The sequence below is a fragment of the Lysobacter zhanggongensis genome (assembly GCF_046638635.1).
Lineage (GTDB): Bacteria > Pseudomonadota > Gammaproteobacteria > Xanthomonadales > Xanthomonadaceae > Novilysobacter > Novilysobacter luteus.
In genome coordinates this window covers 1-50,472 of record NZ_JBJXHK010000011.1, presented here as the reverse complement: position 1 = coordinate 50,472, position 50,472 = coordinate 1, and the positions used below count along the sequence as shown (strand labels likewise).

Sequence of the window (50,472 nt, the reverse complement as noted above, 5' to 3'; positions counted from 1 at the left end):
GGCAGGCCGATCACCAAGCGAGTATCGGGGAGCGACTGATCGGCCTGCCCGAAGGCCGCTCGCGCGCATCCACGCGCTCTTCAGTTGCAAACCCGCGAAAGCTCCATCCGACCGCTACCCGCTAGTGAACTGCTCCGCCAGGATCCGGTCCTCGAGGTTGTGCTCGGGGTCGAACAGCAGCGTCACCGTGCGGTCGTGCGACTCGCGGATGGTCACTTCCACCACGTCGCGAACCTCGTGCGAATCAGCGGTCGCGCTGACCGGCCGTTTGTACGGATCGAGCACGCGGAACCGGACCTCGGTGTCGGCCTTCAGTACCGCGCCGCGCCAGCGCCGGGGCCGGAACGCAGCGATCGGGGTCAGTGCCATCACGTTGGCGCCCAAAGGCAGGATCGGCCCGTGGGCGGAAAAGTTGTACGCCGTGCTGCCGGCGGGCGAAGCGACCAGGACGCCGTCGCAGATCAGCTCGTCCAACCGGATCTGGCCATTGAGCGCGATCGACAGGTGCGCCGCCTGGCGCGTCTGCCGCAGCAACGAGACCTCGTTGTAGGCGAGCGAGCCGACGCTGGCACCGGATTCGGTTTCCGCCAGCATCTCCAAGGGGCGCAGGACCGCGGGCTCGGCGGCATGGATTCGCTCGAGCAGGCCGTCAAGCGCCAGGTGGTTCATCAGGAACCCGACGGTCCCCAGCTTCATCCCATACACCGGCTTGCCGAGGCCTCCGTGGCGGTGCAGCGTCTGCAGCATGAAGCCGTCGCCACCCAGGGCAACCAGTACCTCGGCATCCTCGGGCGGCACGTCGCCATGCCGGGCGACCAGCTTGACGCAGGCGGCCTGGGCGTCGTCGGCGGTACTGGCCAGGAAGGCGATGCGGGGCGTCGCGGTCATCGGCGGCTCCGGTGTCGGTCGCAGCAGGATAACGCGGCCGCGCGACGGGCGAAAAAAAAGCGCGGCGGCGAATGATCGCCGCCGCGCCCGTGGACCGCTGGACGTCAGGCGCCGGCGCTGGCCACCTGCGCCAGCCGTCGCACCACCACCGATACCGTCGGGTAGTCGAGCGTCTTCTGGTTCTGCAGTTCGGCCAGCATTGCCTGGGTGAACCGCAGCGTGGCGTCGTCGCGCTTCAGCCAGGCATCGACGCGGTCGTCAGCCGACTTCTTGCCGCCGCCGGCGAGGATCTGCCCGACCAGCGCCCGCTGCTGGGCACCCAGCTCGTCGCGCAGGGCGCCACGTGCCAGCGCCTGCCAGCGCCCGTCGACCGGCAGCGACTCGATCTGCTCGTACAGCCACGGCAGCTGCAGCGCGGCACCCAGCCCGAAGTAGGCGCGGGCCACGTCCACCGGCGACAGCTTGCGGGCGTGGGCAATCTCGACGATGTCGCAGCCGAACTCCAGCAGCGGCAAGGCAGCGAGCTGCTCTGCGAGGGCGCCGGGTACGCCCTTGGACTTCCAGTCCTCCAGACTTGCGGCAAAGACCTCGCGCCGCACCTCCGACATGGTCTGCGGCAGAGATTCGCGCACCGCCTTCAGGCCATCGCCGTAACGCGCCATCGCGGCCGTGATCTCCGGCATCGCACCCGGACGCGACAGCAGCCAGCGCGACATCGAGCGCATCAGCTGCCAGATCGTCTGCAGCGCGTCGATCTGCACCGCCTCGGCCACCTTGCCGTCGAGGGCGTCGATCTGCGCCCACAGGCCGCGTGCGTCGATCGCCTCGCGCGCGATCGTGTACGCCTCGGCCACTTCGCCGGCGCTGCGGCCGGTGTCTTCCTGCATGCGCAGGGTGAAAGTGGCCCCCATCCGGTTGACCATCGAGTTGGTCACCGCGGTGGCGATGATCTCGCGCTTCAGGCGGTGGTTCTCCATCGCCTTCGCGTACTTGGCCTGCAGCGGACCGGGGAAGTAACGCACCAGTTCCTTGGACAGGTACGGATCCTCGGGCACGTCGGAGTCGACCAGCTGCTGGAACAGCACCAACTTGCTGTAGGACAGCAGCACCGCCAGCTCCGGCCGCGTCAAGCCCTGCCCGCGCGCCTTGCGCTCGGCGATCTCGGCGTCCGACGGCAGGTACTCGATCTGGCGGTCCAGCAGCCCCTGCGACTCCAGCGTGCGGATGAAATGCTGCTTGGAGCCCAGCCGCGGCACCGACATCCGCTCCATCAGGCTGATCGCCTGGTTCTGGCGGTAGTTGTCGATCAGCACCAGCTGCTCGACTTCGTCGGTCATCGCCGCCAGCAGCTTGTTGCGCTCTGCCAGCTTCAGCTTGCCCGCCTGCACCTGCGAGTTGAGCAGGATCTTGATGTTCACCTCGTGGTCTGAGGTGTCCACGCCGGCGGAGTTGTCGATGAAGTCGGCATTCAGCAACACGCCATTGTGGGCGGCCTCGATGCGGCCCAGCTGGGTGAAGCCCAGGTTGCCGCCCTCACCCACCACCCGACAGCGCAGGTCGCGGCCGTCTACCCGCAGCGCGTTGTTGGCGCGGTCACCAACCTCGGCGTGGGTTTCGGTGCTGCCCTTGACGTAGGTGCCGATGCCGCCATTCCAGACCAGGTCCACCGGCGACTTCAGGATCGCGCTCATGAGTTCGGCCGGGCTCATCGCCGAGACCGAGTCGTCGATACCGAGCACCTCGCGCACCTGCGGGCTGATCCGGATCGACTTGGCGCTGCGCGGGAAAACGCCGCCACCCTGGCTGATCAGCGAGGCGTCGTAGTCCTCCCAACTCGAGCGCGGCAGCTTGAACAGCCGCAGGCGCTCCTTGTACGAGCGTGCGGCTTCGGGGTTGGGGTCGAGGAAGATGTGGCGGTGGTCGAACGCGGCCACCAGGCGGATGTGTTTGCTCAGCAACATGCCGTTGCCGAACACGTCGCCGGACATGTCGCCGATGCCGACCGCGGTGAAGTCCTGCTTCTGGGTGTCGTGGCCAAGCGCACGGAAGTGGCGCTTGACCGACTCCCACGCCCCCTTGGCGGTGATGCCCATGCCCTTGTGGTCATAGCCGACCGAGCCACCCGACGCGAACGCGTCGTCGAGCCAGTAACCATGCTCGCGGGCAATCGCGTTGGCGATGTCGGAGAACTTCGCCGTGCCCTTGTCGGCCGCCACCACCAGGTACGGGTCGTCCTGGTCGTGCCGGACCACGTTGGCCGGATGGACAACCTTGCCGTCCACCAGGTTGTCGGTGATGTCCAGCAGGCCGTTGATGAACATCTGGTAGCACGCCACGCCCTCGGCCTGGATCGCGTCGCGGTCACCGCTGGCCGGCGGCTTCTTGCTGATGAAGCCGCCCTTCGAGCCGACCGGCACGATCACGGTGTTCTTCACCATCTGCGCCTTCACCAGGCCCAGCACCTCGGTACGGAAGTCTTCGCGGCGGTCCGACCAACGCAGGCCGCCACGGGCGACCGGGCCGAAACGCAGGTGGATGCCCTCCACGCGCGGGCCGTAGACGTAGATCTCGCGGTACGGACGCGGCTTGGGCAGGTCCGGCACCTCGGCCGAGTCGAACTTGTAGCTGACGTAGCCCTTGTGCGTACCGTCGTCACCTTGCTGGTAGTAGCTGGTGCGCAGGGTCGCTTCGATCACGCCGATGAAGCTGCGCAGGATGCGGTCCTCGTCGAGGCTGGACACGCGGTCGAGCAGGCTCATCAGGGTGTTGCGGGTGGCCGCGATCTGCACGTCACGCTTGCCGGTGCGCGAGGCGATCACCGGCTCCAGTGCGCCCATCAGCACCTCGTCGCCGGCAACCAGCCGCGCAAACTGGCTGCGCAGGCGCTCCATGCCGGCCTTCACCTCGGCCTTGCCCTCGCGGCCGGTGGTCGGGTCGAAGCGCGCCTCGAACAGCTCGACCATCAGGCGCGCGAGCACCGGATAGCGGTTGAAGGTTTCCTCGACATAGCTCTGCGAGAACGGCACGCCCACCTGCTGCAGGTATTTGCTGTAGGCCCGCAGCATGGCGACCTGGCGCCACGACAGGCCGGCACCGAGGATCAGCCGGTTGAAGCCGTCGTTCTCGGCGTCGCCGTGCCAGATCCGGGCGAAGGCGTTCTCGAAGTCCTCGTCGACATCGGCGATGTCGGCGTCGGGGTTGCTGGTCTCGACCTCGAAGTCCTGGATGTACATCAGGTTGCTGTGGGCGTAGAGCCGGTACGGATGCTCGGAGACCACCCGGAGGCCCATGTTCTCCATCATCGGCAACGCATCCGACAGCGCGATGTCCTCGTTCTGCCGGTAGAACTTGAAGCGCAGGCCGCCGGCGCCGGGGCGCACGCGCGACAGGCTCAGCCGGAGGTCTTCCGGGCCGGTCAGGGCGGCCAGGTGCTCGACGTCGTCGGCCGCAATCGCGACGGTGACGTCCTCGATGTAACCGGCCGGCAACGCGCGGCCGAAGCCGTTGGCCAGCGCCAGGCCCTGCTGCTCGCCGTGGCGCTCGACCAGCAACTCGCGCAGGTCGTCGCGCCAGTTGCGCACGATCTCGGCCAGCTCGGCCTCGATCGCGGCGTTGTCGACCTGGATCGCCTCGCCCGACTTCGGCCGCACCAGCAGGTGCAGCTGCGCGAGCGGCGACTCGCCCAGGACCACGGTGGTGTCGACATGCTCGCCGTGCAGCACGCGCTTGAGCATCGCCTCGATGCGCAGGCGCACGTCCGTGTTGAAGCGGTCGCGCGGGATGTAGACCAGCCCCGAGAAGAACCGACCGTAGCGGTCACGGCGCAGGAACAGCTTGCTGCGCACACGCTCCTGCAGGCCGAGGATGCCGGTACTGGTGCGCAGCAGCTCGTCTCCGGTGGACTGGAACAGCTCGTCGCGCGGCAGCGTCTCCAGGATGTGGCGCAGGGCCTTGCCGCTGTGGCTGTCGGCCGGCAGGCCGGACTTCTCCATCACGTAGTTGTGGCGCTCGCGCACCAGCGGGATGTCCCACGGGCGGCGGCTGTAGGCGCTGGAGGTGTACAGGCCGAGGAAGCGGTCCTCGCGCACCGGCTTGCCGTCCTTGTCGAACGTGAGCACGCCGATGTAGTCCATGTAGCCCGGGCGGTGCACGGTGGCGCGCGCGTTGGTCTTGGTCAGGATCAGCGCGTCGACCGCGCCCGATTGCGGCATGTAGTGCGCGGCCAGCGACGACAGCGGCCGCGGCTTGCGCTCGTCAGTGCCGCTGAGCAGGCCCAGGCCGGACCCTTCGACCGCCGACAGCACCTCCTCGCCTCCCTTCTTGACGACCTCGTACTGGCGGTAGCCCAGGAAAGTGAAGTGGTTGTCCGCGGCCCAGCGCAGGAACTCCTGCGCCTCGCGGCGGCCGGCCTCGGTCACCGGCAGGCGGCGCTCGGCGATGTGCTCGGACACCTCCAGCATGCGCCCCCGCATCTCCGACCAGTCGCGCACGATCGCCCGCACGTCGGCCAGTACCGCCTCCACCGCCTTCTGCACCTTCGACATGGTCTCCGCGTCGAGGCGGTCGATCTCCAGGTGCATCAGCGACTCGGGCTCGCCCTCGCCCACCGACAAAAGCTTGCCGGCCTTGTCGCGCTTGATCGCCACCACCGGGTGGCCCAGCACATGCACACCGATGTCCTGCTCGGTCAGCGCCATGGTCACCGAGTCGACCAGGAACGGCATGTCGTCGTTGACGATCTGCAGCACCGTGTGCGGCGACTCCCAACCATGGGTGGCGCGGCTCGGGTTGAACAGGCGCGCCCGCGCGGTGCCCGGCTTGCGGGTACGGGCGAAGTCGAGGAAGTCGCTCGCCAGCGCGGCCCATCCTTCGGGCGTGTGCTTGGGCAGCTCGTCCTCACCCATGCGCTTGTAGAACGCCTGCGAGAACGCCTCGCCCTCCGCGTGCCGCGCCTTGGGCAGCCGCTTGCGGATCACGTCGATGATGGGCTTGAGCGACACCGCGTCGCTCCGGGTCGTGCTCGCGCCGGACGCTGCCGGTGCCTTCCTGCGGGCGGGGGATTTGCTCGCAACCGGCTTGGCTGCGCGTGCGGGGGCTTTGGGTTTGGTGCTCATGTGAACGGATCGTCCAAAAGAGAGGCCCACGCTTTCACGCAGGCCACGACAGGGTTCAGTGGATAGGCAGGGTCACGCCTGCGACGCGCGGGCACCCGGAATGGGCCCCCGCGCCGCGGGCGACGATCGGGATATCGCGGCGATCGCAGCCGCGCTGCACATGGCAGGCGGCGGCAAAGCGGCAACCGGGGATGGGCATCTCAGCGCAGCCCGGTCTCGTTACGGGCGATGACCAGGCGCTGGATCTCGCTGGTGCCCTCGTAGATCTCGGTGATCTTGGCGTCGCGGAAGTAGCGCTCGATCGGCATTTCCTTGGAATAGCCCATCCCGCCGTGGATCTGCAGCGCCTGGTGGGTGATCCACATCGCCGCTTCCGAGGCGGTCAGCTTGGCGATCGCGGCCTCGTTGCTGAAGCGCGCGCCGCCGTTCTCGAACTGCCCCTTCTGCCACGCCGCGCGCAGCGTAAGCAGCAGCGAGGCGTCGAGCTTGCACTTCATGTCGGCGATCTTGGCCTGGGTCATCTGGAACGCGCCGATCGGCTGGCCGAAGGCCTTGCGCTCCTTCACGTATTCCAGCGTGGCCTCGTAAGCGGCGCGTGCGATGCCGATGGCCTGGCTGGCGATGCCGATGCGGCCGGCGTCGAGCACGCTCATCGCGATCTTGAAGCCCTCGCCTTCCTGGCCGAGCACCTCGTCGGCCTTGACCACGTAGTCGTTGAACTCGATTTCGCAGGTGGCAGAGGCGCGGATGCCGAGCTTGGGCTCGGTCTTGCCGCGGCCGAACCCGTCACGCGTGGTGTCGATCAGGAAGGCGGTGATGCCGCGCGCGCCCTTGTCGGCGTCGGTCATCGCGAACAGCACGATGTACTTGGCCACCGGGCCGGAGGTGATCCAGCTCTTCTTGCCATTGACCACGAAGCTGCCGTCGTCCTGCTTCACGGCCTTGCAGCGCATCGCTGTGGCGTCGGAACCGGACTGCGGCTCGGTCAGCGCGAACGCGCCGATTTCCTTGCCCTCGGCAATTGCCCGCACGTAGAGCTGCTTCTGCTCCTCGGTACCGAACTTCAGGATGCCGTTGCAGAACAGCGAGTTGTTGACCGACACGATGGTGGAGTGCGCGGCGTCGGCGGCGGCGATCTCCACCATCGCCAGCACGTAGGAGATCGGGTCCATGCCGGCACCGCCGTACTCGGTCGGGACCTCGATGCCCATCAGGCCGTTCTCGCCGAGGGTGCGGATGTTCTCCAGCGGGAACTCACCGGTCCGGTCGTGGTGCTCGGCGCTCGGGGCGATCTTCTCCTGCGCGATGCGGCGCGCCACGTCCTGAATCATCAACTGCTCTTCGGTGAAGCGAAAATCCACGTCGGCACCTCGGTTATCGCGGAAGTTGGTCTGCAAGTCGTCGCTGCAGCCGGGCAATTGTATCCCTGCGCACCGGTTTACCGAACCCGCCGCGCTTGACCGTGGTGGGCCGGACGGACAGACTTATCGCTGTATCGCGATAGGTGCATGAACGCACCGGAGGCTTGCATGGATCTCGAAGGCTGGTCGTCACGCCTCAAGGTGTTCGCCGACGCGACCCGCGTCCGGCTGCTGGCCCTGCTGGAGCGGGAGGAGCTGACCGTCGCCGAACTGTCGGCCATCACCCGGCTGGCGCAGCCGCGTGTATCCACCCACCTGGCGCGGCTCAAGGACGCCGGGCTGGTCAGGGACCGCCGCTCAGGGGTGTCGGCGTATTACCGGTTCGACGAAGCCGCCCTCGACGGCCCCCAGCACTCACTCTGGAAGACCCTGCGCGAGGGTAGCGACGACCCGTTGCTGCGTCAGGACGCCGAGCGCGTGCCGGGCGTCCTGGCGATGCGCGCGGCCGACCAGAACTGGGCCGATTCGGTCGCCGGCGACATGGAGCGCCACTACTCCCCCGGCCGCACCTGGGAGGCCATGGCGCGCTCGGCGCTGCCGCTGCTCGAGCCCGGCGACGTGCTCGACATCGCTTCGGGCGACGGCGTGCTGGCCGAACTGCTCGCGCCCCACTCGCACCGCTACGTCTGCCTCGATTCGAGCACCAAGGTCGTGCTCGCCGCCTCCGAGCGGCTGCGCAAGCTCAAGAACGTCGAGGTGCGCGAGGGCGACATGCACGCGCTGCCGTTCGAGGACGGCCACTTCGACCTGGTGGTGCTGATGCACGCACTGACCTATGCCGACGAGCCCGCCCGCGCGGTGGCCGAAGCCGCGCGGGTGCTGCGCCCGGGTGGACGGCTGCTGCTCACCAGCCTGGCCCGCCACGAGCACCGCTCGGTGGTCGAGTCGTACGGGCACGTCAACCTGGGCTTCAGCGAGAAGCAACTGCAGAAGTTCGCCACCCGCGGCGGGTTCGAGATCCTCAGTTGCGAGACCGTTACCCGCGAGCGGCGTCCGCCGCACTTCGAGGTCATCGCGCTCATCGCCCGCAAGACCGCGGCGAGGGCCGCCCAGTGAGCGCCGGCCCCGTGGACACCCTGCCCTGGCTGGCCCCGCGGCGGGCCGAGGCCCTGCTTCAGGCCCTGGCCAAGCGCATCCTCGTAATCGATGGCGCGATGGGCACGATGATCCAGCAGCACGAGCTGGCCGAAGCCGATTACCGCGGCGAGCGTTTCGCAGAAGGCTTCGACCCCACGCATGCACCCGAGGGCCATGCGCACGGCCCCGGCTGCGGCTGCGCGCACGACCAGCGTGGCAACAACGACCTGCTCAGCCTGACGCGACCGGACATCATCCGCGCTATCCACGCCGGCTACCTGGCCGCCGGTGCCGACCTGGTCGAGACCAACACGTTCAACTCGACCACCATCTCGCTGGCCGATTACGGCCTGCAGCACCTGGCACGCGAACTCAACGAGACCGGCGCGCGGCTGGCACGCGAGGCCTGCGATGCCGCTCAAGCCGAGACGCCCGACAAGCCCCGCTTCGTCATCGGCGTGCTCGGGCCGACCAGCCGCACCGCCTCGCTCAGCCCCGACGTCAACCGGCCCGGCTTCCGCGCGATCGACTTCGACCAGCTCCGCGAGGCCTACCGCGAAGCCGCCGATGGCCTGATCGACGGGGGCGCCGACATCCTGATGGTCGAGACCGTGTTCGACACCCTCAACGCCAAGGCCGCGTTGTTCGCCATCGCCGAGGTCTTCGACGCGCGCGGCGCCCGACTTCCGGTGATGGTGTCGGGGACCATCACCGACGCGTCCGGACGTACGCTCTCGGGCCAGACCGCCGAGGCCTTCTGGTACTCGCTCCGCCACGCACGGCCGGTCGCGATCGGCCTGAACTGCGCACTCGGTGCGAAGGACCTGCGCGCACACGTCGATGTGCTCTCGCGCGTCGCCGACACCCATGTCAGTACCCACCCCAATGCCGGCCTGCCGAACGCCTTCGGCGGCTACGACGAGACCCCCGAAGACATGGCCACGGTGCTGCGCGAGTTTGCCGAAGCCGGGCTGCTCAACCTCGTCGGGGGGTGTTGCGGGACCACGCCGGCGCACATCGCCGCGATAGCCGACGCCGTCGCCGGGTTGCCTCCGCGGGCACCGCCGCAACTGGAGGAAGCCGTCGCATGACCACCGTGCTCGCCCGCCAGACCCGCCTCAGCGGCCTCGAGCCGCTGCAGATCACGCCCGAAAGCAATTTCATCAACGTCGGCGAACGCACCAACGTCACCGGCAGCGCGCAGTTCCGCAAGCTGATCAAGGACGGCCGGTTCGATGAGGCGGTCGCCGTCGCGCGGCAACAGGTCGAGAACGGCGCGCAGGTGCTTGACGTCAACATGGACGAGGGCCTGCTCGACTCCGAGAAGGCGATGGTCGACTACCTCAACCTGATCGCCGCCGAGCCCGACATCGCGCGCGTGCCGGTGATGGTGGACAGCTCCAAGTGGAGCGTGATCGAGGCTGGGCTGAAGTGCCTGCAGGGCAAGGGCATCGTCAACTCGATCTCGATGAAGGAGGGCGAGGCGGAATTCCTGCGCCAGGCACGCCTGGTCCGCCGCTATGGCGCGGCCGTGGTGGTCATGGCGTTCGACGAGGAAGGCCAGGCCGACACCGCCGAGCGCAAGGTCGAGATCTGCACGCGCGCGTACAAGCTGCTGACCACACAGGTCGGGTTCCCACCCGAGGACATCATCTTCGACCCCAACGTGTTCGCGATCGCCACCGGCATCGACGAGCACAACGACTACGGCGTGGCCTTCATCGAAGCGACCCGGGAGATCCGGCGGCGGTTCCCGCAGAGCCACGTGTCCGGCGGCGTGTCCAACGTCAGCTTCTCGTTCCGCGGCAACGAGACCGTGCGCCAGGCGATCCACACGGTGTTCCTGTACCACGCGATCCGCGCCGGCATGGACATGGGCATCGTCAATGCCGGTGCCCTGCCCCTCTACGACGACCTCGACGCCGAACTGCGCGAGGCGGTCGAGGACGTGGTGCTCAATCGCAACCCCGAGGCAACCGAGACCCTGCTGGCGCTGGCCGAGCGCTACCGCGGCAGGAAGGGCGAGAAGAAGGTCGAGGACCTGGCCTGGCGCCAGCAGCCGGTACGCGCTCGCATCAGCCACTCGCTGGTCCACGGGATCGACCAGTACATCATCGAGGACACCGAGGAGGCCCGCGCCGGGGCGTCGCGCCCGCTGGACGTGATCGAAGGCCCGCTGATGGACGGCATGAACGTGGTCGGCGACCTGTTCGGCGCCGGCAAGATGTTCCTTCCGCAGGTCGTCAAGTCGGCGCGCGTCATGAAGAAGGCCGTCGCCCACCTGCTGCCGTACATCGAGGCCGAGAAGCTGCGCACCGGCGACACCGGCAAGTCCAACGGCAAGATCGTGATGGCAACGGTCAAGGGCGATGTCCACGACATCGGCAAGAACATCGTCGGCGTGGTGCTGGCCTGCAACAACTTCGAGGTGATCGACCTCGGGGTGATGGTACCGGCGCAGAAGATCCTCGACACCGCCAAGGCGGAGAACGCCGACCTGATCGGCCTATCGGGCCTGATTACGCCGTCGCTGGAGGAAATGAGCCACGTCGCCCGCGAGATGCAGCGCCAAGGCTTCACCCTGCCGCTGCTGATCGGCGGCGCGACGACCTCACGCGCGCACACCGCACTGAAGATCGACCCGCACTACAAGTCCGCCACCATCTGGGTGAAGGACGCCTCGCGCGCGGTCGGCGTGGCGCAGTCGCTGATCAGCATCGAGCTGCGCGATGCGTTCGTCGCGGCCAATGCTTCCGACTACGCCGAGATCCGCGAGCGCCACCGCAACCGCGATGGCGGTAAGCGCCTGGTGTCGCTGGCGCACGCTCGTGGCCAGCGATTCGAGGGTGGCTGGAACGACTACGAGCCGCCGGCGCCGGCAAAGCCCGGGCTGCATGTATTCGACGACTACCCGCTGGCGGAGCTGGTCGACCTGATCGACTGGACCCCGTTCTTCCAGGCCTGGGAGCTGCACGGCCGCTACCCGGCGATCCTCACCGACGAAGTGGTGGGTCCGCAGGCGAGCGAGCTGTTCCGCGACGCCAAGGCGATGCTGCAACGCATCGTCGAGGAAAAATGGCTCACCGCACGGGCGGTGTTCGGCCTGTGGCCGGCCAACAGCCACGGAGACGATGTCGTTGCCCAGGTCGACGGCTGTCCGGTAACCCTGCACTTCCTGCGCCAGCAGGCGGACAAGCCACCCGAGCGCCCGGACTTCTGCCTGGCCGACTTCATCGCCCCGGCCGACAGCAGTCGCCAGGACTGGATCGGCGCCTTTGCGGTCACCGCCGGCATCCGGATCGAGGAGCACGTCCGGCGGTTCGAGGCCGACCACGACGACTACAACGCGATCCTGCTCAAGGCGCTGGCCGACCGGCTCGCCGAAACCATGGCCGAACGGATCCACCAGCGCGTGCGAACGGAGTTCTGGGGTTACGCGACCGACGAAACACTCGACACCGAGGCGCTGATCGAAGAAAAGTACCGCGGGATCCGCCCGGCTCCCGGCTACCCCGCATGCCCGGAGCACAGCGAGAAGGCGACGATCTTCCGCCTGCTCGATGCCGAAGCGAAGGTCGGCATCCGCCTTACCGACCACTTCGCGATGACCCCTGCCGCGGCGGTGTCGGGATACTACTTCAGCCACCCGCGCAGCCAGTACTTCGTGGTCGGCCGGGTGTCCAAGGAACAGGCGGCCGACTACGCGCGGCGCAAGGGCGTGTCACTCGCGCAGGCGGAGCGCTGGCTGGCATCCAACCTCGACTACGACCCGGACTAGGCCCGCGCCGGTCCGGGGACTACCAGACCAGGTCGTCGGGTACCTGGTACTTCGGATCCGCGTAGGGGTCGTCCGCGGCCGGTGCATCCGGGTCGACCCTGAGCGCGATCGCAGGCGGGAAGACTTCCGCCGCCTGCGCCAGCAGTTCCGCGGTCACCAGCAGGTAGCGGCCGTCCATCTGCAGCACGCCCAGTTCGCCCGCGTTGAGTGCCTTGAGCTGGTCTGCCGTCACATGGATGCGCTTGATCTTCCCGCCGTACGGGAAATGCCGGGCGATGTCGGCTTCGGCGGCATTGAGCGACTTGTCCTTTACCAGTTCCGCCAGGCGTGCACGCGCTTCCCGCCGCAGGCGGGCTTCTTCCTGCCTGGCCTTCTCGGCGGCGATGCGTTCGTCCTTCTCGCGCTGGGCGCGGATCGCGTAGGCCTTGGCAAGGTCGATCTCCTCGCGCGAGCGGGCCGGACCGGGGCCACGACGCTTGTGTCCAGCAGGTCCCTTGCCGGCGCCTGTGCGCGGCGGATCGGCGCGCTTGGCCGACGAGCCCGGCTTGCCGCCGTCCCGGCGTTCGTTCGGCTTGCCGCCGCGCCGGTTCGAATCGTTCTTGCGGGGCTCGGGCGCGGGCTTGAAGCCCAGTCCGAGCAACTGGTTGCGTAGGGAATCGGTCATTTGATGCTGTCGCCGCCGTGGAGCTGCCGGCTCTCAATAATGGGGAGGGGGTGGCTCGAGCGCCGGATCGGCCATCTGCGGCCCCGCCGCAAGGGAGGTGCGCAGTTGCCTGAGCTCCTCCAGCGCGCGCCGCAGCAACAGCGTGTTGCGGGCTTCCTCGTCGCGCGCGGCCGCCAGGGCATCGCTCAGCTCACCGAGCGCGTGTTCCTGGAAGGCCACCCGCATTTCAAGGTCGACGAGGCGCTGCTCGGTGTCACTGCTCATTGATTGCCCCGTCTGGAGTGCCCGGCAGGTCTGTGCCGGCCGGGCTTGGTGGTTATTCGGTCGGCTGCTTGACGATGTCCTGCAGCTCGACCTCGAACACCAGCACCTGGTTCGGGCCGATCGGGCCACCCGGCGTGCCCTGCTCGCCATAACCCAGCTCGCTCGGGATCCAGAACCTGTACTTGCTGCCGACCGGCATCAGCGCGATGCCCTCCTGCCAGCCCGGGACCACCTGCCGCAGTGCAAACACCGCCGGCTCGTTGCGTTCGTAGGAGCTGTCGAAGGTCTCGCCGTCCAGCAGCGTGCCCTTGTAGTGCACGCGGACCATGTCGTCGGCGGTCGGCCGCGGGCCGTCACCCTGGGTGATGACCTGGTACTGCAGGCCGGATTCGGTGGTCTCCACCCCGTCCTTGTCCTTGTTGGCGGCCAAGAACGCGTCGCCGGCTTCCTTGTTCTTCTTGGCGGCGGCCATCATCTCGGCGATGCGCTCGGCCTGGATCCGCTGCGCGAACGCCTCGCGCACCTGGTTGACCTGCTCCTCGGTCATCAGCGAGTCCTTGCCGGCCAGGCCCGATTCCAGCGCGTCGAGCAGGACTTTCGTGTCCAGCTCGTCCTTGACCTCTTCCAGCGAACGGGCCACGTCGCGGCCGATCATGTAGCTGACCTGCTCCTTCTCGGTGGGCAGGCCGTCGATCTTGACGGCACCGTCGGTCGCCGCGGCTTCTTCACCGGCCGGCTCCGCGGCTTTGTCGGCATCGCCCTGGTTGCAGGCCGACAGCCCGAGGGACATGGCGACGGCGAGGGCCAGCACGGCAGTGGCGCGGGGGAACTGGGTCATTCGGGGAACTCCTTGGAAAGGGGCGCGCCGCCTCGGCGGCGCAGCCCGTCACTTTGCGGAGACGATCATGAACGGCTCGTCGACGCGTCGCATGATGGTCGGGAACGGGTGTTACTGGACGATGGCCTGCAGTTCGACATCGAACACGAGGGTCGCATTCGGGCCGATCTTGCCGTCGCCGCCGCCCTTGGCCCCGTAGGCCAGGTCGCCGGGGATCCAGAACCGGTACTTGGCACCGACGGGCATCATGGCCACGCCTTCGGTCCAGCCGGCGATGACCTGGCCCAGCCCGAACTCGGTCGCTTCGCCGCGCGCGTAGGAACTGTCGAAGACGGTGCCGTCCAGCAGCCGACCCTCGTAGTTGACGCGCACCCGGCTGTTGGCCGTGGGACGCGGGCCGGAGCCCTGCCGCAGCACCGAGTACTGCAGCCCCGACGGCGTGGTGAAGACACCCTTGTTCTGCTTGTTGGCGGCAAGGAACTCCGCGCCCTTGGCGCGGTTGGTTTCACCCTCGGCACGCGCACGCTCCAGCATCTGGCCACGCACCCGCTCGCCGAATGCGGCGCGGGTGGCGCTCATCGCGGCCTCGTCCATCAGCAGGCCGGTACCGGCGAACGTGGCGCGGACACCCTGCAGCAGCACGGGCAACTCAAGCTCATCCTTGATCGGCACCAGCGAGCGGCCGACGTCGGCGCCGACCAGGTGGCCGACCTTCCTGCGATCCACGTCGGGCACCTTGGCATTAGCCGGTGCGCGACCGGCACGCGAGGCGATGCGCATCATCAGGGCCTCGCCCACGGCCGGCACTTCGCTCTCGGCGATCAAAGGCTCGCCACCTGCGAAGGCGTTGCGGATCGCGCTCTCGAAGGCGGCAAGGTCGATGTCCGGCCCCGCGGCCTCGATCGAACGGGCCACGTCGTGACCGACCATGTAGCTGACACGCGCACGCTCGGTGTCGAGCGCGGACGCTGCCTGGGCGTTGGCGACCGTGGGGGCGGCCGCGCCGGCGACCACGATGACGGCGGTCAACATCGCGGCCAGGCCGCGCGCGAAAACATTCATCCGGTACTGCTCCTGTCGGGGGATCGCCCAGGCGGGCGCAAGGGCGCCATTGTCGCGAGCAAGGCCGGCGGCGGCAATGCGCGCGCATGAACCGCCGTCCCCGCCACTGGCGCGTCTATGTCTTCAGTTGGGGTGCGGGTGCTTGACCTGCCGTAATCTGGTGTTATAGTCACCTACAACACCGGTCTACCAACGATCAGGAAGGTCGCCATGAACCGCAAGCTCCACAACACCTTGTTTGCCCTGACGGCCAGCGGTGCCTTGCTGGTGATGGGTCTCGTCGCCGCCGTTCCCACCGGGCCGGCCTCGGCCGCCGGCAGCTTGGCGGCCAATCCGATCGCCGCCGAGCTGAATGCGGCCGGCGCGCTGGCGACGGCCTTCGAAGCCGCCGCGGCTGAAAGCCTTGATTCCGATTCCACCACGCGCTCCACAGGGACGAAGCGCAACCGCCGGCAGACGCTTGTCATGCCGTACTTCTCATTTGTCCCGCGGGGTTGATCCCATGACCGCTATCCAGTGGAGCGACGGCGCTCCCATCTACCGCCAGCTGAAGGAGCGTGTCGTCGCGATGATGCTCGACGGCGTGCTCAAGCCCGGCGACGCCCTGCCCTCTGTGCGGCAGGTCGCTGCTGACTACCAGCTCAATCCAATCACCGTCTCGCGCGCCTACCAGGAGTTGGCGGACGAGGCTCTCGTCGAAAAACGCAGGGGTCTGGGCATGTACGTGACCGAAGAGGCCGCAAGGAAACTGCTCGTCAACGAACGCGAACGCTTCCTCACCGAGGAGTGGCCGCTGGTGCTGGAACGCATCCTGCGCCTGGGACTCAGTACCGAGGAGCTGCTCAAGGCCGCACCGGCCCAGGGAGGTGCCCGATGAACGCCGTGACCACCACCGCAACCGACACCGTGGTGCGCGCCAGCCAGCTGCGCAAGGTCTACAAGAACAAGGTCGCGCTGGACGGCACCTCGTTCGAGATCCCGGCCGGCCGGATCATCGGTCTGATCGGGCCCAACGGCGCCGGCAAGACCACCGCCCTCAAGGCGATGCTCGGGTTGATCCCGTTCGAGGGCCAGATGAGCGTGATCGGCCGCGACCCGCGCACCGAACGCGACGAGCTGATGCGCGACGTGTGCTTCATCGCCGACGTCGCCGTGCTGCCGCGCTGGATCCGTGTCTCCGAGGCGATCGAGTTCGTCGCCGGGGTCCACCCCCGCTTCGACCGCGCCCGCTGCGAGCGCTTCCTCAAAGGCACCCAGCTCAAGCCGCAGATGAAGGTCCGCGAGCTGTCCAAGGGCATGATCGTGCAGTTGCACCTGGCCCTGGTGATGGCCATCGACGCGCGCCTGTTGGTGCTCGACGAACCCACGCTCGGGCTGGACATCCTCTACCGCAAGCAGTTCTACCAGCGCCTGCTGGAGGACTACTTCGACGAGGACAAGACCATCCTCATCACCACCCACCAGGTGGAGGAGGTCGAGCACATCCTCACCGACGTGATGTTCATCCGCGACGGCAAGATCGTGCTCGACACCGAGATGGACACCCTCGGCGACCGCTTCACCGAGGTGATGGTCAACGCCGACAGTGCCGACGCCGCCCGCGCTCTCAAGCCGGTCGACGAGCGCACCCTGCCCTTCGGCAAGACCGTGATGCTGTTCGACAACATCCCGCGCGACCAGCTGTCCGGCCTGGGTGAAACCCGAACGCCCGGCCTGGCCGATCTGTTTGTCGCCACCATGAAGGGGACATACGCATGAACGCCCTCGACAACACCGTGCCTGCCGCACCGCGCGCGGCCGCGACGACCCACCCGACCCACAAGTTCAAGCTGCTGCTCAAGCGCGAGTTCTGGGAGCACAAGGGCGGCTTCTTCTGGGCCCCGGTGATTGCCGGCGGCATCTCGCTCGTGCTGACCCTGATGGCGATCATCGTCGGCCTGGTCGCAGCGCGGCGCGCCGCCGACGCCGGCCATCTCGAACTGGACGGCATCAACGTCAGCGGGCTCGACCTGGGCCAGCTCACGCAGCAGATGAGCCCGCAGGACATGGCGGAGTTCGCCAACGGCATCAACCTCAGCCTGGTGCTGGGATCGTCCTGGCCCTTCATCGTCCTGGCCTTCGTGGTCTTCTTCTACAGCCTTGGCGCGCTGTATGACGAGCGCAAGGACCGCAGCGTGCTGTTCTGGAAGTCGCTACCGCTGTCGGACACCGAGACGGTGCTGTCGAAGGTCGCAAGCGCCGTGCTGGTCGCCCCGGCCATCGCCGTGGGCGTGGCCATCCTCACCATGTTCGCCTTCATGGTGATGATCAGCGCGGTGGTCGTGATGCACGGCGGCAACGCGTGGACGCTGATCTGGGGCCCCGCCAGCCCGATGGGCATCATCGCCGGGCACCTGGCCTGGATCCCGGTGTACGCCCTGTGGGCACTGCCGACCGTCGGCTGGCTGCTGCTTTGCTCGGTGTGGGCCCGCAGCGCGCCGTTCCTCTGGGCGGTCATGGTGCCGGTGGTCGCCGGGGTGCTGGTCAGCTGGTTCAAGCTGATGGACCTGTTCAACCTGGACGCCTCGTGGTTCTGGACCAACATCGTGGGCCGCGCGCTGCTCGGCACCGTGCCGGCCATCGACCAGGTCTACCGCGACGACTTCTCCGAGTCGGTGACCAACAGCGGGCTGGAGAACCTGGTGGGCGACATGTCGTTCACCCACCAGATCGCCAGCCTGTCGATGCCCGACCTGTGGATCGGCGCCATCGCCGGCGCGGCAATGATCTTCGCGGCGATCCGGTTGCGCCGCTGGCGCGACGAAGGCTGAGCCCGGCCCACCACCTCCTCATGCACCAAGGGAATGCCATGAACACCACTCCACGCATCGCGCTCTTCACTTGCCTGGCCATTGCACCGTTCATGGCCGCCTGCAGCGCCGACGAACCAACCGCATCGCAGGCCGCGCAGGCCCAGCAGCAGGGCACGGACGCCCCCCGCACCGCCCTCGGCCGGACCGTCGAGAACGCCCTGCGGGAGGCCCGCGAGGAAATGGCCACCGGCAACATCGGCGTCGGCGGCGACATGGACATCCATGTCGGCGGCACCAACGTCACCCGCAAGTCGCCGCGCGACGCCGACGGCAATCCGCTGCCCAAGGCCGAGATCAGCCCCGCCGGCGACCTGCTGATCGATGGCCGTACGGTAGCCGTGACCGACGAACAGCGGGCGCTCCTGCTGGACTACCGCGGCCACGTGGTGGACATGATCGAGGCCGGCATGACGATCGGCGTCAAGGGTGCCGACCTGGGCATGCAGGCGGCAGGCGAGGCGCTGAAGAACGTCTTCACCGGCGGCGGCAAGGACTTCGAGCAGCGGATCGAGGCCGAGGCGGCGCTGATCGAGGCCGAGGCGATGAAGTTGTGTGACTCGCTGCCGGCGATGCTGCGCACGCAGGACCAGTTGGCCGCCTCGCTGCCAGAATTCCGCCCCTACGCGACGATGGAGGCGAGCGACGTCGAGGACTGCCGCAACGGAAGCAACGACAAGCTGCAACACGCCGGTGTCCGCGAGGACATCCGGGGCAGCATCCGCGAGGCCGTCCAGTCGGCGGTCGCCGGGAAAGCCCCCGCTGCGGATGACACGGAGGCCGAGCTCGACGCGGCCGCGGCCGCCGAGGCCGCTTCGCAATAAGCCCGGGTCAGCCCTGGATCCCGCCGCGGGTCAGCGCGGCGGGGTCAAGCAGGCGGCGCAGTTCCTTCGCCGGCATTCCGGTCGCTTCCACCGCCACCTCAAGCACGGGCCTGCCCTCGCGGTAGGCCTGTTTCGCGATTGCGGCCGCCTTCTCGTAGCCGATCACCGGGTTCAGCGCGGTCACCAGGATCGGGTTGCGGTCCAGCGCCTCGGCGACCTTGTCGCGGCGCACCACCAGCCCGTCGATGGTGGTGTCGGCCAGCAGCCGCATGACGTTTGCCAACAGGCGGATCGAGTCGAGCAGGTTGGCCGCTATCAGCGGCAGCATCACGTTGAGCTGGAAATTGCCGCTCTGCCCCGCCACGGTGATCGCGGTGTGGTGGCCGATCACCTGCGCGCAGACCATACACGCGGCTTCCGGTACCACCGGGTTGACCTTGCCCGGCATGATCGAGCTGCCCGGCTGTAGGGCCGGCAGTTCGACCTCACCCAGCCCCGCAAGCGGCCCCGAGTTCATCCAGCGCAGATCGTTGGCGATCTTCATCAGCGCCACCGCCAGCGCGTTGAGCTGGCCCGACAGTTCGACCGCGTCGTCCTGGGAGGCAAGGCCCTCAAACTTGTTGTCGGCCGACTCGAAGCGCGTACCCGCCAGCCGGGACAAGGCCCGGGCCATCGCGGTGCCGAATCGCGGGTCGGCGTTGATGCCGGTTCCGATTGCGGTCCCGCCGATCGGCAGGCGCCGCAGCCTCTTCAACGCGTCTTCGATGCGCGCCTGTCCGGAAGCCAGCTGCGCCGACCAGGTGCCCAGCTCCTGGCCGAAGGTCAACGGCATGGCATCCATCAAGTGGGTGCGCCCGGTCTTGGCGACCTTGCCGAGCGCGCGACCGCGGCGGTCGATGGTCCGGCGCAGGTGGCGGACCGCCGGCAGGAGGTCTTCGGTAACGGCCAGCTGGGCGGCGACGCGCAGCGCGGTGGGGATCACGTCGTTGGAGCTCTGGCCCAGGTTGACGTCGTCATTGGGGTGCACGGCCCTGCCCCGCACGCCGCGCGAGGCGAGCGTCGCGATGACCTCGTTGGCATTCATGTTGCTGGAGGTGCCCGACCCGGTCTGGAAAACGTCGACCGGGAACTGGCTGTCATGGTCGCCGGCCGCCACCGCGCGCGCGGCCTTGCCGATGGCCTTCGCGCGGTTCGCGGGGAGCAGCCCTAGCCCACCGTTGACCTCGGCGGCCGCGGCCTTGACCAGTCCCAGCGCACGGATGAAGCCACGCGGCATCGGCTGGCCGGAGATCGGGAAGTTTTCCACCGCGCGCTGCGTCTGCGCTCCCCACAACGCTTCGGCGGGCACCTGCAACTCGCCCATGCTGTCGTGCTCGATGCGGTAATCCTGGCTTGCCATCGTCGTCCTCCTCGGGTCGTCCCGAGCATACGCGCGGGGTGTAAAGGCGCAGCAGCCGCGGGGTCGCTGTCGCCGCCCCGCGCTAGAATGCGCGACTGTCCACACGTGCCGCCTCCCCCATGCCCGCCAACGTCGAAACCCAGCTGCTCGCCCTTTCCCCGCTCGACGGCCGCTATGCCGGAAAGGTCGATGCACTGCGCCCGGTCTTCTCGGAGTACGGGCTGATCCGGGCGCGGGTCCGGGTCGAGATCGAATGGCTGCTGGCGCTCGCGGCCGAACCCGCGATCGTCGAGCTCAAACCCTTCTCCGATGCGGCCGTCGCACGCCTGCGCGCGCTGGCCGACGGGTTCTCGGTGGCGGACGCGGCGCGGGTCAAGGAGATCGAGCGCACCACCAACCACGACGTCAAGGCGGTGGAGTACCTGATCAAGGAGCGTCTCAAGGACGACGCAGGCGTGCTGTCCGGCGAGCTCGGCCCGGCGCTGGAGTTCGTGCACTTTGCCTGCACGTCCGAGGACATCAACAACCTGTCGTATTCGCTGATGCTGGCGGAGGCGCGGGAGTCGGTGATGCTGCCGAAGCTGGACGCGCTGATCGACACGCTGCGCGCGATGGCGCACGAGCACGCCGCCCTGCCGATGCTCTCGCGCACGCACGGCCAGACCGCCTCGCCCACCACCGTCGGCAAGGAGCTGGCGAACGTGGTCGCCCGCCTGCGCCGCCAGCGCGAGACGCTGGCCGCCGCGCCGATGCCGGGCAAGATCAACGGCGCGGTCGGCAATTACAACGCCCATCTCGCGGCCTACCCCGACCTGGACTGGCATGCCTTCGCCGAACGCTTCGTCCGGTCGCTGGGCCTGGACTGGCAGCCGTACACGACCCAGATCGAGCCGCACGACGGCATCGCCGAGGTCTGCGATGCACAGCGCCGGATCGACACCGTCTGCATCGACCTGTGCCGTGACATCTGGGGCTATATCTCGCTGGGGTACTTCAAGCAGGCCGTGAAGGCGGGCGAAGTCGGCAGCTCGACGATGCCGCACAAGGTCAACCCGATCGACTTCGAGAACGCCGAGGGCAACTTCGGCATCGCCAACGCGCTGTTCGAGCATTTCGCCGCCAAGCTCCCGGTCAGCCGTTGGCAGCGCGACCTCACCGATTCCACCGTGCTGCGGGCGCTGGGCACTGCGTTCGGCCATGCGCTGATCGGCTTCGACGCGCTGATGCGCGGCCTGGGCAAGCTGTCGACCAATCCCGAGCGCCTGGCGGCCGACCTCGACGCATCGTGGGAAGTGCTGGCCGAGGCCGTGCAGACGGTCATGCGCCGCCACGGCCTCCCCAACCCCTACGAACAGCTCAAGGCACTGACCCGCGGCCACGGCATCAACGAAGCCTCGATGCGCGAGTTCATCGGCGGCCTCGACCTCCCCGGCGACGCAAAGCAGCGCCTGCTCGACATGACCCCGGCNACCCGCGGCCACGGCATCAACGAAGCCTCGATGCGCGAGTTCATCGGCGGCCTCGACCTCCCCGGCGACGCAAAGCAGCGCCTGCTCGACATGACCCCGGCCAGCTACACCGGCCGCGCCGAACAGCTCGCCCGGGAGGCCTGAGATGGCCGCGCGCGCGCGACGGGCGCCGTCGAAGGCGCGTCCCACGGCCGGCCCGGCGTTCGAGGTCGACGGCTCCGCCCTTCCCCCGCTGGGCATGCCGCCGGAGGAGTTCCTGCGTGACTACTGGCAGAAGCGGCCGCTGCTGATCCGCAATGCGTTCCCGGGGTTCGAGTCGCCGATCCAGCCCGAGGACCTGGCCGGCCTCGCCTGCGAGGAGGCCGCGTTGTCGCGGATCGTCGCGCACGATGCCGCCGATGACCGCTGGATGCTGCGCCACGGTCCGTTCCCCGAAGAGATGTTCCCGGACATGCCCGACCACGACTGGACCCTGCTGGTCCAGGACGTGGACAAATGGGATGCCGACATCGCCGCGCTGGTCGAGCACTTCGGGTTTCTGCCACGCTGGCGCATCGACGACGTGATGGTGTCCTTCGCCGCGCCGGGCGGCTCGGTCGGCGCCCATGTGGACCAGTACGACGTGTTCCTGCTGCAGGCCCAGGGCCAGCGCCGCTGGCAGATCGACGCCAGCGTGGCGCTGGGCAAGCCGGCCCCGCCGCTGGACTTCCGCCCCGACGTCGACCTGCGCCTGCTGCAGCGCTTCTCGCCCACGCACGAGTGGGTGCTCGGTCCCGGCGACATGCTGTACCTGCCCCCGGGCGTGCCCCACCACGGCGTCGCGGTCGACGCCTGCCTGACGTTCTCGCTGGGCATGCGCGCCCCCTCCGCCGCCGAGCTGCTCGGTGACTTCGTCGACACGCTGGCGGCGGAGGCCGACGACGCGCTGCGTTACAGGGATGCCGACCTTGCGCCGGCGAAGAGCCCGGGCGAGATCGACGCTGCCGCAATGGAGCGCGTGGTCGAGGCACTCAACCTGCTGCGGATGAATGACCCGGACCGCCTTGGCGACTGGTTCGGACGCTTCATCACCGTCTACCGCAGCGGCGGACAGGTCGCGCCCGGCGACGACCCGCGGTCGCGGATCGAGGTCGAATGGGACCTGCAGCACGGCGCAAGCCTGCGCAGGCATCCGTTCTCGCGCATGGCTTGGCGCAAGGCACGGCGAGGCGCGCGACTCTACGTCAACGGTGTAGAGCACCCGCTGCCGGCACGCGACGCCGCCCGCATAGCCGACAACGCGGTGTTGGACGGGCGGCTCTATGCGAGCCTGTCCGAAGCAGGCCGCGACCGGGTGATCGAGTTGATGCAGGAAGGCCATTACCAGCTCGACCTGGGCGACGACGCGCAATGACCGCCCCTGCCTTCACCGTCCGGGCGGTTGACTACGAAGCGGGTCTGCCGGCGCTGCGCCACGTGCGCGAGACCGTGTTCGTGCAGGAACAGGGCGTGCCGCTGGCGCTGGAGTGGGACGAGCTGGACCCGCTCTGCCACCACGTCGTCGCGGTGGACGCCGACGGAAACCCGGTCGGCACCGGCCGGCTGACTCCGAACCACACCATCGGCCGGATGGCCGTGCTGTCGGACTGGCGCGGCCGCGGCGTCGGCGACGCACTGCTGTCGGCCCTGGTCGACCAGGCCCGACAGCGGGGCTGGCGCGAGCTGTCGCTGCACGCCCAGGTAACCGCGCTGGGGTTTTACGCCCGGCACGGCTTCCTGCCGGTGGACGAGCGGTTCGTCGAAGCCGGGATCGAGCACCAGTCGATGCGGACCCTTGTCGACGCCGACAACCCGGTCGGGTCACGCGAGGCGGCGGTCGCGGCAGCGCTTGGCGTGATCGCCGGTGCTCGGCGCCAGTTGGACCTCTACAGTCGCGACCTCGACCCCGGCCTGTTCGACGTTCCCGAGGTGGTGGCCGCGATGAGGCGTCTGGCCACGAGCGGAGCCGAGATCCGCATCCTGTTGCAGGACCCCGGCGAGCCGCGGCGCAAGCTCGCGCCGCTGGTAAACCTCGGCCAGCGCCTGCCCACCGCCTTCGCGTTCCGCGCGATCGAGGAACCCACCGACCGGATCTACCCGTCCGCCTACGTGGTCAATGACCGCGGCGGGTTCTATTTCCGCCCGCTGGGCCATCGCTTCGAAGGCGAGACCCGCCTCGATGCCGGGGGCCGCGCCCGCCAGCTGCGCAATGCGTTCGACCCGGTCTGGGAGCGGGCACGACCCTGCACCGAACTGCGCGCCTTGCAGATCTGAGTATTTCAACGTGCCCCTTACGGCGCGTCGATGAACCCGACCGAACCGCGGAGCGCACGTTTCCGGAAACACTCCGTTCCGGCCGGCTTTACCACCCGGAAACGCTGGCCCGCGGGCTATAATTCCGGATCTTGAGCGCCTGAACAGCGGTCCAGCGACGCAATCAGGCGATTCCGCCTTCCCCACTCGAGTATTCCGTTGCCATTGTGGACAGTCTCCTGAAGCAGTTCTCCCAGTCTTCGCAGCTCGGCGCGAACGCGGCCTACATCGAAGACCTGTATGAGCAGTATCTGGTCGCGCCCGAGAGCGTGGGTCCGAAATGGCAGGCATATTTCGACACCTTCAAGGGTCGCGAGTCCGGTGACGTCCCCCATTCGGCGGTGATCCATTCCATCGCCGGCGCCGCAAGGCGCGGACAGGCGACGGCGGGAACCGGCGGTGGCGACGCCCGCGAACGCGCGGTCGGCAAGCTGATTACCGCCTACCGTTCGCGCGGTCACCTGGGTGCCAACCTGGATCCGCTCGGCCTGCTCGAGGCGCCCGATGCGCCCGACCTGGACCTCGGCTTCCACGGCCTGTCCGGCGGCGACCTGGGTGCGGAGTTCAGCACCGGCGGCGTTGCCGGCCATGAGCGCATGAAGCTGGGCGACCTGCTGGCGCGGCTGAAGGCGACCTACACCGGCTCGATCGGCGCGGAGTTCATGCACATCACCGACGCCGGCCAGCGTCGCTGGATCTACGAGCGCCTGGAAAAGGCCGGCGGCAACTACGGCCGCAGCGCGGATCAGAAGAAGCGCATCCTCGAGCGCCTGACCGCGGCGGAAGGCCTGGAGCGCTACCTCGGCACCAAGTACGTTGGCCAGAAGCGTTTCTCGCTGGAAGGCGGCGACGCACTGATCCCGCTGATGGATACCACCATCCAGCGCGCCGGCCGGCAGGGCATCCAGGACGTGGTCATCGGCATGGCCCACCGCGGCCGCCTCAACGTGCTGGTCAACACCCTCGGCAAGCCGCCGCGGCAGCTGTTCGACGAGTTCGAGGGCAAGTTCGAGCACGTCCACCACGACGTCGCCCACACCGGCGACGTGAAGTACCACATGGGCTTCTCGGCCGACATCGCCACCGACGGCGGCCCGGTCCACCTGGCCCTCGCCTTCAACCCGTCCCACCTCGAGATCGTCGACCCGGTTGTCGCCGGCTCGGTGCGTTCGCGCCAGACACGGCGCGGCGAGAAGGGGCGCGGCCAGGTGCTGCCGATCCTGATGCACGGCGACGCCGCGTTCGCCGGACAGGGCGTGGTGATGGAGCTGCTGCAGATGTCGCAGGCACGCGGCTTCTCGGTGGGCGGCACCGTACACATCGTCATCAACAACCAGGTCGGCTTCACCACCAGCGAGCGCCAGGACGCCCGTTCCACGCTGTACTGCACCGATGTCGCCAAGATGGTCGGTGCGCCCGTGCTGCACGTGAACGGTGACGATCCGGAGGCCGTGGTCTTCTGCGCCGAGCTGGCGCTGGACTTCCGCAACGAGTTCGGCAAGGACGTGGTCATCGACCTGGTCTGCTATCGCCGCCACGGCCACAACGAGGCCGACGAGCCGGCCGCGACCCAGCCGCTGATGTACCAGGTCATCCGCAAGCACAAGACGCCGCGCGACCTCTACGCGCAGCGCCTGGTCGCCGAGGGCACGCTGGGCGACGACGATGTCAAGGCACTGGCCGACGCATACCGCGACAAGCTCGACGAGGGCGTCGTCACCACCGAGCTGGCTGACAGCCGCGATGACGAGTTCACCATCGACTGGTCGAAGTACCTGACCGGCAAGCTGTCGGACCCCGTCGACACCACCTTCGACCGAGCGGCGCTGGACGGCCTCGCGACTGCGATCAATGCGATCCCCGACGAGGTCAAGCTGCACGCCCGCGTCGCCAAGATCTACGAGGACCGCCGCCGCATGGCCGCCGGTGAGCAGGCCGGTGACTGGGGCTTCGCCGAGAACCTGGCGTACGCCACGCTGCTCAGCGAAGGCTACAAGTTGCGCCTGGTGGGCCAGGACAGCGGCCGCGGCACCTTCTTCCACCGCCACGCGATCCTGCACGACCAGGCCACCGACGATTACCACCTGCCGCTGCGCCAGTTGGTCAAGAACCCGACCGACCTGACGATCATCGACTCGCTGCTGAGCGAGGAGGCGGTGATGGCGTTCGAGTACGGCTATTCGACCGCCGATCCGATGACGCTCGACATCTGGGAAGCCCAGTTCGGCGACTTCGCCAACGGCGCACAGGTGGTGATCGACCAGTTCCTGTCCTCCGGCGAAGCCAAGTGGGGCCGCCTGTGCGGGCTGGCGCTGTTCCTCCCGCACGGTTACGAGGGCCAAGGCCCGGAACACAGTTCGGCGCGCCTCGAGCGCTTCCTGCAGCTGTGTGCGCTCGACAACATGATGGTCTGCGTGCCCACCACCCCGGCGCAGGCGTACCACATGATCCGCCGGCAGATGCGCATGCCCACCCGCAAGCCGCTGGTGGTGATGACGCCCAAGTCGCTGCTGCGCCACAAGCTGGCGGTGTCCAGCATGGACGAGCTCGCCACCGGCAGCTTCCAGAAGCTGATTCCCGATGCCCGCGCCGACGCCAAGAAGGTCAAGCGCGTGGTGCTGTGTTCGGGCAAGGTCTATTACGACCTGCTCGAGGACATGGAAAAACGCGGTGCCGATGACGTCGCCGTCCTGCGCGTGGAGCAGCTCTACCCGTTCCCGCGCGAGGAACTGGCGGCCGAGCTCGGCGGCTTCGGCAAGGCCGCCGACGTGGTCTGGTGCCAGGAAGAGCCGCAGAACCAGGGGGCGTGGTACCAGATCCGCCACCACCTGACCGCCTGCCTCGGCCCGAAGCAGTCGCTGCACTACGCCGGCCGGCTGCGTTCGCCGTCCCCGGCCGCCGGCCACTTCGCCGACCACGTCGCCGAACAGACCAAGCTGGTCGCCGACGCGCTGGTCAACCCGGTCCAGGGCGAGAACTGCCCCGAGTGACCGGCCACAACGCCCTTCGCCTTCCCCTTAACACGCCATCCAGGATGTCAGCCCCATGAGCACCGAGATCAAAGTTCCGGTCCTGCCCGAATCCGTTTCCGACGCCACCATCGCCACGTGGCACAAGAAGCCCGGCGACGCGGTCAGCCGGGACGAGAACCTGGTCGACCTCGAAACCGACAAGGTCGTGCTCGAGGTGCCCTCGCCGGTCGACGGCGTGCTCAAGGAGATCAAGTTCGACTCCGGCGCCACCGTGACCAGCGACCAGGTGCTGGCCATCGTCGAGGCGGGCGCCGCCGCCGCGAAGCAGGACGACTCCAAGGCGAAGTCCGACGCCAAGGCCGATCGGAAGAACGACGAGGCCGCCACCGCCGAAGCCAAGCCGGTCCAGGCCAAGGCAGAAGCCGCCAAGCCGGCGTCGAAGTCGGCCGCCGGCAACGACCTGCCTCCGGGAGCGCGCTTCACCGCCGCGAAGGAAGGCATCGATCCGTCGCAGGTCGAAGGCACCGGCCGTCGCGGCGCGGTCACCAAGGAGGACCTGCTGAACTACGCCAAGAATGCCGGCGTGGGCAAGGCCAGCGGCAACCGCGCCGAGGAGCGCGTGCCGATGACCCGGATGCGCGCCCGCATCGCCGAGCGCCTGATGCTGTCCAAGAATTCGACCGCGATGCTGACCTCCTCCAACGAGGTCAACATGAAGGCCGTCATGGACATGCGCAAGGCGCAGGGCGAGGCGTTCAAGAACGCCTACGGCATCAAGCTCGGCTTCATGAGCTTCTTCGTCAAGGCGGCCGCAAACGCGCTGCAGCGCTACCCGCTGGTCAATGCCTCGGTCGACGGCAACGACATCGTCTACCACGGCTATTCCGACATCTCCATCGCCGTCTCGACCGACAAGGGCCTGGTCACGCCGGTCCTGCGCAACGCCGAGTCGATGGGCTTCGCCGAGGTCGAGCAGGCCATCGACGGCTACGCCAAGGCCGCGCGCGAAGGTGGCCTGAAGCTGGAGGACCTGCAGGGCGGCACCTTCACGATCACCAACGGTGGCACCTTCGGCTCGCTGTTCTCGACCCCGATCATCAACCCGCCGCAGTCGGCCATCCTGGGCATGCATGCCATCAAGGAGCGCGCGATCGTCGAGAACGGCCAGGTGATCGCCGCGCCGATGATGTACATCGCGCTCAGCTACGACCACCGCATCATCGACGGCAAGGACGCTGTGCTGTTCCTGGTCGACATCAAGAACCAGCTCGAAAACCCGCACCGCATGCTGCTGGGCATGTAATTGCCCGCGCAAGCCCCGCCACGCGCGGGGCTTTTCGCAACGAGCCACAAGGATCATTGAAATGAGCGAACAGCAGAACTTCGACGTCGTCGTGATCGGTGCCGGCCCGGCCGGCTACCACGCGGCGATCCGCGCCGCCCAGCTGGGCCTGAAAACCGCGTGCATCGATGCCGCGCTCGGCAAGGACGGCAAGCCCGCCCTCGGCGGCACCTGCCTGCGCGTGGGTTGCATCCCGTCCAAGGCGCTGCTCGACTCCTCGCGCCAGTTCTGGAACATGGGCCACCTGTTCGGCGACCACGGCATCAGCTTCAAGGACGCCAAGATGGACGTCGGCCAGATGGTTGGCCGCAAGGACAAGATCGTCAAGCAGTTCACCGGCGGCATCGCGATGCTGTTCAAGGCGAACAAGGTCAGCGCGTTCTACGGCTTCGGCACCCTGCACAGGGGCAACGTGGTCAAGGTCAAGCAGCACGACGGCAGCGAAGTCGAACTCAAGGGCACCAACGTCGTCATCGCCGCCGGTTCGGACTCCATCGAGCTGCCGTTCGCCAGGTTCGACGGCGACACCATCGTCGACAACGTCGGCGCGCTGGACTTCACCGAGGTGCCCAAGCGCCTGGGCGTGATCGGCGCCGGCGTGATCGGCCTGGAGCTGGGCAGCGTGTGGAAGCGGCTGGGCGCCGAGGTGACGATCCTCGAGGCGATGCCCGACTTCCTCGCCGCGGCCGATGCCGAGGTCGCCAAGACCGCGGCGCGCGAGTTCAAGAAGCAGGGCCTGGAAATCAAGCTCGGCGCCAAGGTCTCCAAGGCCGAGGTCAAAGGCAAGGGCAAGTCGAAGGAAGTGCATCTGACCTACACCGACGACAAGGGCGAGCAGTCGATCGTGGTCGACAAGCTGCTGGTCGCGGTAGGCCGCAAGGCCGCCAGCAAGGGCCTGCTGGCCGAGGGCACCGGGGTCAAGCTGGACGACCGCGGCCGCATCGAGGTCGACGAGCATTGCCACACCGGCGTTGATGGCGTCTGGGCGGTGGGTGACTGCGTGCGCGGCCCGATGCTGGCGCACAAGGGCTTCGAGGAAGGCATCGCGGTCGCCGAACTGATCGCCGGCCTGCCGGGCCACGTCAACCTCGACACCATCCCGTGGGTCGTCTACACCGAGCCGGAGATCGCCTGGGTCGGCAAGACCGAGCAGCAGCTCAAGGACGAAGGTACCCCGTACAAGACCGGCAGCTTCCCGTTCGCGGCGATCGGCCGTGCGGTGGCGATGGGCGAGCCGGCCGGCTTCGTCAAGGTGATCGCGCACGAGGAAACCGACCGCGTGCTGGGCATGCACCTGGTAGGCGTCGGCGTATCCGAGCTGGTCCACGAAGGCGTGCTGACCATGGAGTTCAATGGCTCGTCGGACGACCTCGCCCGCATCTGCCACGCCCACCCGACCCTGTCGGAGGCGATCCACGATGCAGCGATGGCCGTCAGCAAGCGCGCCATCCACAAGGCGAACTGATCGCCTGAAACCAGCGTTGTTTGCGGCCGCTCCGGTGCGTCGTGTCTCGACGCGCGCACCGGAAGCCTGGATGACAACACGGGCAATAGATCACAACCCGGCCTGGACAGTGGCGATGCCGCTCGCGAGCGTGCTCGTGCTCGTCCTGTCCTGGCTGATGCCAGCGACGCCCGGCCTCGTGCCGCTGCTTGTCATCGGCCTGGGTGGCAGCGTCATCGCGTCCGTCCACCACGCCGAGGTCATCGCCCACCGGGTAGGCGAACCGTTCGGCACGCTGGTCCTCGCGCTGGCGGTAACGGTCATCGAGGTCGCGCTGATCGTCTCGATGATGCTCTCCGGCGGCGAGGCCACCAGCGCCCTCGCCCGGGACACCGTATTCGCCGCGGTCATGATCATCCTCAACGGCATCATCGGCCTCAGCCTGCTGGCAGGCGGGCGCCGCCACCACGAACAGGGTTTCGGGGTGAAGGGCGTGACGGCGGGCCTGGCGACGCTGACGGTCATCGTGATGTTCACCCTGGTGTTGCCCAACTACGCCACCAGCCGGACCGGACCGGCCTTCACCTCCAGCCAGCTGATCTTCATCGCGGTGGTGACGCTCGTGCTGTTTGGCGGCTACACCTTCATCCAGACGGTTCGCCACCGCGACTACTTCCTTCCGCACGACGAAGATAGCGAGGACAACCCGCGCGAGCACGCCGAGCCGCCCACCAGCCGCGAGGCCCTGGCGAGCCTGGGCATGCTGCTGGTGGCGCTGGTGGCCGTGGTACTGAGCGCGAAAGGCATCTCGCCGTCGATTGAATACCTGCTGGACGTCGTGGGCGCGCCCGCGGCGACGCTCGGCATCCTCATCGCCGGCATCGTCCTGCTGCCCGAGGGCGTGGCGGCGGTGCGCGCGGCGATCCACAACCGCCTGCAGACCAGCCTCAACCTTGCCATCGGATCCGCCATAGCCAGCATCGGGCTCACGGTGCCGACCGTGGCGGTCCTGTCGCTGGTGATGGGGTGGCCGCTCGCGCTCGGCCTGGATGACAAGTCCACCCTGCTGCTGGTGGTGACCCTGTTCGTCGCGTCGCTCTCGCTGCGCACAGGACGAACCAACATCCTGCTGGGGTTGGTGCACATCGTGATGTTCGCCGCCTACCTCTTCCTCAGCTTCGTTCCCTGAGTCAGCCCATGCGTTCGATCTGCGTCTACTGCGGTTCCAACAACGGCGCCCGCCCGGTCTACGCCGAGCACGCCGCGGCGCTTGGCACGCGCCTCGCGGCCGATGGCGTGGCCGTCGTCTACGGCGGCGGCAACGTCGGGCTGATGGGCGTCGTGGCCGACGCGGCGCTTGCCGCCGGCGGCGAGGTCATCGGCGTGATCCCCGAGCAGCTCATGGGCTGGGAAGTGGCCCACACCGGGCTGACGCGGCTCGAGGTGGTCGCCAACATGCACCAGCGCAAGGCGCGCATGTTCGACCTGTCCGACGGCTTCGTCGCGCTGCCCGGCGGCTTCGGGACGCTCGACGAGATGTTCGAGATGCTCACCTGGCGCCAGCTCGGCATCGGCGACAAGCCGTGCGCCTTCCTCGACGTGGACGGCTTCTTCGAGCCGCTCGTGGCGATGATGGACCGCATGGTCGACGAGCGCTTCCTGCATCCCGACCAGCGCCGCGATCTCTGGCACGGCCGTGACCTGTCGGCGATGCTCGACTGGATGAATGCGTATCGGCCGGCCCGCGCCGACAAGTGGCTGGACGAGAAGCGGCGCAGCGCCCTGCGCTGACTCGCAACCTGTCCGCGGCAGGCCCGCGCGACGGGTTTGTCGCACAATGGAGCGTCCCCGCAACGGTGCCGCGCCGCATGTCCACCCCCGCCCGCTTCAACGCCTTCCGGATCCACAACGACTCCAGCCGGCCTGACGGCTATCGCAGCGGCATCGAGCAGGTTTCGCTCGATGACCTGTCGCCGGGCGAGGTCGTGATCAAGACCGCCTGGTCGTCGGTCAACTTCAAGGACGCGCTGGCGGGCACGGGTGAGGGCAAGATCCTGCGGCGTTTCCCGCTGGTCGGTGGCATCGACGTGGCCGGCCACGTGGTGGCCTCGACCGACCCGGCCTTCCGCGAGGGTGATCCGGTCGTCGTCACGGGTTGCGGGCTGAGCGAGACACGCGATGGTGGCTATGCCGAGTACGCCCGGCTGGAAGCACGCTGGGCGATACCGCTACCGGCCGGGCTCGACCTGCGCGAGAGCATGGTGATCGGCACTGCGGGCTTCACCGCGGCGCTCGCCCTGTACCGCATGCGCGACAACCGCCAGGTACCCGAGATGGGTCCGCTCGCGGTGACCGGCGCCAGCGGCGGCGTGGGCTCGCTCGCGGTCGACATCTTCAGCCGCGCCGGCTTCGAAGTGCATGCGGTCAGCGGCAAGGCGACCCAGCACGACTATCTGAAGTCGATCGGCGCCACCGAAGTGCTCGGCCGCGACGCCCTCGCCACCGGCCGGCCGATGGAGTCGGCCCGGTTCGGCGGCGGGCTGGACAACGTCGGCGGGCCGATGCTGTCGAGCCTGCTGGCGCAGACCGCACCCTACGGCAACGTCGCCAGTGCGGGACTGGCCGCGTCGCCGGCGCTGGATGCGACCGTGATGCCCTTCATCATCCGTGGCGTTTCGCTGCTCGGCGTGGCCTCGGCGGGTACCGCGCGTGACATCCGCGAAGCGGTCTGGGCGCACCTGGCAAGCGACTGGAAGCCGCGCCACCTGGACCGGATCTGCACGCGCGAAGCCACGCTGGAGGAACTGCCGGGCGTCTTTTCAACCATGTTGGGCGGCGGCTCGCTCGGCCGGACGGTGGTGCGCATGTAGGCCGTTGCGGGCGCGGCCGTTTGCGGCATCGCCGCGCCTCGCTACAATCGCCCCGTTCAACCGGGGAAACAACATGGCGCGCATTCTGATCGTCGACGACTCGCCGTCGCAGCTGATGGGCATTCGCCGCATCGTCGAGAAGCTGGGACATGAGGCCGTGACGGCCGAGGATGGCGCCGCCGGCGTCGAAGCCGCCAAGCGCGAGCTGCCGGACCTGGTCCTGATGGACGTGGTGATGCCCAACCTCAACGGCTTCCAGGCCACCCGGTCGATCTGCCGCGAGGAGACCACGCGACATATCCCGGTGGTGCTGGTGACCACCAAGGACCAGGACACCGACCGGGTCTGGGGCATGCGCCAGGGCGCGAAGGCCTACATCACCAAGCCCTTCAACGAGGACGAGCTGGCCGAAGTCATCGGCCAGCTGCTGCCCGGCTGATCCTCAGGCGCGGCGCCAGTCGCTGCCGAAAGCGTCGCGCAGGGTCTCGTAGGCGGCCGTCTGCTCGTCGCTGCCCGGCGTCGGTGCCAGCACCTCGAGTTCGACGATCTGGTCACCATCGGCGGGTTTGCCCGGCAGTCCGCGACCTCGCAGGCGCAGCTTCCGCCCGGCCTCGGAACGCGGGGGAATCTTCAGTTCGACCGCCCCGCCCAGCGTCGGCACGCTGATCGTCGCACCCAGCGCGGCCTCCCACGGTGCCACCGGCAACACGTGGATGATGTTGCGGCCGTCCACCTCGAACTGCGGGTGCGCGGCGTACTCGACCTCCAGTAGCAGGTCGCCACCATTGCCACCCTGCCCGCCCAGCCGGATCGCCTGCCCTTCGCGGATGCCCTTCGGGACGCGCACATCCAGGGTCCGGCCGTTGATGCCGATCCGCACGCTGTCGCCGGAATGCACCGCTTCCAGCGGCACCGCGAGCTTGGCGCGGGTGTCGGCGCGGGGCCGCGCGCCACCACCGAAGCCCGGCTGCGGCCCACCGGGCCCACCCCGCCCGCGGCCGAACAGGCTCTCGAAGAAATCACTGAAGCCTCCGCCGGCCCCACCCCCGGCGAAGATCTCCTCGAAGTCGACACCCCCGGGCGCGCCGCCAAAACCACCCGGAGGCGGCTGGACGTCGTCGCCGGGACGATAGCCGCGGGCACGCAGCTGGTCGTAGGCAGCGCGTTTCTGCGGGTCGCGCAGCGCCTCGTAGGCCTCGTTGATGGCCTTGAAGCGCTCCTCGGCGTCGGACTCCTTGCTGACGTCGGGGTGGAACTTGCGCGCCAGCCGGCGATAGGCGGTCTTGATCTCGGCCTCGCCCGCGCTGGGCTCCAGCCCGAGGATGTCGTAGTAGTCCTTGAACTGCATCTGTTGCTCCGGTGGTGGGCAGGCGCACACGGGGCGCCAGTCAGGCACATGCCCTGTCGACACAGGGTATGCATGGACGGGCGCGACGCAAGGTGCGATGCATCGCGCACTGCCACCGGCATCATCTGATCGCGCCTACACTTCGCTTTCCCCTCAGGAGAACCCCATGACCATCAAGGTTGGCGACCACCTTCCCGAAGTCCCCCTGCAGCGCATCCGCGGCGGTGTCGAGACGGTAGATACGAGTGCGCTGTTCGACCACAGCAACGTGGTGATCTTCGCCGTGCCGGGCGCGTTCACCCCGACCTGCTCGGAAAAGCACCTCCCCAGCTTCGTCGAGCACTTCCAGCGCTTCCGTGACAAGGGCATCGAGGTCGCATGCCTGTCGGTCAACGATCCGTTCGTGATGCAGGCCTGGGGCAAGAGCCAGGACGTGCCCGACGGGATGATGATGCTGGCCGACGGCAACGCCGAGTTCACCCGCGCCCTGGGCCTGGAGCTGGACGCCAGCTCCTACGGCATGGGAACCCGCGCCAAGCGGTTCGCGCTGTACGCCGAGGACGGCGTCGTCCGGCACCTGTGCGTCGAGGCGCCGGGCGAATACCGCGTGTCGTCGGCCGAGCACATGCTGGAACAGATCGGCTGACCGGACAGTCCGCCGCAAAAAGAAACGCCGCCCATGAGGCGGCGTTCTTCATTTCACGGGTTGCGGTCAGGCGGTGGGCGCATCCGGCACGGTCACCGGCGCATCCTGCGACACCACCACGTCGTCGCCATCCGCGTCCTCGTCCAGCGATGCATCCAGGCGTTCGATCGCCTGCAACCGCTCGTCCTTGGCCAGGCGCATCAGGGTCACGCCCTGGGTATTGCGGCTGACCTGGGAGATCGCCGACGCCGGCGTGCGCACCAGCGTGCCGCCATCGGAGATCAGCAGCACGTCATGGTGCTCGGTGAGCTGGATCGCGCCCACCAGCTTGCCGTTGCGCTCGCTGGTCTTGATCGCCAGCACGCCCTGGGTGCCACGCCCCTTGCGCGGGTACTCGGCTTCCGGCGTGCGCTTGCCGTAGCCACGCTCGCTGGCGGTGAGGATGTCACCGTCGCCATCCAGCACGACCAGGCTGACCACGTGCTCGCCGTCGGCCAGCTTCATGCCGCGCACGCCGCGGGCGGTACGGCCCATCGGCCGGACCTGTTCGCCGGCAAAGCGCACCGCCTTGCCGTTGCTGGCGAACAGCATGATGTCGCGGGTGCCGTCCGACAGCTCGACGTTGACCAGCGCATCGCCCTCGTCGAGGTTGATCGCGATCTTGCCGCGCTGCAGGCGGTAGGCGTACTCCGGAAGCGGGGTCTTCTTGACGGTGCCGTTGCGGGTGGCGAAGAACACGAAGCAGTCCTCGCGGTACTCGCGCACCGGCAGCACGGCCTGCACCTGCTCGCCTTCCTCCAGCGGGATCCAGTTGATGATCGGCCGGCCACGGGCGTTCGGGCCGGCGTCCGGCAACTGGTGCACCGGCAGCCAGAACACGCGACCGGCACTGGTGAAGGTCAGCAGCGTGTCGTGCGTGTTGACCAGCCACAGGCGGTCAATGAAGTCCTCGTCCTTGGTCGCCGCCGCGTTGCGCCCGCGGCCGCCACGCTTCTGCGCGCGGTAGCTGCTGGCCGGCTGGCGCTTGGCGTAACCCGAGTGCGACAGGGTCACGACGACGTCCTCCGGCGCGATCAGGTCGAGGATGTCGAGGTCTTCCTCGCTCTCGCGGATCTCGCTGCGACGCGCGTCGCCGAACTCGGCCTTGACGTTCTCCAGCTCGGTGCGGATCACGTCCAGCAGCACGTTCGGATCCTCGAGGATCTCGATCAGGCCGCGGATCGTATCGAGCAGCAGCTTGTATTCCTCGGTGAGCTTTTCCTGCTCCAGCCCGGTCAGGCGGTGCAGGCGCATCTCCAGGATCTGCTGCGCCTGGTTCTCGGTGAGCTGGTAGCGCCCGTCGATGAGGCCGACGCCGCGCGGCAGGTCCTCAGGCCGCGAGGCTTCCGCTCCGGCCGCGCCCAGCAGCGCGCCAACCAGACCCGGCTCCCAGCTCTTGGCGAGCATGCGCTCGCGCGCCTCGTTGGGGTTGGCGGACGTCTTGATCAGCTCGATCATCTCGTCGATGTTGGCGAGCGCGACCGTCAGGCCCTCGAGGATGTGCGCACGCTGGCGGGCCTTGCGCAGCTCGAAGATCGTCCGGCGGGTCACCACCTCGCGGCGGTGGCGCACGAACGCCTGCAGCACCTGCTTGAGGTTCAGCAACTGCGGCCGGCCGTCCACCAGCGCGACCATGTTGATGCCGAACACCGACTCCATCTGGGTCTGCTGGTAGAGGTTGTTGAGCACGACCTCGGCCGACTCGCCGCGCTTGACCTCGACGTAGATGCGCATGCCGTCCTTGTCGGACTCGTCGCGCAGCTCGCTGATGCCCTCGATCTTCTTTTCCTTCACCAGCTCGGCGATCTTCTCGATCAGCCGCGCCTTGTTCACCTGGTAGGGGATCTCGGTGACGATGATCGACTCGCGGCCGTTGTCGGCCACTTCGACGTCCGCCCGGGCGCGCATGCGCACGCGGCCGCGGCCGGTGTGGTAGGCGCTGACGATGCCGGAGGTGCCGTTGATGATGCCGGCGGTCGGGAAGTCGGGGCCCGGGATGTACTCCATCAGGCCGTCGATGCCGAGTTCCGGATCGTTGATCAGGGCGATGGTGGCGTCGACCACTTCCGACAGATTGTGCGGCGGAATGTTGGTCGCCATGCCGACCGCGATGCCGGCCGAGCCGTTGACCAGCAGGTTCGGCACGCGGGTCGGCATGACCGACGGCTCGAGCTCCTTCTCGTCGTAGTTGGGCTGGAAGTCGACGGTTTCCTTGTCGATGTCCGCCATCAGCTCGTGGGTGATGCGCGACATGCGCGCCTCGGTGTAACGCATCGCCGCCGCGGAGTCGCCGTCGACCGAGCCGAAGTTGCCCTGCCCGTCCACCAGCAGGTAGCGCAGCGAGAACGGCTGCGCCATGCGCACCAGGGTGTCGTACACCGACTGGTCGCCATGCGGGTGGTACTTACCGATCACGTCACCGACGATGCGCGCCGACTTGTAGTACGGCTTGTTGGCGTGCGCGCCGAGCTCGTTCATCGCGTACAGCACGCGGCGGTGGACCGGCTTGAGCCCGTCACGAACGTCCGGGAGCGCGCGGCCGACGATCACGCTCATGGCGTAATCGAGGTAGCTGCGGCGCATCTCGTCTTCGAGGTTTACCGGGATGATTTCCTTGGCGGTTTCGGCCATCGGGTTTCCGTCTTGTGCAAGGTCGAAGCTGCCCCCGGAACCGGCCCGCGCAGCGCGTGGCGGCTGCGTTGACGGTCCATTTCAGGGCAGATGAAAAAGACGTGAAATAATAGCACGGAACGGGGGTTCCCGGCACCCCGTTTTCCACGCCCAAACAATGACTTAGCTCGTTTTTTCGGTCGCTCCGCTGACGCGCGCGCGAAACGTCGCCGCGTCAGAACGCGAATGCCTCGCGCATGGCGGCTTCGTCGGGGTTCTCGATCACGCCGCGCTCGGTCACGATCGCGTCGATCAGCGTGTGCGGAGTCACGTCGAACACCGGGTTCCAGGCGCCGATGTCGGCCGCAGCGGTGCGCACGGTGCCGACTCCGAACAGCTCGCCCGGGTCGCGCTCCTCGATGTGGATGAGATCGCCCGAGGAAGTGTCCATGTCAACCGTGGACGAAGGCGCGGCCACCATGAATCTGACGCCGTGGTGGCGCGCCGCGATCGCGAGCTGATAGGTACCGATCTTGTTGGCGACGTCACCGTTGGCGCAGATGCGGTCGGCTCCGACCACGACCCATTGCACCCGCCCTGACTTCATCAGGTGCGATGCCGCGGCGTCGGCGATCAGCGTCGGCGCGATGCCGTCCTGCTGCAGTTCCCACACCGTGAGCCGTGCGCCCTGCAACCACGGGCGGGTCTCGCCGGCAAACACCTCGTTGATACGCCCCTGGGCGACGCCGGCACGGATCACCCCGAGCGCGGTGCCGAAGCCCGCCGTGGCCAGTGAACCGGTGTTGCAGTGGGTCAGAACGTTGCTTCCGGGCTCGATCAGCGCCGCGCCGAGTGCGCCCATGCGGCGGTTGGCGGCCAGGTCCTCGTCGGCGATCGCGCGGGCCTCGGCCTCAAGCGCGTCGCGCCAGTCCGGGCCCGCCGCCGCCAGTACCCGGCGCATGCGGGCGAGCGCCCAGGCGAGGTTGACCGCGGTGGGTCGCGCGGCATTGAGGTGGTCGATCGAAGGCTGCAACTTCGCTGCCGCTTCCGCGCCGTCCCCGGCCTGGACATCGGCGGCGGCGAGTACGAGGCCCCACGCGGCGGCGATGCCGATGGCGGGTGCACCGCGCACGGTCAGCGCGCGGATGGCCTCGGCAACCGATCCGCTGCTGTCGCAGCGCACGTACTCCACCTCGAAGGGCAGCTTGCGCTGGTCCAGCAGTTCCAGCGCATCGCCGGTCCAGCGGATCGGGCGAATGCGGTCGTAGCGGTCGAAATCGAAGGCGGCGTCGGTCATGGGCCGATTCTAGCGGGGCACGGCGGCCGCCTCACGCGCGGAAGAAGTCGAATGCCACCACGTCGGCGATACGGTCGGTGCCCAGCATCGCCATCATCAACCGGTCGACACCCAGCGCGACGCCGGCGCAGTCCGGCAAGCCGCTCCGCAGGGCATCGAGCAACCGCCCGTCGACCGGAGGCACGACATCGCCGCGTCGCGTGCGCACCACTGCATCGCGCTCGAACCGCTGGCCCTGCTCCACAGCATCGGCCAGCTCGTGGTAGCCGTTGGCCACCTCCAGCGCGCCGAGGTAGAGCTCGAACCGCTCGGCCACAGCGATGCCGTCATCGCCCCGCCGCAGCCTCGCAAGGGCGCACTGGCTGGCGGGCCAGTCATGGATCGCGATCATCGCGTCGTCGGCAAACCCGGGCTGCAGCCGGTGCGTCATGAGCAGGTCGAGCCAGTCGTCGCGGGTCAGCCCGGTCGGGTCGACCTGGACTTCGCCAAGGGCTCCACGCAACTCATCGTCCGCTGCCGTCATCGGATCGATGCCCAGGCGGTCGCGGTAGAGGTCCCGGTAGGTCGTTTCGACCAGTACCGCGCGGCGGTCGACCAGTGCCAGCGCGGCGTTGACCAGCTCGGCCGTCTCGATCACCAGGCGCCGATGATCCCAACCGACCCGGTACCACTCCAGCATCGTGAATTCAGGATTGTGGCGCCCACCGGCTTCGCCATCGCGGAACACCCGGCCGAGCTCGTAGCAGTCGCCGAACCCGGCGGCCAGCAGGCGCTTGAGCGGGTACTCCGGGGAAGTACGCAGCCAGCGGGTGCGCGGCCCGCCGTCGGTGCGGCCGTTGAAGTCCAGCGAAAACGGCGCGATGTTCGGCTCGGTATTGCCGGCGGCCGAGAGCACGGGTGTATCGACCTCAACCACGCCGCGTGCCGCGAAGAAGTCGCGGATGCGCGCGTTCAGCGCGGCTCGGAGGCGCAGCGCGTCGAAGCTGGCGGAAGGGCCCCAGTCAGCTGGCACGCGCGCCTTCCAGATCGGACCCGGCGTGCGGGCGGCGCGCACTCACTCGTGCGCGGCAAGGAACGACAGCAGCCGCGCCTCGTCCCACACGTCTACGCCCAGCTGCTCGGCCTTGGCGAGTTTGGACCCGGCCGCCTCGCCCGCCACCACGAAACTGGTCTTCTTCGACACGCTGCCGGCGGCCTTGGCCCCGAGCGCCTCCAGCCGATCCTTGGCCTCGTCGCGGGTCATGGCCGACAGCGTGCCGGTGAGCACGACGGTCTGCCCGTCGAGGGGGCCGGCCACCACGTCCGCCGTTTCCGGCAACAAATTGTCGAGCCGCGCGACGGCGTCGCCCGTGGCCGCCAGCAGCCGTGCGTTGGCTGGCAACGCGCGCCACGCCACGAAGGTGGCCGCCGTGTCGTTGGGCAGTCCTGCGGTGACCAGGTTGTGCTCGGGTGCGCCGAGCAGCCGTGCGGCGTCGGGGAACGCGGATGCGAGCTGTTCCGCCCGCAGCGGGGTGATCTTCGGGATCTCCAGGTCCACCAGCAGCGTCGCCAGGCCGAGCGTTTCGCGCAGCTTGGGCGACGGCGGATGGGCATCGGTGATGGTGACGCCGCGTGCCAGCAGGTCGTCGATGACCTGCTGGTTCCCGGGCTGGTCAAGGAAGTGGCCGATCGAGCGAGCGACCTCGCCACCGATGTCGGGTACGCGCTTGAACAAGGGCCACGGCAGCCGGCGGATCAGTTCGAGGTCGCCGAACCACGCGGACAGGGCCTTGGCAGTGCTCTCCCCGACGTGCTGGATGCCCAGCGCGAACAGGAACCGCTCAAGCGTGGTCTGGCGGCTGCGGTCGATCGCCTCGATCAGGTTCTCCGCCCAGCGGGTGGCGACCTTGCCGGCCTTGACCGTCTCGGGCGTGGTGCCATCACGCTCGTCGGCACGCTGCTTCATCTCCAGCAGGTCGTCGAGGGTGAGCCGGTAGAGGTCGGCGACCGACTGCACGTAGTCCAGGTCCGACAGGGCGGCGATGAAACGCTCGCCCAGGCCCTCGATGTCCATGGCCCGGCGCGAGGCGAAATGGCCGATGGCCTCCTTGCGCTGCGACGCGCAGGTCAGCTCGCCCGAGCATCGCCACACCACCGCGCCCTCCTCGCGCACGATCTCGGAGCCGCAGACGGGGCACGCTTCGGGCATGGCCCATTCGGGCGCGCCCGGCCGACGCTGGTCGGGCAGTACGCGCACGACCTCGGGAATGACGTCGCCAGCGCGGCGCACGACCACCGTGTCGCCCACGCGTACGTCGAGGCGTGCGACCTGGTCGGCGTTGTGGAGCGTCGCGCGGGTGACCGTGACGCCGCCCACGTGGACCGGCTGCATCAAGACCCACGGCGTCACGGCGCCGGTGCGACCGACGTTTACCTCGATCGATTCGACGACGGTGGTCTGCTCCTGCGCCGGGAACTTGTGCGCGATCGCCCAGCGCGGTGCGCGCGAGACGAACCCCATCTCGACCTGGGACGCATAGTCGTCAAGTTTGTAAACGACGCCGTCGATGTCGAACGCGAGCGTGTCGCGCCGCGCACCGATGCGCCGGTAGTAGTCGAGCAGCCCGTCGAGGCCCTGCACGACCGCGCTCTCGCCACTGACCGGCAGGCCCCACTCGCGCAGCTGGTGGAGGGTCGCGGAGTGGGTCTCCGGCAACGTGCCACCCTCCACCGCGCCGACCGCGTAGGCGTAGAACGCGAGCGGGCGTTGCGCGGTGGCGCGCGGGTCGAGCTGGCGCAACGAGCCGGCCGCGCCGTTGCGCGGATTCGCCAGCACCTTGCCGCCATTGGCCAGCGCCTGCTCGTTGTAGGCGCGGAACGCGACCAGCGGCATGTAGACCTCGCCACGGACCTCGAGCACCTGCGGCCAACCGTCTCCGCGCAACTGGAGCGGAATCGCCCGCACGGTGCGCAGGTTGGCAGTCACGTCCTCGCCGGTCGCGCCGTCGCCGCGGGTCGCGCCGCGGACGAATCGGCCGCCCTCGTAGCGCAGGCTGATGGCGAGGCCATCGAGCTTGGGCTCGGCCGAGAACACCAGTGCCTCGTCGCCCAGCTTCTGCTCGATCCGGCGGACGAAGTCGGCGACCTCGTCGTCGCTGAAGGCATTGGCCAGCGACAGCATCGGGATGGCGTGGCGGACCGGCGCGAACGCGCCCGACGGCGTGGCGCCGACGCGCTGGGTCGGCGAATCCGGCGAACGCAGCTCCGGATGGGCGTCCTCGAGCGCGTCGAGCTCGCGCAGCAGGCGGTCGTACTCGACATCCGGGATCGTGGGGTCGTCGAGGACGTGGTAGCGGTAGTTGGCGTCTTCGAGCTGGCGGCGCAGCTCGGTGATGCGGGCGGCGGGGTTGGAGGTCACGGATCGCTCGGCTTGTGGGGTCCGACGCTGGCGGAGGGTGGGCCCGGACGCGGGAGCGGCGTCAGTCGCGACCCACCGGCATCACCACCGGGACGGCTTGGTCAGCGGCGGGGCCTCGCGCTGGCGGTCATACGCGCGCAGTTCCTCGCGGATCTGGCCGATGCGCTGGCGGCCGAGCGAGTTGCGCTGTTCATCCAGCACCAGGCCGTTGAGCAGCTCGGCCATGCGCTCCGCGGTCGGCAGCATCTTCTCCCACGCATCCAGTGCCGGAAGCGGCGCCGGCAACGTCAGGAAGAAGGCGATCGCCGGCGTTTCGAGCGCCTGGATGTCGGCCATGTCGAAGCTGCCGGGCTTCATGATGTTGGCAACGCTGAACACCGGCCCGCGCTCGGGATGGTGTTCGACCAGGCGGTGGAACACGCCCATGTGGCCATAGACCAGGCCGGCCTTCTCGGCCGCGACGACGATGTCGGGGCCGTGCAGCTTTTCGCCGGCACGCGCGGCCAGGTAGATGGTGACGATCTTGTCGAACTCGTCGCTGACGCGACGCCCGAGTTCGGCCGCCGGGCCCGGGTTCTCCAGCGTGCGGTCGAACAGTTCCAGCTCCGCCTGGGTAGTGGCGTCGACCGGCTGGCGCTCGTCCGCGCCGAGCTCGCCCTCGAGCTGCTCGCCCAGTGTCGGCTCGACCCGGCCGCCCTCGCCGCGGGCCTCGCGCGGCACCCGCCGCCCCTGCCCCGGCTTTCGCGGGCGGCCGAAGAACACGATGGCGGCGATCAGGATCAGGCCTGCAATCAGGATGCCGATCCGCAGCAGGGTCACATCGGACACGTGGCTACTCCTTCAGTCGTTGCGCCGGTCATGCCGCGCCGGCCAGTCGGGTCGCCTCGGCGAGGTCGACCGACACCAGGCGGCTGACACCCGGCTCGCGCATGGTCACGCCCGACAACTGTTGCGCCACTTCCATGGTCGCCTTGTTGTGGGTCACGAACAGGAACTGTACCTGCTCGCTCATCTCGCTGACCATCGCCGCCAGGCGGCCGACGTTGGCTTCGTCGAGCGGCGCGTCGACCTCGTCGAGCAGGCAGAACGGCGCCGGGTTCAGCTGGAAGATCGCAAACACCAGCGCGACCGCGGTCATCGCCTTCTCGCCACCCGACAGCAGCGAGATGTTGGACACGCGCTTGCCCGGCGGGCGCGCCATGATCGCGACGCCGGTGTCGAGCAGGTCCTCGCCGGTCAGCTCCAGGTAGGCGTGGCCGCCGCCGAAAAGGCGCGGATACAGCTGCTGCACGCCCGAGTTGACCCGGTCGAAGGTGTCCTTGAAGCGGCCGCGGGTCTCGCGGTCGATCTTGCGGATCGCCTCTTCCAGCGTGTCCAGCGCGCTGGTCAGGTCGACATCCTGCGCGTCCAGGTATTCCTTGCGCTGCGCCGCCTCGGCATGTTCGGCGATGGCGGCAAGGTTGACCGGCTCCAGCCGGCGCAGCTTGGCGTCGAACTCGGCGACGGCCCGGCCCCAGGACTCGGCGTCCATTTCGTCGGTCAGGGTATTGGCCACGTCCTCGAGCACGAAGCCGGCTTCGGTCAGTGCCTGGCTGAGGGTTTCGGCCTTGAGCACCAGCGCCTGCTGGTCCAGGCGGCGCTGGCCGATCGCCTCGCGCTGCTGCAGGGCCTGCTCGTCGCGCTGCTGGCGGGTCTGCTCGAACCGGCGCAGGTCGTTGTCGATGCCGTCGAGCGCGGTGCGCGCGGCGGTGAGTTTCTGTTCGGACTGGACGCGCTGCTCCAGCGCCACCTGGCGCTGCTCCTCCAGCTCCACCACCGGGGCATCGCCATCGGCCAGCTGCGCGGCCAGGTCGCCCAGGCGCGAATCGAGCTGGCCACGCTGGCCGCCCATCCGGTCGAGCGCCTGCGCCAGGGAAGCAACCTGGGCGCGCTGCGATTCGAGCGTGAGCGCCAGGGCGTGGGCGGTGTCGCGCGACTCGCGCGCCATGGACCGGGCCTGGTCGCGCGCCTCGGTCAACCGGCGGCGCTCGGCATCGAGCGCCTGGCGGGTGTCCTCAAGCTCGGACATCCGGATGACGGCTTCTTCCTGCCGGCTGCGGGCCTCGCGGCCCTGTTCGCGGGCGGCTTCGAGCGATTCCGACAGTTGCGCCAGTTCGGCGTCGATCTTCTCGATCCGGCCGCGGGCGGAGTCCAGCCGACCCTGCTGGCTCTGCAACTGGCCGGCCAGCTCGGAGACGCTGCGGTGCGCCATGTAGAGCGTGCGCTGGGCGTCCTCGCGCTGCTGCTCGGCGGCGAGCAGGCGGTCGCGCAGCTGGGTCAGGGATGATTCCAGCTCCTGCTCGCGCGCCTGAAGGGTTTCAATGTCGCCGCGCAGCGACTGGATCTCGCGCTCGCGCAGCAGGGCGCCCTGCTTGGCCGCGCCCGAACGCAGCACCCGGACCCAGCCGGCGCCCAGGCGCTCGCCACTGCGCGTGATGACGGAGTCGCCCTCGCCGAGGGTCGACTGCAGCGCGCGTGCACCGGCCAGATCCTCGGCCGCGTGCAGGCGTGCCAGCAGGCGGCGGACGGCGGCCGGACCCTGCACCTTCGCCGCGAGGGAGGTCGGCGGATAGGCCGCGTCGTCACGCTCGCCCGAGACCAGCGCGATGCGTCCTTCGCCGAGTTCGCCGAGCGCGTCGACCAGCGCTTCCGGGGCGTCCACCAACACGCCTTCGATCAATTGGCCGAGCGCAGCCTCCACGGCGTTTTCCCAGCCCGGCTCCACCGTCAGGGTCTCGCCGACGCGCGTGGCCGAGTCCAGCCCGCGCGCCTTCAACCAGTCAAGCGCTGCGCCCTGCTCCTGGCCGAGCGCGGCGTGCTGGAGGGTCTCCAGCGAAGACAACCGGCCACGTGCGGCCTGCGCCTGCTTGCGGACATCGGCCAGCTCGGACTGCGCGCCACGCTGCTGCTCCTGCAGCTCACCCACGCTGGCCTTCCGGCTTTCGAGGGTCTCGGTGAGGCTGTCGAGCGACAGCTTCTGGGTCTCGTGCTGCTCGGTGAGGCCTTCAAAGGCCTCCGCCAACGCGGTCAGGTCCAGCCCGGTGCGCTCGGCCGACAGCGCCTCGCGGCGACGGTCCGCGTCGAGGGCCTGGCGGTCGAGATGCTCGATGCGGGTGCGCTCGACGTCGGCGGCCCGGGCGGCCTCGGACTGGGCGCGGCTGTGCTCGTCCCAGCGCTGCTGCCACCCCGACAGCGCGGTCTCGGCCTCGCGCAGGGCGTCCTGGCGGGCTTCGTCCTCGGCCTGGAGCTGCTCCAGCCGCGGCTCGTCCTGCTCGATCGCAGCCCGCAGCACGTCCAAGCGCGACTGGTCGCTGCCGATGTGCGCGGCGATCTCGGCCAGCTGGGTCTGCGCCTCGTCGCGCGCCTTCTGCAGGCGGCTCGACATCTCACGCTGGTGCTGGATCTGCTGCTCGATTCGGGCGAGAGCGCCACCGACTTCATAGCTTTCCGCCTGTGCGCGGTTGAGCGCCTCGGCGGCCTCTTCGCGGCGCACGCGGCCGGTCTCGATCTCGCGCTCGGCCTCGCGCTGTTCGGCGATCAGCTGCTGCAAGCGGGTCTCCTGCTGCGCGAGTTTCTCGCGCTGGGCCTGCAGCTTGCGGTCGAGCGCCCGGTGCTCGAGCGCTTTCCACTCGGCGTCCTTGACGCGGCGCTCGGCCTGGATGGCCTGGTACTGCTCGGCCTGGCGCGCCTGTCGCTTCAGGTGTTCAAGCTGTTTGCCAACTTCATCGCGCAAATCATTGAGTCGATCAAGGTTTTCGCGCGTGTGGCGGATACGTGTCTCGGTCTCCTTGCGGCGCTCCTTGTACTTGGAGATGCCCGCGGCCTCCTCCAGGTACACCCGCAGGTCCTCGGGCCGGGCCTCGATGATCTGGCTGATCATGCCCTGCTCGATGATCGAGTAGCTGCGCGGTCCCAGGCCGGTACCGAGGAACAGGTCGGTGATGTCGCGACGTCGGCACTTGCCGCCGTTGAGGTAGTACTGGCTGGCGCCGTCGCGGCTGACGATGCGCTTGACCGAGATCTCGTTGAACGACGCGTACTCGCCGGTGATCGTGTGGTCGGAGTTGTCGAACACCAGCTCGACCATCGCCTGCGAGACCGGCTTGCGGGCCGAGGAGCCGGCAAAGATCACGTCGGTCAGCGAGTCGCCGCGCAGGCGGCTGGCCGAGCTCTCGCCCATGACCCAGCGCACCGCATCGATGATGTTGGACTTGCCGCAACCGTTCGGCCCGACCACGCCGGTCATGTTGGTCGGCAGGTGCAGCGTGGTGGGGTCGACGAAGGATTTGAAGCCGGAGAGCTTGATCGTGGACAGACGCATGCGTCGCGGAAGCCTCTGGCGCACCCTGTGGCGGTGCGTCTATTGGTGCGGAAAAGGATGTGGAACATGCCCCAAGCCATTGATGCCAATAGGCACCATGGGCACGCCGGAGCACGGGTTTCCGCGAGTATAGCGAGCGTTCGACGGGCCCGCCGGCCATTGGGCCGGGCGTTACGCGGACGCCTCGGCCGGGGTCCGCGCCCGGATCGCGAGGGCGTGGATGTCGGTTTCCATCAGGCCGCCCACGGCGGCGTACACCGCCCGGTGCCGCGCGATCGGGCCCAGGCCGTCAAACGCCGCGCTGACCACGTCGACATTGAAATGCCCGCGGCCGTCGCGTGCACCCGCATGGCCCGCGTGGCGGGCGCTGTCGTCCACCACGTCTAGGGACACCGGCCCCAGCGCCGCTTCGATCGCGGCGCGGATCGCCGCGACGCGCTGCTCGCGCGGCAGCGGTCCGGTGGTCGCCTGGCCCACCGGAGCGCTCACGGCAGTACCCGCCGGAACGGACGCACGTCGGTCCGCACGTACACCCCGGCGGCAACGTAGGGGTCGGCGTCGGCCCACGCGCGGGCGGCTTCCAGCGACTCGAACTCGGCCACCACCAGGCTGCCGCTGAACCCCGCCGGTCCCGGGTCGGCGGCGTCGATCGCCGGGCAAGGCCCCGCCAGTAGCAGCCGGCCGTGGTCACGCAGGGCGGTCAAGCGCGCCAGATGCTCCGGCCGCGCCGCCTGGCGCTTTGCCAGCACGTCTTCACCGTCATACCCCTCGATCACGTACCACATGCACTACCCCTGATGTCTGCGAGCCCGGACGGGCCGATGAATTGTAGCCAGCGGCATGCTGGACAGCGGTTTAAGCAGCCCGTACCCTAGTTTCATTCGAAGGTTCAGGCAGAGACCCGTCGCGACCCGCACAGGCATCGCGGCCTCCGTGGCCCGCACGGCACTGCCGACCGCATCGCATTACCAGACGCCCCCGACACCTGCCGCCATGTCCCCCACTGGCGCGTGTGGCCGGTGGCAGGCATTACTGCCTGATCAGCCGATTTGCCAGACCGGGCAACCGACTGCCCAACGACAGCTTCAACAATGCGGACCCGACGAGCGCCGCTCGGCCGACGGGTCCCACCACGGCAAACGCAGTGCCACGGCCCGGAGGGGGCCGGCCTCGCATGACCAACGACCCCGCGCCCGGCGTGAACGAACAAAACCCGGCCAGTCCCGACCCCGTCCCGGCCCCGGCGGCGACGGGCGCCCGCCAGCAGGAAATGCCGCTGGCGATGGTGCACGGCCAACCGGTGCTGCAGATTCCGCAGGACCTGTACATCCCGCCGGATGCGCTCGAGGTCATCCTCGATGCGTTCGAAGGCCCGCTCGACCTGCTGCTGTACCTGATCCGCCGGCAGAACCTGGAGATCCTCGACATCCCCGTGGCGGAGATCACCCGCCAGTACGTCGATTACATCCAGGCGATGCACGAGATGCGCTTCGAGCTGGCCGCCGAATACCTGGTCATGGCCGCGATCCTGGCCGAGATCAAGTCGCGCATGCTGCTGCCGCGCGCGGCCACCGAAGAAGGCGACGAGGCCGACCCGCGCGCCGAACTGGTCCGCCGGCTGCAGGAGTACGAGCGCTTCAAGAAGGCGGCCGAGGACATCGATGCCCTGCCCCGGCAGGACCGCGACACCGCCCCGGCGCAGGCGTTCGTGCCCGACCGGGCTTCGGTGCGGCTGCCGCCGGAAGTCGACCTGCGGGAGATGCTGCTGGCGCTGCATGACGTGTTCAAGCGCGCCGAGCTCTACACCCAGCATGCGATCAAGCGCGACGCCCTCAGCGTCCGCCAGCGCATGGGGGAGCTGCTCACGCGGCTGGAGGACGGGGCGTTCCATCGCTTCGAGAGCCTGTTCGAGGCGCGCGAGGGCCGGCTCGGCGTGGTGGTGACCTTCCTCGGCCTGCTGACGCTGGCCAAGGAGCAATTGGTCGACATCGTGCAGGAAGCCCCACTGGCGCCGATCTACGTGAAATCGCTGGCGCTGGGTACCGACCCGACCGAGATCCAGCTCAGCAGTGAGTTCGACGAAGCCGCCAACGACGACGCCTGAAGACAACGACAGACAGACATGGATCAAAGCCTGATCACCCGAATCGTCGAAGCCGCCCTGCTCGCGGCCAGCCAGCCGCTGACGCTGGCGCAGCTCAATGCGCTGTTTCCGGAAGACCAGCCGGCGCCCGCCGGCAGCGTCGCCCAGGCGATCGAGGCGCTGCAGGCGGCGTGCGCCGAGCGCGGCGTGGAACTGGTCGAACTGGCATCGGGGTTCCGGTACCAGGTCAAGTCCGACGTCCACCCGTGGGTGGCGCGGCTGTGGACCGAACGCCAGACCCGTTACACCCGGGCCACGCTGGAGACGCTCGCACTGATCGCCTACCGCCAGCCGATCACCCGTGGCGAGATCGAGCAGGTCCGCGGCGTGGCGGTCAGCAGCAACATCATCAAGTCGCTGGAAGAGCGCGAGTGGATCCGCGTGGTCGGCCACCGCGACGTGCCGGGCAAGCCCGCACTGTTCGGCACCACCAAGGGCTTCCTCGACTACTTCGGGCTGAAGCGGCTGGACGAGCTGCCGCCCCTGTCCGAGCTCAAGGAAATCGGCGAGCTCGAACCGCAGTTCCAGTTCGACGGCCAGAAGGACTCCGGCCCGGCCAACGGCGAACCCGCCGACGGCCAGCCGATCGCAGCCGGCGGTATCGGCCACGGGGACGACGCTCCCCCGCCGGCCGACGCACACACCACCCCCGATGCCGCGCCGGAAGACCGCGCGGCCGAAGCGGACGATTCCGCACCCGAACCCGACTCCGAGCGCGACCCGACGGTCGCGCCGGAACCGCAAACCCAGGATGACGACGCCGTATCGGCCTCGTCGGAGCAAGAGAAATGAGTGAAGAAACCCGCAACAAGCTGTCCCTGAAGCGCAGCGGAGACGCCAGCGCCGCCCCCCGACTCGAAGAGCGGCTGCACAAGGTGCTCGCGCAGGCCGGGCTCGGCTCGCGCCGCGCGCTCGAGCAGCGCATCGCCGACGGCCTGGTCAAGGTCAATGGCGAAGTCGCCCAGGTGGGCATGTCCATCGGCAGCGGCGACAAGGTCGAACTCGATGGACGCCAGTTCGTCGCCAGCGCGCTGGTCGAACCCTCGCGCGTGCTGATGTACAACAAGCCGGAAGGCGAAGTGACCACCCGCGAGGACCCCGAAGGCCGGCCGACCATCTTCGAAGCCCTGCCCGCGCTCAAGGGCGCGCGCTGGATCGCGATTGGCCGCCTCGACATCAACACCACCGGCCTGCTGCTGCTGACCACGGATGGCGAGCTCGCCAACGCGTTGATGCACCCGTCCTTCGAGGTCGAGCGCGAATACGTCTGCCGCGTGCGCGCGCCGGAGGGCCAGGATCGCGTTCCCGACAACATCCCCGACCGTCTCAAGCGCGGCGTCGCACTAGACGACGGCCCGGCGAAGTTCGACGACATCGAGCGCATCGGCGGCACCGACTCGCACGACTGGTTCCGGGTGGTCGTCAAGGAAGGCCGCAACCGCGAAGTACGTCGCCTGTGGGAGTCGCAGGGCTGCCAGGTCAGCCGCCTGAAGCGCATCCGCTACGGCGAGGTCGCCCTGCCGCGCGAGCTGTTGCGCGGGCAGTCGCAGGAGTTGGCCGGCGAGCGCGTCGAGAAGCTGCGCAAGGATCTCGGGCTGGAGGACGGTGCGCCGTCCGCGCTGACGCTGCAGCCGGTGATCGGCCAGCGCAAGGCGGCCAAGTCGACGATCAACCTGTCGGGCCGCAGCCATGGCCCGGCCTATGTCAGCGGTCATGTCACGACGGCCGACGAAGGTCGCGAACTGCGCCGGTTCGACAACGTCCGCGAGGATCGTGGCCGTGGCCGCGGCGGCCCGAAGCGCCACGGTGGCCTGACGGTCAGCGGCGAGGCGGCGGCCAAGCAGTCGCAGCGCCCGTTCAAGCAGCGCAAGGACAAGGGCGCCCGCGCCCTGCCTGAAGGCAACCCCGCCGCGTTCCGCACCTGGTACGTGCCCGACGGCGTGGAGACCGGCCCGAGCGGCCACCGCAACGCCGACGGCCGCGGCCCCAAGAAGCCTTACGGCAACAAGGCCGGGCGGCCGGGTGC

At 68.7% G+C, this 50,472-nt stretch carries 38 protein-coding genes and 1 pseudogene; 22 read left to right on the top strand and 17 right to left on the bottom strand.

Going from position 1 to position 50,472, the window contains the following annotated elements:
- Positions 1–114 precede the first annotated feature (114 nt).
- The 3 genes from ACKVMH_RS03620 to ACKVMH_RS03610 all read right to left on the bottom strand — a co-directional run bounded on the left by ACKVMH_RS03620 (position 115) and on the right by ACKVMH_RS03610 (position 7,399).
- A complete protein-coding gene (locus tag ACKVMH_RS03620; RefSeq protein WP_412699254.1) occupies positions 115–888 on the bottom strand; it encodes an NAD kinase in 774 nt (257 codons plus the stop codon).
- A gap of 104 nt (positions 889–992) precedes the next feature.
- Positions 993–6,002, bottom strand: a complete 5,010-nt coding sequence (locus ACKVMH_RS03615) for an NAD-glutamate dehydrogenase (protein WP_215218083.1) — start codon at positions 6,000–6,002, stop codon at positions 993–995.
- Positions 6,003–6,202: 200 nt separating this feature from the next.
- Positions 6,203–7,399: an acyl-CoA dehydrogenase family protein gene (locus tag ACKVMH_RS03610; protein ID WP_311195413.1), complete on the bottom strand. Its 1,197-nt coding sequence runs from the start codon at positions 7,397–7,399 to the stop codon at positions 6,203–6,205.
- Positions 7,400–7,531: 132 nt separating this feature from the next.
- On the opposite strand from ACKVMH_RS03610, the gene ACKVMH_RS03605 reads away from it, so the two are divergent.
- Genes ACKVMH_RS03605 through metH form a run of 3 tightly spaced genes read left to right on the top strand, consistent with a single transcriptional unit; the run spans position 7,532 to position 12,278 of the window.
- Positions 7,532–8,479 (top strand): ArsR/SmtB family transcription factor, encoded by a 948-nt coding sequence (locus tag ACKVMH_RS03605; RefSeq protein WP_412699253.1) that lies wholly within the window; start codon positions 7,532–7,534, stop codon positions 8,477–8,479.
- Positions 8,476–9,591: a homocysteine S-methyltransferase family protein gene (locus tag ACKVMH_RS03600; protein ID WP_412699252.1), complete on the top strand. Its 1,116-nt coding sequence runs from the start codon at positions 8,476–8,478 to the stop codon at positions 9,589–9,591. The genes ACKVMH_RS03605 and ACKVMH_RS03600 overlap by 4 nt, the downstream gene beginning before the upstream one ends.
- Positions 9,588–12,278 carry a methionine synthase gene (metH, locus tag ACKVMH_RS03595; RefSeq protein WP_412699251.1) on the top strand — a complete coding sequence of 897 codons (2,691 nt, stop codon included), beginning with the start codon at positions 9,588–9,590 and terminating at the stop codon, positions 12,276–12,278. Before ACKVMH_RS03600 ends, metH begins: the two co-directional genes overlap by 4 nt.
- A gap of 19 nt (positions 12,279–12,297) precedes the next feature.
- Here the strand turns inward: metH and ACKVMH_RS03590 are convergent, their stop codons facing one another.
- From ACKVMH_RS03590 to ACKVMH_RS03575, 4 genes are all read right to left on the bottom strand, one after another.
- Complete coding sequence (locus ACKVMH_RS03590; RefSeq protein ID WP_412699250.1) at positions 12,298–12,942, bottom strand: DUF2058 family protein; 645 nt, start codon at positions 12,940–12,942, stop codon at positions 12,298–12,300.
- Between the two features lie 33 nt (positions 12,943–12,975).
- On the bottom strand, positions 12,976–13,206 hold the full coding sequence (locus tag ACKVMH_RS03585; protein ID WP_215218088.1) for a SlyX family protein: 231 nt from the start codon (positions 13,204–13,206) through the stop codon (positions 12,976–12,978).
- A gap of 52 nt (positions 13,207–13,258) precedes the next feature.
- Positions 13,259–14,044 carry an FKBP-type peptidyl-prolyl cis-trans isomerase gene (locus ACKVMH_RS03580; RefSeq protein ID WP_412699249.1) on the bottom strand — a complete coding sequence of 262 codons (786 nt, stop codon included), beginning with the start codon at positions 14,042–14,044 and terminating at the stop codon, positions 13,259–13,261.
- Positions 14,045–14,155: 111 nt separating this feature from the next.
- On the bottom strand, positions 14,156–15,106 hold the full coding sequence (locus tag ACKVMH_RS03575) for an FKBP-type peptidyl-prolyl cis-trans isomerase (RefSeq protein ID WP_412699248.1): 951 nt from the start codon (positions 15,104–15,106) through the stop codon (positions 14,156–14,158).
- A 210-nt stretch (positions 15,107–15,316) separates the two neighbouring features.
- Here ACKVMH_RS03575 and ACKVMH_RS03570 point away from each other — a divergent pair, with 210 nt between their 5' ends.
- The 5 genes from ACKVMH_RS03570 to ACKVMH_RS03550 are packed head-to-tail and all read left to right on the top strand — an operon-like array spanning position 15,317 to position 18,779.
- Entirely contained in the window at positions 15,317–15,604 is a 288-nt protein-coding gene (locus tag ACKVMH_RS03570) for a hypothetical protein (RefSeq protein WP_412699247.1), read from the top strand.
- A 4-nt stretch (positions 15,605–15,608) separates the two neighbouring features.
- On the top strand, positions 15,609–15,983 hold the full coding sequence (locus ACKVMH_RS03565) for a GntR family transcriptional regulator (RefSeq protein ID WP_215218092.1): 375 nt from the start codon (positions 15,609–15,611) through the stop codon (positions 15,981–15,983).
- Positions 15,980–16,864 carry an ABC transporter ATP-binding protein gene (locus tag ACKVMH_RS03560; RefSeq protein WP_412699246.1) on the top strand — a complete coding sequence of 295 codons (885 nt, stop codon included), beginning with the start codon at positions 15,980–15,982 and terminating at the stop codon, positions 16,862–16,864. Before ACKVMH_RS03565 ends, ACKVMH_RS03560 begins: the two co-directional genes overlap by 4 nt.
- Positions 16,861–17,916, top strand: a complete 1,056-nt coding sequence (locus ACKVMH_RS03555; RefSeq protein WP_412699245.1) for a hypothetical protein — start codon at positions 16,861–16,863, stop codon at positions 17,914–17,916. Before ACKVMH_RS03560 ends, ACKVMH_RS03555 begins: the two co-directional genes overlap by 4 nt.
- A gap of 38 nt (positions 17,917–17,954) precedes the next feature.
- On the top strand, positions 17,955–18,779 hold the full coding sequence (locus tag ACKVMH_RS03550) for a YggN family protein (protein ID WP_412699244.1): 825 nt from the start codon (positions 17,955–17,957) through the stop codon (positions 18,777–18,779).
- Positions 18,780–18,786: 7 nt separating this feature from the next.
- Here the strand turns inward: ACKVMH_RS03550 and ACKVMH_RS03545 are convergent, their stop codons facing one another.
- On the bottom strand, positions 18,787–20,178 hold the full coding sequence (locus ACKVMH_RS03545; RefSeq protein ID WP_412699243.1) for a class II fumarate hydratase: 1,392 nt from the start codon (positions 20,176–20,178) through the stop codon (positions 18,787–18,789).
- 119 nt (positions 20,179–20,297) lie between these two features.
- Here ACKVMH_RS03545 and purB point away from each other — a divergent pair, with 119 nt between their 5' ends.
- The 10 genes from purB to ACKVMH_RS03495 all read left to right on the top strand — a co-directional run bounded on the left by purB (position 20,298) and on the right by ACKVMH_RS03495 (position 33,045).
- Positions 20,298–21,791 carry an adenylosuccinate lyase gene (gene purB, locus ACKVMH_RS03540; protein ID WP_412699242.1) on the top strand — a complete coding sequence of 498 codons (1,494 nt, stop codon included), beginning with the start codon at positions 20,298–20,300 and terminating at the stop codon, positions 21,789–21,791.
- A 1-nt stretch (position 21,792) separates the two neighbouring features.
- Positions 21,793–23,040: a JmjC domain-containing protein gene (locus ACKVMH_RS03535; RefSeq protein ID WP_412699241.1), complete on the top strand. Its 1,248-nt coding sequence runs from the start codon at positions 21,793–21,795 to the stop codon at positions 23,038–23,040.
- The gene (locus tag ACKVMH_RS03530) at positions 23,037–23,939 is read left to right on the top strand and encodes a GNAT family N-acetyltransferase (protein ID WP_412699240.1); all 903 of its coding nucleotides are present in this window, start codon (positions 23,037–23,039) and stop codon (positions 23,937–23,939) included. The genes ACKVMH_RS03535 and ACKVMH_RS03530 overlap by 4 nt, the downstream gene beginning before the upstream one ends.
- 206 nt (positions 23,940–24,145) lie before the next feature.
- Positions 24,146–26,968 carry a 2-oxoglutarate dehydrogenase E1 component gene (locus ACKVMH_RS03525; RefSeq protein ID WP_412699239.1) on the top strand — a complete coding sequence of 941 codons (2,823 nt, stop codon included), beginning with the start codon at positions 24,146–24,148 and terminating at the stop codon, positions 26,966–26,968.
- A 55-nt stretch (positions 26,969–27,023) separates the two neighbouring features.
- Positions 27,024–28,253, top strand: a complete 1,230-nt coding sequence (gene sucB, locus ACKVMH_RS03520; protein WP_215218100.1) for a dihydrolipoyllysine-residue succinyltransferase — start codon at positions 27,024–27,026, stop codon at positions 28,251–28,253.
- 61 nt (positions 28,254–28,314) lie between these two features.
- Positions 28,315–29,757 (top strand): dihydrolipoyl dehydrogenase, encoded by a 1,443-nt coding sequence (gene lpdA, locus ACKVMH_RS03515; RefSeq protein WP_412699238.1) that lies wholly within the window; start codon positions 28,315–28,317, stop codon positions 29,755–29,757.
- A 115-nt stretch (positions 29,758–29,872) separates the two neighbouring features.
- Positions 29,873–30,925, top strand: coding sequence for a calcium:cation antiporter (locus ACKVMH_RS03510; RefSeq protein ID WP_412699255.1), 1,053 nt, complete (start codon positions 29,873–29,875; stop codon positions 30,923–30,925).
- A gap of 8 nt (positions 30,926–30,933) precedes the next feature.
- Positions 30,934–31,527: an LOG family protein gene (locus ACKVMH_RS03505; RefSeq protein ID WP_215218102.1), complete on the top strand. Its 594-nt coding sequence runs from the start codon at positions 30,934–30,936 to the stop codon at positions 31,525–31,527.
- A 77-nt stretch (positions 31,528–31,604) separates the two neighbouring features.
- A complete protein-coding gene (locus tag ACKVMH_RS03500) occupies positions 31,605–32,606 on the top strand; it encodes a YhdH/YhfP family quinone oxidoreductase (protein WP_412699237.1) in 1,002 nt (333 codons plus the stop codon).
- 73 nt (positions 32,607–32,679) lie between these two features.
- A complete protein-coding gene (locus ACKVMH_RS03495; protein ID WP_215218104.1) occupies positions 32,680–33,045 on the top strand; it encodes a response regulator in 366 nt (121 codons plus the stop codon).
- A 3-nt stretch (positions 33,046–33,048) separates the two neighbouring features.
- On the opposite strand, the gene ACKVMH_RS03490 is transcribed toward ACKVMH_RS03495, so the two are convergent.
- Entirely contained in the window at positions 33,049–33,954 is a 906-nt protein-coding gene (locus ACKVMH_RS03490; RefSeq protein WP_215218105.1) for a DnaJ C-terminal domain-containing protein, read from the bottom strand.
- Positions 33,955–34,120: 166 nt separating this feature from the next.
- Here ACKVMH_RS03490 and ACKVMH_RS03485 point away from each other — a divergent pair, with 166 nt between their 5' ends.
- On the top strand, positions 34,121–34,600 hold the full coding sequence (locus ACKVMH_RS03485) for a peroxiredoxin (RefSeq protein ID WP_215218106.1): 480 nt from the start codon (positions 34,121–34,123) through the stop codon (positions 34,598–34,600).
- 66 nt (positions 34,601–34,666) lie between these two features.
- On the opposite strand, the gene gyrA is transcribed toward ACKVMH_RS03485, so the two are convergent.
- The 8 genes from gyrA to ACKVMH_RS03445 form a co-directional block, all read right to left on the bottom strand.
- Entirely contained in the window at positions 34,667–37,270 is a 2,604-nt protein-coding gene (gene gyrA, locus ACKVMH_RS03480) for a DNA gyrase subunit A (RefSeq protein WP_412699236.1), read from the bottom strand.
- Positions 37,271–37,484: 214 nt separating this feature from the next.
- The gene (mtnA, locus tag ACKVMH_RS03475) at positions 37,485–38,546 is read right to left on the bottom strand and encodes an S-methyl-5-thioribose-1-phosphate isomerase (protein WP_412699235.1); all 1,062 of its coding nucleotides are present in this window, start codon (positions 38,544–38,546) and stop codon (positions 37,485–37,487) included.
- 31 nt (positions 38,547–38,577) lie between these two features.
- Positions 38,578–39,558, bottom strand: coding sequence for an EF-P lysine aminoacylase EpmA (epmA, locus tag ACKVMH_RS03470; RefSeq protein WP_412699234.1), 981 nt, complete (start codon positions 39,556–39,558; stop codon positions 38,578–38,580).
- Between the two features lie 42 nt (positions 39,559–39,600).
- Positions 39,601–41,943: an NAD-dependent DNA ligase LigA gene (gene ligA / locus ACKVMH_RS03465; protein ID WP_412699233.1), complete on the bottom strand. Its 2,343-nt coding sequence runs from the start codon at positions 41,941–41,943 to the stop codon at positions 39,601–39,603.
- Positions 41,944–42,024: 81 nt separating this feature from the next.
- Positions 42,025–42,771, bottom strand: coding sequence for a cell division protein ZipA (zipA, locus tag ACKVMH_RS03460; protein ID WP_215218111.1), 747 nt, complete (start codon positions 42,769–42,771; stop codon positions 42,025–42,027).
- A 28-nt stretch (positions 42,772–42,799) separates the two neighbouring features.
- Positions 42,800–46,303, bottom strand: a complete 3,504-nt coding sequence (smc, locus tag ACKVMH_RS03455; protein ID WP_412699232.1) for a chromosome segregation protein SMC — start codon at positions 46,301–46,303, stop codon at positions 42,800–42,802.
- 171 nt (positions 46,304–46,474) lie between these two features.
- Complete coding sequence (locus ACKVMH_RS03450) at positions 46,475–46,756, bottom strand: BolA family protein (RefSeq protein WP_215220329.1); 282 nt, start codon at positions 46,754–46,756, stop codon at positions 46,475–46,477.
- A gap of 32 nt (positions 46,757–46,788) precedes the next feature.
- Positions 46,789–47,088: a YciI family protein gene (locus ACKVMH_RS03445; RefSeq protein ID WP_215218113.1), complete on the bottom strand. Its 300-nt coding sequence runs from the start codon at positions 47,086–47,088 to the stop codon at positions 46,789–46,791.
- A 389-nt stretch (positions 47,089–47,477) separates the two neighbouring features.
- Here ACKVMH_RS03445 and ACKVMH_RS03440 point away from each other — a divergent pair, with 389 nt between their 5' ends.
- From ACKVMH_RS03440 to ACKVMH_RS03430, 3 genes and pseudogenes are all read left to right on the top strand, one after another.
- On the top strand, positions 47,478–48,407 hold the full coding sequence (locus tag ACKVMH_RS03440) for a segregation and condensation protein A (protein WP_412699231.1): 930 nt from the start codon (positions 47,478–47,480) through the stop codon (positions 48,405–48,407).
- A gap of 18 nt (positions 48,408–48,425) precedes the next feature.
- A pseudogene (scpB, locus tag ACKVMH_RS03435) lies at positions 48,426–49,193 on the top strand (SMC-Scp complex subunit ScpB); the annotation flags it as partial.
- Between the two features lie 41 nt (positions 49,194–49,234).
- The coding region (locus ACKVMH_RS03430) for a pseudouridine synthase (RefSeq protein WP_412699230.1) at positions 49,235–50,472 on the top strand (1,238 nt) is incomplete at its 3' end.

Coding starts and splice junctions, on each gene's coding strand:
- ACKVMH_RS03570 (WP_412699247.1), top strand. CDS start 15,317: ATGAACCGCAAGCTCCACAACACCTTGTTTGCCCTGACGGCCAGCGGT.
- ACKVMH_RS03500 (WP_412699237.1), top strand. CDS start 31,605: ATGTCCACCCCCGCCCGCTTCAACGCCTTCCGGATCCACAACGACTCC.
- smc (WP_412699232.1), bottom strand. CDS start 46,303: ATGCGTCTGTCCACGATCAAGCTCTCCGGCTTCAAATCCTTCGTCGAC.
- ACKVMH_RS03560 (WP_412699246.1), top strand. CDS start 15,980: ATGAACGCCGTGACCACCACCGCAACCGACACCGTGGTGCGCGCCAGC.
- ACKVMH_RS03565 (WP_215218092.1), top strand. CDS start 15,609: ATGACCGCTATCCAGTGGAGCGACGGCGCTCCCATCTACCGCCAGCTG.
- ACKVMH_RS03620 (WP_412699254.1), bottom strand. CDS start 888: ATGACCGCGACGCCCCGCATCGCCTTCCTGGCCAGTACCGCCGACGAC.
- ACKVMH_RS03605 (WP_412699253.1), top strand. CDS start 7,532: ATGGATCTCGAAGGCTGGTCGTCACGCCTCAAGGTGTTCGCCGACGCG.
- ACKVMH_RS03545 (WP_412699243.1), bottom strand. CDS start 20,178: ATGGCAAGCCAGGATTACCGCATCGAGCACGACAGCATGGGCGAGTTG.
- ACKVMH_RS03510 (WP_412699255.1), top strand. CDS start 29,873: ATGCCGCTCGCGAGCGTGCTCGTGCTCGTCCTGTCCTGGCTGATGCCA.
- ACKVMH_RS03485 (WP_215218106.1), top strand. CDS start 34,121: ATGACCATCAAGGTTGGCGACCACCTTCCCGAAGTCCCCCTGCAGCGC.
- ACKVMH_RS03575 (WP_412699248.1), bottom strand. CDS start 15,106: ATGAATGTTTTCGCGCGCGGCCTGGCCGCGATGTTGACCGCCGTCATC.
- ACKVMH_RS03535 (WP_412699241.1), top strand. CDS start 21,793: ATGGCCGCGCGCGCGCGACGGGCGCCGTCGAAGGCGCGTCCCACGGCC.
- ACKVMH_RS03495 (WP_215218104.1), top strand. CDS start 32,680: ATGGCGCGCATTCTGATCGTCGACGACTCGCCGTCGCAGCTGATGGGC.
- ACKVMH_RS03445 (WP_215218113.1), bottom strand. CDS start 47,088: ATGTGGTACGTGATCGAGGGGTATGACGGTGAAGACGTGCTGGCAAAG.
- ACKVMH_RS03580 (WP_412699249.1), bottom strand. CDS start 14,044: ATGACCCAGTTCCCCCGCGCCACTGCCGTGCTGGCCCTCGCCGTCGCC.
- lpdA (WP_412699238.1), top strand. CDS start 28,315: ATGAGCGAACAGCAGAACTTCGACGTCGTCGTGATCGGTGCCGGCCCG.
- ACKVMH_RS03590 (WP_412699250.1), bottom strand. CDS start 12,942: ATGACCGATTCCCTACGCAACCAGTTGCTCGGACTGGGCTTCAAGCCC.
- ACKVMH_RS03490 (WP_215218105.1), bottom strand. CDS start 33,954: ATGCAGTTCAAGGACTACTACGACATCCTCGGGCTGGAGCCCAGCGCG.
- gyrA (WP_412699236.1), bottom strand. CDS start 37,270: ATGGCCGAAACCGCCAAGGAAATCATCCCGGTAAACCTCGAAGACGAG.
- ACKVMH_RS03550 (WP_412699244.1), top strand. CDS start 17,955: ATGAACACCACTCCACGCATCGCGCTCTTCACTTGCCTGGCCATTGCA.
- ACKVMH_RS03440 (WP_412699231.1), top strand. CDS start 47,478: ATGACCAACGACCCCGCGCCCGGCGTGAACGAACAAAACCCGGCCAGT.
- ACKVMH_RS03615 (WP_215218083.1), bottom strand. CDS start 6,002: ATGAGCACCAAACCCAAAGCCCCCGCACGCGCAGCCAAGCCGGTTGCG.
- metH (WP_412699251.1), top strand. CDS start 9,588: ATGACCACCGTGCTCGCCCGCCAGACCCGCCTCAGCGGCCTCGAGCCG.
- sucB (WP_215218100.1), top strand. CDS start 27,024: ATGAGCACCGAGATCAAAGTTCCGGTCCTGCCCGAATCCGTTTCCGAC.
- ACKVMH_RS03530 (WP_412699240.1), top strand. CDS start 23,037: ATGACCGCCCCTGCCTTCACCGTCCGGGCGGTTGACTACGAAGCGGGT.
- ACKVMH_RS03505 (WP_215218102.1), top strand. CDS start 30,934: ATGCGTTCGATCTGCGTCTACTGCGGTTCCAACAACGGCGCCCGCCCG.
- ACKVMH_RS03585 (WP_215218088.1), bottom strand. CDS start 13,206: ATGAGCAGTGACACCGAGCAGCGCCTCGTCGACCTTGAAATGCGGGTG.
- mtnA (WP_412699235.1), bottom strand. CDS start 38,546: ATGACCGACGCCGCCTTCGATTTCGACCGCTACGACCGCATTCGCCCG.
- ACKVMH_RS03555 (WP_412699245.1), top strand. CDS start 16,861: ATGAACGCCCTCGACAACACCGTGCCTGCCGCACCGCGCGCGGCCGCG.